The following is a 57671-nucleotide window of genomic DNA, read 5'->3' as shown; positions in this document are numbered from 1 at the left end:
CATGTCCCGAATGCTCGCAGTTTCCCAAACAAACTTTTGGGGCACCACGAAAAATTCCCCTCTCCTTCAGTCGCCGGACGCCGACCGAACCCGGGTCCGTTGCTTCTTCACCTCGCTGCGCTGGTGTTTGGTCTTCAAGATCCGCTCCTTCAGCCCCCGGGGGCGCTTGCGGTTCTGGCGTTTCTTTTTCTCCACCTCGTTCCGCTTTTCCAACTTCACGGCGGCCAGCTTCTCCTCCAGCTTGCCGCAGAGTTCCTCCCGTGCGACCTGTCGATTCAGGCTCTGGGAACGCTCCCGCTGACAGCGAACTTCCAGCCCTGTGGGAATATGCGTGAGCACCACGGTGGAGGAGGTTTTGTTGATTTTCTGCCCACCCGCTCCGGTGCCACGGATGAAAGTCTCCTCTAGATCTTCCTCCCGAATGCCCAGTTTGAGCATGCGCTTCTGTAGGGCGTTGTCTTCGGGGGCGGCCATGCCGCACCTTATCACTGTGCGTGAGGAAGAAAAGCCCTTGTTCCAGCCCCACAAGACAAGACCCCGGCCTGCCTGGGCAAACCGGGGTCCTGAAAGAATCGAGACTGAAGCCGTGACTTACACCACCTTCGTCACGCCTGGGATGGCGATCGGATAGTTGCCCGATTCGTCCGGCTTGCTCGGCGGCACGGTTTCCCATGTCACCTTGGCGGGCATGAGCTGGATCTCGCTCTTGATCGCGTCGTCCCACTTCACTTCCTTGCCGCCGTAGGTGGCCATGCGCCCCAGGAGGGAGGTCATGGTGCTCTCTGCGGTGTAGTAAGCGTCGTTCTTGGGCTTATTGTTCAGGATCGCGTCCTGCAACTCGTTGTGCTCCACCTGGTAGGGGTTCTCATCCTTCTGGCGGAAGTCATACTTCCAGATGACGTTGCCCTTGTAGTCCGTGGCGTAGCACTTGTTGTCGTTCTTGAGGTACAAGATGCCCTTGGTGCCGTGGAATTCTTCACGGATCTGGTTGAAGCAGCCCTTCTGGTGACGGCACTGGCTGTTCACACGCACGCCGTTGGGGTAAGTGAACTCGACGAAGTGGTGATCGTAGATTTCGCCGTACTTGCCGGGGGTGTCACCCTTCTTCTCCTTGCGCACTTCACGGCCGCCCATGCCCTGGGCACTGATCGGCGGGCTGCCAATGAACCAGTTGGCGATGTCGATGTTGTGCACGTGCTGCTCGGAAATGTGATCACCGCAGAGCCAGTTGAAATAGTACCAGTTGAGCATCTGGTACTGCATCTCGGTCATGCCATCCAGGCGGTCCTTCACCCAGACGCCACCGTCGTTCCAGTAAACCTGGCCGCTGACGATCTCGCCGATGATGTTGTTCTCCTTGACCTCTTTCAGAGCATCGCGGTAGCACTTCTGGTAGCGACGCTGAAGGCCGGTCGCCACTTTGAGGCCCTTCTGGTCAGCCACCTTGGCCATCTCCAGCACCTTACGGATGCCCGGAGCGTCCACGGCCACTGGCTTCTCCATGAACACGTTTTTGCCAGCGTTCACTGCCGCTTCGAAGTGATAGGGGCGGAACCCGGGAGGGGTCGCCAAGATCACGAGATCGCACTCCTTGATCACCTTCTCATACCCGTCGAGGCCGACGAACTTGCGGTCGTCGGTCACAGCCACCTTGTCGGCGTGCTTGTTGCTGAGGTTGCTGTAGGAGCCGTCGAGACGCTCCTTGCTGGCGTCCGCCATGGCCCAGAGCTTGAAGCCGCTGTTGGGGCTGCTCAGCGCCTGATCTGCCGCGCCGGATCCACGACCGCCGCTGCCGATGAGGCCGATTTTGATCTCCTTGCCGGAGGCGGCGAAGGCGTGGGTGGCATTGCTGAGAGCGACGCCAGTGCCCGCGGCGAGAGCCCCGCGGAGGAAGCCACGACGCGACGCCTTTTCAGGCACGTAGATGGCATGGTGGTTGGATTCGTGCGTAGTCATGGTTGGAACAGGTTCACTTTAACGTGCACTTCACGCCGTTCTATTCAGCCAGCGTGCTCTTGATCAGTTCGTAGCCTTCCGTGTACACCTCTTCAGGGGAGGAGAAGAAGTCACGCCACACGCGGGTGGCGGCGGCGAGGTCCGGCAGGGAGCCGCCGAAGGCCTCAATCGTGAGCCAGCCATCATAGCCCAGCCCCTTGAGCTTGCGGATCGCCTCACGGCAGGGGGCGTGGCCGCGCCCGGGGGTGCCACGGTCATTCTCGGAGATATGCACGTGGTTCAGCTTGCCGGAGTTGAACACGGTGTCGATGGCACCAATCGGGTCCTTTTCCTCGATGTTGGCATGGAAGGTGTCATACATTGTGCCGAAGTTCGGGTGGTTGACCCGCTTGGCGTAGCTGGCAGCCTGTTCCATGGTGTTCAGCAGGTGGGATTCGAAGCGGTTCAGGGCTTCGATCGCGCACTTCACCCCGGCGGCCTCTGCCACGGGAGAGATCGCACGATGCACCTCAGCGGCGTGATCCAGTTCCGTTTCCGTGGGGAAACGGCCGGTGAACTGGCCCAGAACCTGGTAGTAAGGACCGCAAAGCACCTGCACGCCAGCGTTGTGAGCGCACTCGAAGACGGACTTAAGGTGGTCGATCGCCCCTTGGCGGTTCTTGGCGTCCGGGCTGATGGCGTTGTGCGCCTCGTCAGGGAGCACCGTCACGGCGGTGGCTTCGAGGCCGTTGTCCTTCAGCGCCTGCCCGATGGTCTTGAAATGAGCGGGATTGCTCGTGTCGAAAATGGGAATTTCCAGACCGTCATACCCCACGGCCTTGAGTTTGGGGAACAGGGAAAAATTCTCTTCGGTCACGTGACCGGTCCAGAGCAGCAGGTTGAATCCGATTTTCATGGGACTGCGAGACTAGGGAGTCCCCGCGGGGGACGCAACTCCTCGGTGCGTGAAAATGTATGCAAAATCAGACAAGCCAAAGGCGCTTGCAACGATTCCCATCACAGCGATAGTTAACCCCTGTTAATCATCTTTCGCTTGCGCTGGCTGCCGGTTTCACCAGCATCTCCATTTCCACCCCTCACCACTCCTTTCCATGAAGCCCGCTCTGATCCTGGCTGCCGCCGCAGCCCTCTGCGTCGCCGCAACATCCTGTAAAACCACCAAGGGTGCCGCTGGTGGCGGTTCAGACTACCAGGAGTACACCAGCGCAGGCGCTGATGGTGGCTACAACCCCTACCCCGGGCAGCCGGGCTATCAGGAGTACACGGCTCCGAGCAAGACCAAGCCCCAGCCGACTCCGTCCTACGCGGCATCAAACAGCGCGCCGCAGTACCAACAGTACACGCCGCCTCCGCAGCCCTCCTACACCCCACCGCCCCAGCCGAGCTACACCCCTCCTCCGGCCAAGAAGAAGACGGTGGCCAGCAAGTCCACCCCCAAGAAGTCGCCAGCCAAGACCGCGGCGAAGAAACCCGTCGCCAAGGGCGGTTCCTACGCGGTGAAACAGGGCGATACCCTCTACCGCATCGCTCTCAACAAGAAGACCACCGTGAGCAAGCTGAAGAGTGTCAACGGCCTGACTTCAGACGTGATCCGTCCAGGCATGACGCTGAAGATTCCCTGATTTCTCCCATAGAGGTATCTCTCTCAAGACGCCTCCCGCCAGGCTCCGCTGAGGAGCCTGGCTTTTTTGTGCCCACGCAGCGGCGCACGCCCGTCATCCAGCCTTCTCGCGCGGACGTTCCTATTGAGGAGGAAACGCCCCCCATCCTCCGACTCAGTCCCTCCTCTCCCCGCCAACCATGAATCTGCATCTCTCCGGCAAGACCGCCCTCGTCACCGCTTCCACTGGCGGCATTGGTTTCCAGATCGCGCGCACATTGGCGCAAGAAGGTGTGCGGGTCATCCTCAACGGACGCACCCAGGCGGTGGTGGATGCCGCCATCAGCAAGCTCCAGGCCGAACTTCCAGAAGCCAAGCTGCTTCCCCTCGTGGCAGACAATGGGACGCTGGAAGGTGCCGGGCAAACGATCACCACCTACCCGGAGGTGGACATCCTCGTGAACAACCTGGGCATCTACGAAGTGAACTCCTTCTTCAAGGAAAGCGATGATACCTGGCGGACGTTGTTTGAGGTGAACATCCTCAGCGGGGTGCGCCTGTCCCGCCACTATCTGGAGCGGATGATCGCCAAGAACGACGGTCGCGTCGTCTTCATCGCCAGCGAGGCCGCCCTGTCTCCGCCAACTGACATGGCTGCCTATGCGGCAACGAAGTCCATGCAGCTTTCACTCTCCCGCAGTCTGGCAGAACTCACCAAGAACACTCAGGTCACCGTCAACACCATCCTGCCCGGCTCGACAGAGACAGAAGGCGTGGCCAAAATGGTGCAAGGCATCTTCCCCGACTTGAGTGTCGAGGAAGCCGGCCGGGAGTTCATGAAACGTGATCGTCCCCTTTCCATCATCGGCCGGCTCATCAAACCGCAGGAGATTGCGGATCTGGTGGCATTTGTCTCCAGCCCACGTGCCTCCGCCATCAACGGAGCCGCCCTCCGAGTGGATGGCGGCCTGGTCCATCACATTGCCTGAATTCCGCCTACGTCACACAAGCCTCTCCCTTTCCTTGAACCTTTGCGGGCTGGACGCAAGCAGCGACACCTAGCGCATCTCCAGCCGAAACTGGGCTCCTTGAGCTTTTGCGATCTTTAGCACTTCCACCAGGGCCATCAGGTCATCTGCCACCGCTTCGGGGGTCTCCAAAGCCTCAGCGGCATCGGGATTCTGAAGGATGACCCTCACCAGCGACTCGAACGCAGCGATGCCTTGGGAACAGTCATACCACTCTTCGCACGGTCCCAGCAGCTCATCCAATTCGTCCGGGCCTCCTTCGAAGTCCTCGGGAATCTCACGGGAGTCACCGAATGAAGAAAGCGCCGGGATTTCATACTCATCTGCCAGTTCATCCAGTGCCACAAACTCCAGGGCCAGGTCTTCCCCATGGCTGTCGAAGCTGGCATCTGACACAGGAGGATGGAAGACGGGATAGATTCCTAGACTCATAGCTAAGGTATTGAAAGTGAACCGGAGGTTTGGTGGCCGGAAGGCCGAGCAGAAAGCTCGACAAATCACAGCACAAACCAACCCACCCGTCAATGTTCCGTCCTTTGAGATGAGGTGATTGATGTAGTGCGGCTTTGCCCATGCCGAAGGCATATCAGACGGTAGCCAGGGGCCGGGCGAGTTTTACGAGCCCTGCCCCTGGAACGCTAAAAACGAAATGCATCCTGAAGGCATGCCAGAAAGGCTGGCATGCCCAGGGATACCACTTTGAAGTTTCCCCACCCTGCCTGCGTATGAGAAGGTCATGCACCTCCCTCGAGCACTTTACCTGTCCCTGATCTTCGCCAGTGGCTGGGGCGCTGGCGCCTACGGCCAGGAATCCAAGGACCGCTTGGTCCGGGACACGGAGCCGCTCAGTGCAGCGCAGGAACAAGCCACTTTCCAGGTCCCGCCGGGATTTGAGGTGCAACTCTTCGCCGATGACGCCCAACTGGGCGGGAAGCCCATCAACCTCGGGTTTGACCGGCGCGGCAGGCTCTGGGTCACCAGCACCTTGGAGTACCCCTATGCCGTGCCCAAAGAACGATGGGAAGACGACGGGGTGCGAGCCAAGGGCGGACGCGATTCCATCCGCATTCTGGAAGACCTCAATGGTGACGGCCGCGCTGATCGCTCCACCGTGTTTGCCAATGAGTTGAACATCCCCACCGGAGTGCTGCCCTACGGCAGAGGCTGCATCGCCTGGAGCATCCCGAACATTGTCTACTTTGAAGACACGGACGAAGACGGCATTTGCGACCGCCGCACCATCCTCTTTGGACAGCTGGGGTATGAGAAAGACACCCATGGCATGATCTCCAGCCTCAGGCTGGGCCTCGACGGCTGGATCTATGCCACCCACGGCTTCTCCAACACCTCCCACTTCAAAGCGAAGGACGGTTCCACCCTGGACCTCAACAGCGGCAATGTCTTCCGGTTCAAACCCGATGGTTCTAGGGTGGAACGCTGGACCACCGGCCAGGTGAACCCCTTTGGCCTGTGCTGGGACTCCCGAGGCAACCTCTATTCCGCCGACTGCCACAGTTCCCCCATCTACCAGCTCATTCCCGGGGCCTCCTATCCCAGCTTCGGCCGTCCGCATGACGGCCTGGGGTTTGCCCCGGTCATGTGTGAGCACGCCCACGGCTCCACTGGCATCGCCGGCGTGGTGTACCTGGACCAGGACGTCTGGGGTCCCGAATGGAACGATCACATGCTGGTGGGGAACCCCGTCACGTCGAAAGTCAACCAGGACCTGATCACCTTCACGGGCAGCACGCCCAAGGCGAATGAGAAGCCCGATTTCATCACCAGCACGGATCCGTGGTTCCGCCCCGTGGATCTGCAACTGGGCCCGGATCGCGCTCTGTACATCGCGGATTTTTACAATCGCATCATCGGTCACTACGAGGTGCCGCTGGATCACCCGGGGCGAGACCGCGCCAGCGGACGCATCTGGCGGGTGGTGAAAAAGGAAGCCACCAACCCGTTGCGCCAGACGGCTCTGCACCAGATGACCACAGCGGAAGTCGTCACCAGACTTGGCGACGCCAGCCTCACCCTGCGGGGCCTGGCGGTGGCGGAATTGAAAGAGCGGCTCCATGGGCCCGCAGCCAATGAGGTGCGTCAGATCCTGGAAAGCACAACCCCAGTGAATGCGCTGCAACGGACAGCACTGGTGTGGTTGGGCCCCGCCAAAAAGGCTGTTTCATCGAACGTCGATCCGCTGGAAGCGATTCATCAGGTTCGCGCACTCGCTGGAAAGGACACATTCGACTGGAGCCAGAGCGATCCCCATCTTCTCTCCATCGCCTTGGAAACGGCCCCGTATCGAGAACAATCACCTGAAGGGCACCAACTCCTCGATCTTCGTGCCCGTCTGCCAGAGGGTGATCTGCGCATGCAGTACGCCTGGCGCCTGGCCATGCAAAGCTTGTTGCGACGTCAGTCCCCTACCGACTGGCACTCGCTCGCCAAGGAGCAATTGGCTGACGCCGTTGAGCGGGAACTCCTCCTGGTTGCCTGCAGCATTCCGTCCCCTGACTCCGCCCGATGGCTGCTCAAGCGCCTGCAACAGTTTGCGTCCCCGGCTTACTTCCAGGCCGTGGGTGGCGCCAGCCCTTTGTTGACTCACATCGCCAAGCAAGCGGGACCAGAGCTTGAGACCGAGTTGGTGGAGCTGGTGGAAAAGTGTCACCCCAGCGATCTGGATGCCCAGTTGGAACTCTACACCGCCATCACCGAGGGCAGAAAGCGCGCCGGGCAACGCTCTGGCCCGGCCGTGAAGAAGTGGGTAGGAAGCCTGCAATCCGCCCTGCAGTCATGGCTTGCGCAGGCAAAGCAGACGGGCTGGGTGCGCACGGGCACAGGAAACAACCCTTGGGTGCTCCAGCAGCGCCCCTGTGAAGACGGGAGCGAGGCCACTTTCCTGGGGAGTCTGCCGCCAGGCGGGGAAAAGCTCACGGGCACGCTTCGATCTCCTGATTTCGACCTGCCAGACCAGCTCGAGTTCTGGATCGCTGGCCACAGCGGCCTGACCAACCGCCCGCCCCATGATCGGAATGTCGTGCGACTGAGAGAGGCGATCAGTCATGAAATCCTGGCCACCGCCTGGCCGCCCCGGCAGGACCGGGCGCTCCCCGTGACCTGGACGTTCTCCCGGCAGAAAGAAGCTCAGAAAGCCATGGGGCAGGCCACGCCGCGCGTTTACCTCGAACTGGTGGATGGCGACAGCGGTACCGCCTACGCCTGGCTCGCGGTCGGGCGCTTCACTCCTCAACCCACCGCCTATCCAGATGACAACCCACAGACCTTGAACCGGCGCATCGCTTCCCTGGCGCAACTGGTGAGAGACTTTCCCACTCCAGACGGCCTCGCCCAGTTGCGCAAGGTGGCCTTCCCCAGTGGGTCCATGGCACCCGCTACCCGGGGGCTCATTGCAGAAGCGCTCGTTACCGCCCATCCCTCACTCCAGCCCCTGGCGGGACTGGCGCGGGAGGCTGAGCTGGCACCGCTGGTATTCAGCCTGCTCGATCAGCCGTCTCAGACCGCCGCACTCATTGACAAGGCTTTCAAGGAACAGCCCTACCGCACCCAGGTGAAGCTGGCGACCGCCATGGCGGCCACTCCAGAACAAAGCACCCAACTGCTCAAACTGGCTCCGCCGCGCGTCCTGGCCGACCCTGTGGTCACCGGCAAACTGCAGGCACTGAACCAGGCAGGCATCACCCGCCGGTTGGATGAAATCACTCGCGCCTTGCCACCCGCAAATGCCGGGCTGGAGGAAGTGCTCAAGGACCGACTCGCCAAGTTCACCCGCGAGCGGGGCAATGCCGCGGCAGGCGAACAGTTGTTTCAAACCAACTGCGCCGCCTGCCATCGCATCGGTGTGAAAGGCAACCTGGTTGGCCCCCAGCTCGACGGCATCGGTACGCGCGGAGCCGAGCGATTGTTGGAGGACATCCTGGATCCCAACCGCGCCGTGGACCCGGCCTTCCGGATGCACTTTGTGAAGAAGCGCGACGGCGGAGTGCTGGGCGGCCTCCTGCGACGGGAGCAGGATGACCAGCTCATCTTTGCCGATGCCGCCGGCCAGGAACATGCGGTAAAGAAGACTGAGATTGCCGAAGACCAGGAGTCCCCGTACTCCCTCATGCCCATGGGCCTGAACGAAGTGCTGGCCGGCCAGGCATTGAATGATCTACTGGAGTACCTTCTGGCGAGAAAATCGTGAAGAGGCTGACGAGGTGAGCCGATCAACCGCGCGCGTCGGGGTGGCCGCCAAGGAACCACCTTAAGGCGTCCGCCTCAGACCGAAGTTGATCCCAGTATGGGATCTGTAGCACAGCCCAAGGTTGGACGAGCCCTAAGCGAGTCAACCTTGGGAACCTCCGCAGGAGATGATCAGGTGGGAAGGCCGACAACATCCGCTTTGTCCCTTCCGCCATCAACACCCCCATGTCAGCCCTCAGGCTCCCTGGCAGGACGTCTCCGTCACTTCACCAAAAATGGCCATCAAGGGAACCTCCGCACTCGAAGTTCTTCCTCGAAGAGGATGCGGCTACAAGCCCCACGTTGACGAGCTTCCAGCGAGTCTACGTGGGGAACGGGGTCTTGAAAGATCCTACTCCGAAGGAGTTGCGGCGGTCAGGAGGTCGTCCAACTCATCTGACCATTCCCTTCGCTCCCAACCCGACGGGGACCGTCGGACTACTCCCACTGCGTTGCTTCGGGAGTCCCCTACGCCGGCTTCCGAAAGAACGCGGCCGCTGTCGCCCCGGTCTCGCTCACTAGATCCTCCAATCTCGCCCCGCGCAAAGACGCCACGAACTCCGCCGTGTTGGCGACATAGGCAGGTTCATTGCGCTTTCCGCGGTACGGCATGGGGGCCAGATAGGGACAGTCTGTTTCCAGCATGAACCCACCCGACGGCACGGCGCGGGCGCACTCCTGGATCACCTGCCCGTTCTTGAAGGTGACAATCCCGGTGAACGACACGAGATGCCCACGCTCAATCAATGGCAACGCCTGCTCACTGCCACCGGTAAAACAATGAAACACTCCACGCAGACGGTCAGACCAGGGCAAGACCTGGGCCACGAGATCGTCAAAGCTCTCGCGGTTGTGCAGCACCACGTTGAGCTCCAGTTCCGCTGCCAGTTCCAACTGGCGCTCCAGAACGAACGCCTGCTGTTCTTTCCATGAATCCAGCGTGAAACCCTCCGGGGGCTGGTGATAGTAGTCGAGGCCGATCTCCCCGATGCCCACCACCTTGGGATGCCGGGCGAGCTCTCTGAGCTCTTCCACGAAGGCGTCCCCCTTCACCGTGTCTGCGTCACAGGGGTGAATGCCCACTGTGGCCTCCACCTCGGGATACGTGTCGGCAATCTCCAGCGCCCGCTTGGAATCCTCCAGCGTGGTGCCTATGCAAATGATCCGCTTCACCCCCGCCGCCCGGGCCCGCTCGATGATCTCAGGCAGATCGTTGGCAAACTGCCGGCTGGCAAGATGAGCATGGGTATCGGTGTGCATGGGGAAAGCGTGAAGAGTTAGGGGTTATGCGTTATGCGGAAAGACACTCCCACTCAAGCCCCAATATCGACGATCCCCATAACGTTGGGCTTGTTGCCGAATCCCCTTCGGGGAATAGCCTTGTCAGCAGCTCTACGCCACCCGTACACAAACCGTTATTCCCGTTCAATGCCCGAGAACTTGCCGTTTCGGAAACCACAGGCACCCGCTGGACGGCTAGGAGAGCTAACGCATCGCCCACGCAATTCCTCCGCTCACCGACCGACGGGGATCGTCGGACTACTCCCGTCGCCACGTGCTGTGCAATAGGAGCCAACTATCCCTCACTCACCCATCCCGGTAACGCTTGGGGGTCATGGCGTATTTCTCGCGAAAATCCCGCACGAAGTGGGACACGTTCTTGTACCCCGTCTTCAGCGCAATCACTGCCACGGCATCGGCGCTGGTTTTCAATAACTGCGCAGCGCGCTCCATGCGAACCTGTCTGAGAAATGCATAGGGCGACACGCCGAGCTTCTGTCGGAAGCAGCGGGTAAGATGGCTGGCACTGACAAAGCTGACGTTCTGAGCCAGCCAGCCTACCTCCACCGCACTGGCGTAGTGGGTGCAGAGAAAGGAAGTCGCGCGCTCCACCGGATCCATCACGGGTGACGCTTCACCACGCGCTGCGGCGACGCGGAACCATCCGGCCTCCAGATGCTGGTGCGTGGCCGCCTCCGCCACCCAGGGCTCGTCTGAGGCCCACGCCTGGATGAGAAACTCGTGCTCACGATAGAGCGTCATCAAGCTGGGCCAGTACACCTCCTGCACATGCTGGATCCAGGCCTCCAGTCTGGCATTGACGTGTTCCCAGCAGTGCATGAGCGCCTCCGAGGCGCAGGAGGCCACGAGGCTGCGGTGAAGCTCTACATCTTCCTGACGGAACTCCAACAACCTACCCTGCCGGGCCCAGGCCTGCATCTTTTCCAACCGCTGGGAGAATCCCTCCAGCACCTCCTGACGACGGGCATGATCCCGCAGCCGCACGGCGGCGAATCCCTCCAGCGTGGACCGCAACCGGCACAGCTCATGAAGAGCCGCCAGATCCACAAACGAAGAGTCGGCGTCGGCCATGGCACGAATGCTGGGCACGACCGCCGACTCCATAACAAACAGGGCGGAAAACTCAGATGGGGTTCTAACTCCCTGTGACCACCGGGATTAGGCCGGAGCCGCGTACTCGCGATCCCGGTTCACGCCGGGGAGCGGCACAGGATAGCGACCATTGGCGTCCTCGCGGATCGGGGCGGGTGAATCCAGTGTGAGCTTGTCGACATCTGGCGCGAACTCATGCGGGCAGTTCAGCATTTGATCATAGGTGATGATCTGCCCAGTGTGAGCAGCCATGCGGCCCATGGAGGTCACCAGGCTGGCCTGCACACCGCGTTCCATCTCATTGTAGGACTCGTTGTTGCGGATGGCGTGAAGGAAGTCATCCCATTCCAGCTGGTAGGGGTTGGGCTCCGGCGATTCGCCGCGCCACACAGTCTCTTCGGAATTGCGGCGCTGCCCTTTGAAGATCGCGCTCCGGGCCGGCAGGTGTCCAGCGCTGGAAACGATGGCGCTACCCTTGGTCCCGTGAATGGTCGTGGAGAACTCATTGCGGCAGCCGGTGATGTTGCGCCCTTCAAAGAAGAACTTGGAGCCATCCTTCCAGGTGTACTCCACCGAGTAGTGGTCGAAGTTCTGGTCCACGTACTCTCCTCGATCCGTGCGTCCGCCGCTGGCCTGGGCCTCGACCGGCCAGTCGTTCTTCATCCAGCAGGCTTCATCGATGTTGTGGATGAAGAAGTCGCTGTAAGCGCCACCGCTGGCCCAGAGGAAGGAGTGGAAACGCTGGATCTGCCAGATGAGCTCCGGAGTCTCCTCAGGACGACGCTTGGAGAAGCAGGAGGCCACGGGGGCCTGCATGCGATACGCGCGCGCCAGCACGAGATCGCCGATCGCCCCATCCTGCACGCGGTTGTAGAGCTCCTTGCGGATCTTGCAGTGGCGGCACATGAGGCCCACGGCCACCTTAAGGCCCTTTTTCTTCGCCTCTTCATTCAGCTCCAGCATGCGCTTGGCCGTGGGGCCATCCACCGCCAGTGGCTTCTCCATGAAGATGTTCACGCCCTTCTCAATGGCGTACTTGAAGTGCACCCAGCGGAACGCAGGCGGCGTGGCGAAGATGGCCACATCCCCCGGCTTGAGCATGTCCACCGCCTGCTTGTAAGCATCGAACCCGATGAACTTGGCGTCTTCAGAGACGGACATCTTGTCCGGGTGCTTTTGGGAAAGTGCCTCATGAGCAGCATTCAGGCGATCCTTCTGCACATCTGCCATGGCGACCAGGCGAATGGAGGCATTCCCCACCGACATCGAGTTACTGGCCGCGCCAGCACCACGACCGCCGCACCCGATCAGGGCGGCCCGCACCGTGTCATCCCCCTGGGCGTGCACATACGGGATGGTGATGCCAGAGAGCACGGAAAGTCCGGCCGTGGCCCGGGTGGCGTTCTTCAAAAAGTCGCGCCGCGTGTTGTTGTGGGCAGAGAGCGTGTTCATGAGGGAAGCGTGAAAGTCCTGAACGGGAGATACCGCCCGATTCCATCAGAGGACGGGATGGATTAAATGACGATGACGGATTTTAACCACAGAGAGACCTGAGAAATTATGAATTAGGAATGATGAATTCTAAATCAGCCACCCCGGCCACATGGTGCAGCCCCCGTAGGTTCGCACGCTGTGTCCCGGCGCTACATTCCTAGTTCCTAATTCCTAATTCCTAATTCCTAATTCCTAATTTTTCGCCTCAGTCCGCCGGCAGGTTGACCTGATCATCTTGGTCCTTCTCCAGCGGCAGCAGGATGGCGACGATCGCTGCAGGGATAAAGAGGTAGCCTGCGTTCAGCAAGGCGAGGCGGTAGTCATCCACCTTGCCCGTGGCGGCGAGGCCAAAGTACACGGTACCGGCAGCAGCCACGATCCGGCCGAAATTGTAGCAGAATCCCGCCCCGGTGGTGCGCAACAGCGTGGGGAACAGCGGAGGCAGACACATGGTGAAGAGGCCAAACACCCCCTGACAGAGGCCGATGACAGCGAACCACCAGAGCGTCGCTTCATAACTCCAGGTCGTGTGGAAGCAGCCCCACATGGCAGCCGCATAACCCGCGAGCATGAGCACAATCGCCTTGCGATACCCCAGCAATTTGGCCAGACCGCCCGCGACAAAGTTGCCGATGACCGAGCCCACCATCACCCAGAATAGGGAGGTCACGGCCACGCTGTTCTTTTCCGCCGCCGTTACATTGGCGAACTCTGGCAGCGCCCGCACGTGCGCCTGCTGCCAGAACATAAAGGCCCAGTGGGCGGTCAGGGACACCGCACAGATCAGCAGCACCCGCCAGGTGACTCCTCGCACTTTGGGGCTGAAGAGCTCCATCACCCCCGGGGGCTTCACCTTGTGCTGGGCCGCCTCCCATTCCTCTGTCTCCGGCACCGCCTTGCGGATCCAGAGGGTGATCAGCGCCGGCAGGATGCCCACCAGGAAGATCAGGCGGTTGCTCTCATCCTCCTTCAGGATGAAACCCGCCAGACACGCCAGCATGATGCCGCAGTTCACCGCGCTCTGTAAGACGGCGGCAATCCAGGGACGCCACTTCTTCGGCCAGGTCTCCACCAACAGGGAGGCCCCCACGGCCCACTCGCCGCCAATGCCGAGGGCAGCCAGGAACCGGCAAATGCCGAGCTGCCACCAAGTCTGGGCCAGGGCCGAGAGACCGGTGAAACAGGCGTAGGTGAGGATCGTCAGCACCAGTGCCTTCCGCCGCCCCAGCAAGTCCCCCACGCGACCAAAGAAAGCCCCGCCCAAAGCCCACCCCACCAGGAACAGCGCCTGAATGATGGACGACTTCACCTTCACCTCCGGATCGTTCGTGTCCGTCATCAGCAGCGCCGCCACAAACGGCATGGCCACCAGGGTGTAGAGGTGCATGTCCAGCCCGTCGAACAACCAGCCCAGCCACGCGGCCAGTCCGGAACGTTTTTGCTGCTTGGTCAGATCTCTGAGTCGGGTGACGGTCTGGGACATGGCGCGCGAGTGTGAAGTCCACTACGAGATGTGGCAAGCCCGAATTACCGGACAAAACGGTGGGTAACTTCGCAGCCCTACGCGGCGGTCATTCAAAGTTCCAGTCCCACTGAAGCATCAGGGAAAACCGATGGGAGGGGGGATACTGCCAAAATCCCCGGTCTCCGATGGTCAGGATAAAGGGAGGCCGCGCCCACTCCTGCTGCAGGACCGAAGGCACGCGCACCTCTCTTCTCTGCCACCCCTGCTGAGTGAGCACAGTCTCAAAGTGTCGAAGGCCTTCTTCAAAGGTCCCCGGGGCATTGTACTCAGTGTGCCAGGTGATGTGAGTTTTCACCCCATGCAATGGCCCACGACTGTAGGTGGACAATTCTTCCTGCAACGGGCTGTAGAGAGTACTTCCGGAGGGGAGCGGGACGGTTCTGAAAAATTCCCTTCCTTTGTCCATCGCAACGCCCCGTGCTGCGTCCACCTTGGGAGCAGTATGGCTGCCGTACCACCAGGATCCTCCGAGCATGCCCATGCCCAAAAAGGCAAGGACGACAAAGAAGATGCCGGTCTTTTTTGCACTCCATCTTTGGCGGGGTGGCATGACACACCCGAGCATGGGCGAGGATAAACTCAAGGAGCAGTTGGTGAGCCCACTGGTAGGGGCACAATGGACGCCTGCACCGTTTTTTCTCAAACCGTCTACGAAGACGGAAAAATCGCAGGAGTCTCTAAGATACCCCCCAAGGTCTGCGTTTCCTCATCCGTAATGCGGATTTATTGAGGTGCAGCTTGAAAACAGCAGAGCCCCGCCTCATGAATCAGGCGGGGCTCTGTGTGGGGTCCTGAATCAGAGTCCAGTGTGAGCAAGGCATCCTGCAGGCGATAACCTTCTGGAATCCGTCAAGGGGATCGGTGAAAATGGGCAGCTAAGGTTCAGGACCTGAAAGCATCTTTCTTAGGGATGTAATTCAGGCAGAACTTTACTTGTCACTAACATGCCTAAATACTTCGCTGGGGACAACTGACCCATCGGATAGTATTTTGAGATGCTGTCGCGGGCGTGGAGACACTCTTGAGACAGAAATTCCCCCCTAAAAAAGCATGACGAACGCTCCTGTACCCCCAGCCGCCAGCGATTCCGCTTCCGACCCCCGTCAATCTCTTCTCAATAGCCGGCTCCTTGACCTGTACGGCAACGAACCGGAGCTCGCCCAGTTTCCCCGTCTCACGGCGGAACTGCTCCGCGAGCTGACCATCTCCGACTTTGCGGTGTACGGCGAGGTGGACCACGCCACCTGGCAAAACCGCGGCATGTGCACAGATGACTCCCAGGAGGTGCGGGATGCCCTGAACCGGTATGCCACCACACCCCGGGGCCACCCCTTCTTTGAGGCTCTTCCCCAGTACTATCAGGGCAGGGTGCTCTTCGCTGCGGAATGCATGTCCCCCGCGGAGCTGGCGGCCAACCCCATCATTCAGCAGGTGTACGGCCCCATCGGCGTGAAGCACGTGCTGGGCTTTAACTTTCCCTGCGACACCAAGGTGATCGCCTTCGGTGCCATGCGCCGGAGCAACGCCCCCTTCAAAGAGGAGGACCGGGCCATCGCAACCCTGCTGCGCCAGCATTTCGAGACGCTCTATACCCACGCCTCGCAGCGGGCAGCGCGCAACATGGGCCTCCGCCAGCGTCTCATGCTGGTGTATCCCGAGCTCACCTCTCGTCAGCTCGATGTAGCGGTGTGGCTGGCCATCGGCAAATCCAACCCCGTGATCGCCCAGTTGCTGAACGTGACCCAGGCCGGGGTGAAATTCCACCTGCGCAGCATCTTCAACCACATTGGCGCGGAGGATCGCACCACTGCGGCGCTCATCCTCTCCCAGGCGGCCCCCGGCTTTGTTCCCAGTGAGGGGGCCAACCCCAAGACTCCTGGATTCCTGGCCGCTCCGGCCTCAGATGCCTCTGGATTCTCTCCCGTGGAGGACGTGCCCGCCCCAGCACCGGCACGATCCACCGTCAGGGGGTAGCCGCCTGCCACAGCCCGGTGCGCTCGGCCTTGGCCTGCGCCATCGCCTTGCCCAGGCTGGCGATGTAGCGCTCCACGGGGGGCAGACTCTCCGGCATGGGCCGGGTCTGCTGGCCCGCAGGGGAGGCATAGCCACGACGCACCAGCATCTCACCCAGGTCCTCAAATTTGCCTGGCTCCACCTCCACCTTGATGAAGGCGTAGTAGCGCTCCGTCTCCGGCACCCGCCCCCACTTTGTGTAAACGGTGAAGGGGTGCTTGGAGAGCAGGTCCGTCACCCACCCCAGTGCCTTGCCACCCGCCTCGATCACCTGGTCATCCGGGGCCTTCCGGAAGAACTCCGCCTGATCACGCAACCGACGGGGCCGCATCCACGTTGTCTCCGCCGCATCCACAAAATAGAGGGTAAACACATCCTCCTTGGGACCGCTGCGAATGCGCAGCGTGTCCGGCTCACTGGCGCGGCTCACCACCAGCTCGGGATGCGGCAGCACCCACCACTCCCCTTCTTTATAGGCCCGGGTTTCATAGACCGTTTCCTCGACCGGGATGGCCACCGGAATGGCCTTAGGCACGGAGTCCTCCGCCCCCTCCTTCGCTTCCGAAGGCAGCCGGTAGCGCGCTTTCAGCAGCATGCCCAGCATCAGCATGAAAAACAGGATCACCACGGTCATGATGAAATTGCTGATGGCGGCGCGGGGCGGCATGAACTTCGGTCTCGTGGGTTGGGATGGCGACGTATTGGAAAGGGTGAATCCACGCCGCCGACATCTCTGAGCAGGCGAGGGCCGCACTGCACTGATCAACACATCTTAATTTCCCATCTCCATTTTGAAACCTGAAATCGCATCTACCAACTGGAACGAGCTCTACGAAACCGGTGCCACCCCCTGGGACAAGGGGCTGCCCACACCGGTGCTGGCGGAGGTGCAGCAACGCCACCCCGACCTTCTCAAGGGGGACGTGGTGGTACCTGGATGCGGCACCGGATCTGATGCCCGCTGGCTGGCCGCCCAAGGTTGCCAGGTCACCGGGGTCGATCTCGCCCCGCTGGCGATAGAGCGCGCCCAGAAACTGGATGAGGCGCAACTCGCCCAGTACGTGCAGGCGAGTTTGTTTGAACTCCCCGCCTCCTTGATCGAGCAGTTTGATCTGGCATGGGAACATACCTGCTTGTGCGCCCTCGATCCCTCACTGCGGACGCCCTATGTGAAAGGCATCCGCGATGCCCTCAAGCCCGGAGGCACGGTGGTCGGCGTGTTCTTCATCGATCCCGAGATGGACCCCGGTGAAACCGGCCCGCCGTTTGGAATCACACCGGAGGAATTGACCGGGCTCTGGGAAGAAGCGGGATTCACCGTGCAGGAGTCCTGGGTACCGGAAACGGGCTATCCGGGGAGAGTGGGACGCGAGCGGGTGTTGATTGCAGTGAAGGGAGAAGCGAAGAGCGCTGTGAAAAGTTGAGAGTGGAAAGTTAAAAGTAGCGAGCCCCGTGGGTCAACGCAGCAGGCGTCGTCCGGCTGTACCAACTGGCGGTTGATCACAGTGTTTGGTAGCCTGTGAGAGGGACGTAATACGCCGGAGATTGGAGCTCCGGCCGACCTGCCTCCCGTCACGTCGCGAACCCCTGACGGCAATCCAGTGGTGGATGCCGTAGGCTCCGAACCCGGAGGGTTCATGAGATAAAGCGCCCCACAAATCCAAAATCCTACAACAAATCCTCCAGCGCGCCGGCGCTGGTATCAAAGAGCCGCTGGTGCACTCGGAAGGCACTGCGATCCGTGAGGTTCGCGATCCAGTCGCACACCAGCCTGGCCCGGCTGTCCTTTTCCGGCTCCGCGTGGATGGCTTTGGCCACCGGCTCTGGGAGCAGGTGCAGGGACCTGCGGCCTTTTTCAGGTTCGATGTAATGATCCTTGAGCGCGTTGAAGAGCCGCTCGATGACGCTGGCAGCCTTGAAATCGAGCTGCTGGAGCTGAGGGGTGTCGAACACCAGCTCTTTTGCGATGCGTTTGTTCACCTTGGCACGCGCGGCGATGTCTGGCTCCACCACCAGGCCGAAGTGATAGCGCCGGGTGCTGGCACTGAGGAAATTACCACGCTCCTCCAGGCTGCAGGCCCGGATGTGCTCGCCAATGCTCCGCCCCAGACGGGCCTCCACCTTGCCATCGCGCATGGCCTTTAGCAGAAAGGTCACATGCGCAGCCTCTGCTTCAGACAGGGTGTGTTTCTCTGACCAGGCTTCCAGCTTCACGGGCGTGATGAACCCCGCCTGGATGGCGTCGGCCAGGTCATTGATGGAATACGCCGTATCATCCGCCCAATCCATGATCTGGCATTCCAGGGAGCGGAATCCATTGCGTTCCTTGCCCGGGGTCAGTTCAGCGGGAAAGGCCTGAGACCCGAGGACGAAATCCAGATAGGTCTCCTGATCGTTGTACAGATAATGATTGGCGGCCCCAGGCGTCTCCACCTGCAGGGTCTTGTATTTCAGCACCCCGTCGAGCAGCGCCCGCGTGGGATTGATGCCGTCGCGACTCTCGGCAAAGAGCGTCACCGTGAGCTGGCGGAGCGTCTGGGCATTTCCCTCGAACCCGCCATACGGGGCCATGAGGTCATGCAGCGCCCGTTCTCCAGTGTGACCGAAGGGCGGATGCCCCAGGTCATGCGCCAGACAGGCGGCCTCCACGAGGTCCGCATCGACGCTTTCGCCCTCCCTCAGCAGCTCGCTCGACTTGCTGAGCCATCCACAGATGGAGCGCCCGATCTGGGCCACCTCCAGGCTGTGGGTGAGGCGGGTGCGGTAGAAGTCATATTCTCCGCCCAAAAACGAATAAAACACCTGCGTCTTCCCCTGAAGGCGCCGCAATGCGGAACTGTGCAGGATTCTGTCCCGGTCGATCTGGAAGGGCGTCCGGTGGTCCTGGCCTGAAGTGGGCCGGGGTTTGGGATGCTCCGTGTCGAAGGAGGAATACAGACGGTTCGCGGACATTGCGGCGCTTGGGAGGGAATACAGGGATCAGTCGAAGGACACGACGTCGGCAATCGACCAATGCAGGGAGTTCCGGACCACGCCATTCTCTTCAAAGATCCGGCCGTCCATGGCTCCGAAGGGTTTCACCCATTTCAGGTTTTCCTTCAGCTCCTTGGCCTTCTCCGGTGTCTGGGTGGGAGAGAGCGTGGAAGCCACGGCCACATAGTCCGCCAGAGCCCCAAGATCGAGCTTCCACACACAGCCATCCACCGTCTTGGCGGAAGGCTGGGTCAGGTCACCGGCAAAGGACTCCGCCGCTTCTTTGGAGGTGCTCAGGAGAAGCACCTTGTCATTAATGCTAGCCACCGGCAGGAGATCTCCATTCAAGAATGGCAAAAATGAAAACCCGTAGAAGTAGGTGGTGACGCCGTTTTTCTCCGAGGTGATAGGATCTCCCAGCCCAAAGAGCGAAGGGACACCAGGTTCCGACGGGATCAGACCGTTGATGGATTCCTTGATCGTCGTCCAGCCTTTGGCCAGTTCTCCACGATTCTTCACCGCGCCCACCGTGGTGATGCGGGGGAACTTGGACCCCTTGGACTCTGGCGGCAGGCCGGGCAGCTCCGGCATCTTGCCGTTCACATCCAGAATCAGAGCCAGCTCACTGCCCATGCCGAGGTCATCCATGTTCTTGTCCGCCTCATAGGCCTTCAAGAGCACGGGGAGGAAGGTCGATTCGAACTGGGCAAACTGCTGACCGCCATCCGGCCCGGCGATGCCCGCTTTCACGAGTTCCTGGGTACCGGTGTAGAGCATGCTCACCAGCTTTTCCATCCAGGCGCGGAAGTCTTTGCCGTAGCCTTCGTTCCGGTGATACACGATCCCGAAGACGACACCCGCCTTGTCGATGAGCTTCGCGAAGTCCAGCGGCTTGCCCTGATCGAGGAAGCGGGGCTTGATCCCACCATAGGATTCAAAGTGGATGCCCTTGTCCCACCAAGCGGCCGCTGTCAGGGTGCTGCTTTCCGCACCATAGACGGCCTTTTCCAAGGGCGACAGGTCCACCAGCTGCTTGTCCAGCACCTGGCCCATTTCCTTGAACATCTCGTTCTCTTTCATGGCGTCCACCAGACCACGGAGCATCGGCACAAAGGGCTGGTCGTCGTTGAAGGCCCCCATGGTCGCGGAGCTGGCGTAGGTCAGCCCCACGAGGTTCTTGCCCGTGTAAGGGAGCAGACGGGCCATCTCCGGCTTGGAGAGCACCGAGGCCGCAGGATCGGCCACCAGGTTCAGGTGATCCAGGTTCATCCCGCAGGCCAGTACGAGGTGGCTGTCCACCACGCCCCAGGCCAGCTTGAACTTCTTCGCCTGCACGGCGTCATACGCCTTCTCGATGGTCTTCACCGTCTGTTCTGGGAGCCCCTCTGGGACCATGGCCAGCATCTGGGCCTGGTTCTCCTCTGGAAGCAGCAGCGCGAGATCCACGGTCGCCACGCGGAAGTCATGCCCGCCCGGCGTTTTCAGATCACTCATCTGGAAGATCTTCTTCTCTTCCAGCTGTTTGGTGTTGTTCAGGAACGCCAGCGCCTCTTCAGGCTTGGCCGTCTTCACCCCCACCACCAGAGGCATGATCTCAAACTTGCCAACGAAGTCCGCCAGCCGCTCGATAGATGAGGGATCGCTGAGGAACGACTGGAGGTAGATCATGGGGTTGGAGCCCACTTCCTCCCCCTTCAGGCTGGCAGCACCGCCAGCCAGCAGGGCCTTGAAGTACACCTCGTTGTAGAGGCGGTTGAAATCCCGCAGCAGGGCGGCGGTCTGGGCAAAGCCTGCCCCACCGGCGATGAACACATCATCCCCCCACATTTCCTGGAGGGTGTTGAGGGACTTGTCTCCCGCGGTGGGCGCAGGCGTCTTGTCCTGCACCAGCGCGTTCATGTCCTTCCAGTAGGCGGATTTCTTGAGCTCATCCAGATGCTGCTTGAGCTGGGTGGTGCCCAGGTAGAACTCCGTCCCGACCGGCAGCTTGGCCACAAAGCCGAGCTTCGCCCCGTGATCAGCCAGGGAAGGAGCCTTGGGCGGGGGGGCTGGAGCAGCTGGAGGCTGCGCTGCAGGGGCCGCGCTCGATGGGACCCCGGAGCCTGCCTCAGCCCCCGTGCCGGGAGCGTCTTTTTTGTCACATTGAGTCAGCGCCAGAGTGACACCGGCTGACAGAAACAGCGCGTGATAACGCAGTCGTGGGGATATTTTCATGGAACTGAAAACTTAATCATGCGTCTCCGACTGCGCAACCACGTGATTTGTCCCGCAGATTTGCAAAAACATGAATGAGTTTGTCATTGAAAATGAACAGGCGCGGAGGAAGCCTTGTCACTTGCGACACGTCGGCTTGGTTTTTGCTGCCCCGATTGACTGCACCCTTTCCTTCTTCCTCACTTTTTGACACAATCTCACCCACATGAAAGAATTCGCGTTTATTCACGAGCATGGCCAAGTGCCCGATTCGCTCCGGTCCGTGCCCTTTTTGGGCTCGTTCAGTGAGGAGCAACTGGATGACGTGCTGAATTCAAGCAGCTACATTCAGTGCGAAATCGGCGACGCGATCATTCAAGAAGGCGCGGTGGATTCCCGCATCTACATTCTGCTCAGCGGGGCCATGGAGGTCCGCAAGGATGGGAAGAGCCTCGTAACCATCACCCGCCCCGGGGAAATCTTTGGTGAGCTGGCGCTCGTCAACGAAGACACCCGCTCCGCCACCGTGGTGGCAGCCAAGCCTTCCGTCTGCCTGGCCGTGGACCAGAAATTCCTGCAGGACATCAAGCCCCGTGAGGAATACCCCGCTTTCTACGCGGCCCTCTTTGAGTTCATCGCCCGGATCACTGCGTCCCGTCTGCAGAATACTTCCCGCCGTCTCTCCGAGCTGGAGCTGGAAGTGAAGCTCCTGCGCGGTCAACTGGAGGAGCAGGCAGGCAAGGCCCCCGGCAACCATACTGCCGCCGCCCCGAAAGCCACCCGCACGAAGACCTCACCGACCCGTCGGCCCGTGGCCGCCAAGCGCAAGCCTCTCACCAAGGCCAAACCGACCTCTCGCGGCAAAAGCCGCCGCTAGCCGGACCGGGCGGACTCGCCCGCCTGATCAGCGCACTTCATAATACACGGGCAGCTCGGCGTCGAGGACGTCGGTTGCCCGTAGCTCCCCCTCCAGCTGGGCGTGGGCTTCCAGTGGCTCGATCGTCAGCTGCTTCACCGTTCCCGCCTTGGCCACCGTCTCCACTGGCTGCCGGCCCAGGATGCACCAGTGCAGCACGACCACCCGCTTCTCCTTGAGCGTGCCGTTCAGGACCTTGCGCACCTTCCACACGCTCTCCACGAGCGCCCGCGTATAGGGGGTGATTTTTTCTGGATCGGGCAGCGTGCTGCGCTCCACCAGCTCCGCCTCCACCACCAGCCGGGCGGGAGCCGTGCGCTGGGCCCAGTTTCCCGCCTCATGCGTGTGGAGATCCACCGCTTCCCGCGGGGCCAGGGCGCGCTGAAAAATCTCAATGCCATCGATCGCTCCGCGCCAGGGAGCGCTGCCGTCGGATCGTGAACCGAAACGGAGGGAGGCCGAGCTCCAGCTCATGAACTCCGGCCGCACATTGCAGCTGCGTTCCATCAACCCGTTGCGATAGCACTCCAGCAGGCCATCGGCATAGACCAGCACCCATTGCGTGGGTTCTAGATCTGACACCGCCCCCATGCCCATGTGCTTGATCTTGCCATCGTCCGTCAGCACCGTCACAAAGAGGGCCGGCCCCACCTGGTCCACCGTGAAGGTAGGCCCCTTGCCCGGCCGGCCGATCGCCACCAATGAACCTCGGGCGCTCTCCAGCCCCCGCGCCGCCTGGGCGCTGAAGGCAAGGCTGAATGCCTGCTGACCGGAGCAGGCCTGCAGGGCCGCAGCCGTGCTTTCCTCGTCCGCCACGAGGGCCCCGTTTCTCAACTCCGCACCGGACCAGGCATTGGGCACCGCATCCCCTTCCAGGACTGCCCGGCAGAAGCGGTTGTTTCCGCCATCCTGATCAAAGATGGCATTGGTCGCCTTCTCATTCTCCCAGCGGAAGACCAGCCCAGGGCTCACCGTCTTGGGCTTGGTGGACGCCCGCTTTTTGGCGAACGAGGACTCCGTCTTCACCGGCTGGATGCCGCTCGCGAACCACGCATCCCCAAAGCACTCCGCCTGCTGGTTGTGGGTGATGCGCACCCACTTCTCGATCTTGGTGAAGTTCGCATCAAAGATCCCGGCATACAGCTCTGTGTCGGGCTTTCCTTCCGGCGCGGTCACCGTGAGGATGCGAGGGTGATTGCTCCAGCGGGGATGGAACGCTGTGGGTGAGCTCAGCCCCGGCATCGTCGTCATCGAGATCGTCCGCGTCGTCTTGGCAAAGCTGTCTGAGAGGACAATCGCATTGTGCGTACCCGTGAAGTAGAAGCAGCGGTCACTGTCATCCGGCGCGATGCCCGGCCAGCACCCCTTGCCGAGGGCCGCGTAGCCACCCTCACCAATGTTTGCCAGCCCCACTTGAGGCCAGGGAAACGTGTCCACGGCGGCATTCCCGTCCCGGCTGAGCTGGAAGTAGGCGATGAACGGCTGTCCCGTCGGGGAGGCCTGCCAGACCTTCTCCATCACCTTGGGATCATCCAACCGGTGGCGGACGATCGTTCCGCGGGTGTTCCGGTAGCCTTGCCGCACATAGACCCAGGTGTGGCTCGTCACCGGATCCCACCAGACGTCCGAGGCATACCCCTCCGTCACCTTGCGCAGACCGGTGCCGTCGAAGTTCACCATGAACACGGCTTTCTGATCCAGGTTGGTGAAGATGATCTGTTTCCCGTCTGGGGAGAGCATGGGCTTCGCATAGCTGGTAACCTCTTCCAAAAGGCAGCGCTGCCCTTTGCCATCCTCCGTATCCAGCACGTAAAGCTGCCCCGTTTTCCCCTGAACGAACAAGTCCTCCACGTCCCGGCCAAGCACCCACACCAGGCGCGCCGGACCACCACCCAAGGCCTTCAGCCCCTCCACCACCGATGGAGCCTGGGCGACAGGAATGGCTGCGGGAGGTTTGGGTTTCACGGCCTTTGCTCCCGCCGCAGTGGTTGCAGGAGGAGCCGCCTGCAGGGCGCCCATCGCGCTCCCCAGAGCCAGTGCCATGCCGATACCCCAAGAACGGACCGCACCTGCCAAAAACCTGTGGCATGGGAATGTTGCTGACATGCAAATATTTTATATAGCCAAAACAACGGCAATTCCAAGCCTGAGATCAGGGAAAGTGCCGCGTGAGGACCCATCGGTCACAAATCAAAGGACAACTCCTTGCCACCAGCCCGGTCCTTGCGTTTGATAATCCCCTCTTTCTTCCCAGACATCACATGAGCAGTCCCGTCTCCTCCCCCTCTCCGTCCACCCCGTCCCTTGCTGGACAGGTCGCATTTGTCTCTGGCACCTCCCGTGGTCTGGGCGAGCGCTTCGCCATGACTCTGGCTCAGGCCGGGGCGGATCTCGTGCTCACCAGCCGCACCCTCAAGTCGCTGGATGATATCGTGAAGCGCGTGGAGGATCTCGGGCGCCGGGCACTCCCGCTGGAGCTGGACGTGCGGTCCTACGAAAGCATCGTGGCCTCCGTTCAGGAAGCCAAGGCCCACTACAGCAAGCTGGACATCCTCGTCTGCAACGCCGGCTGCAACGTGCGCAAGCCCTCCGTGGACGTCACCTGGGATGACTGGAACCTTATCCTCGACACTAACCTGCGTGGCTCGTTTTTCCTCGCCCAACAGGCTGCCAAGGAACTCATGATCCCCGCCCAATACGGCCGGATCATCCTCATCGGCTCCGTCACGTGTGTGGCAGGTTATGCCGGTCTCGCCCCGTATGGCGCGAGCCGCGGTGGGGTGAAACAACTCGCCATGAGCCTGGCCGATGACTGGGGCAAGGACGGCATCACCGTCAACGTCCTGGCCCCCGGCTGGTTCAAGACCGCACAGAATGCGGTCATGTACCAGGACGCTGACTGGGTGGACTACCTCACCGACCGTATCCCCGCCAAGCGCCCCGGCAGCATGGACGACCTCGAGTCTCCCCTGCTCTTCCTCGCCTCTGAAGGCAGCCGCTACGTCACCGGGCAAACGCTGCTCGTGGACGGCGGCATCAGCGGCGGAGCCACCCGCGCGCTGCCCCGGAAGAAGTAAGGCCCCTTCATCAGCGGACCCGGCCGACTTATTTGTCGGCCGGTCCCACGGGATCGAGGCTTGCCCGCATGAAGGCAGCCTGCATGATGTCCGCGTTCCCGGCATCCGGCGCTCCCTCAGGCTTCCAAATCCCAATCAACCGGATCATCCCGGGAAGATAAGTAATCGCGGAGGTCGTATTGGCCCTGTGGAAGCTCGTGGCGGGAGCATCCAGCTTCATGACTTTCGGATCATCACCCGCCAGCGGAATGCGCAAGGTTGGCGCGGCATAGTGACGCTCCAGGGCGTAGCTGACATCGATCGTCCGGCCATCCGGCCCGACAACCGGATCCAATTCAAGAGAGGTTCCCACGGGGCGCATTTCGATGACGGGGCTTAGTCTCCCTTCTGCCTTCTGGGCGTCAACGGTAGCTGGAGTTGCTGCCTGCTCAGGTGGCGTGGCCTTGGAGTCGGGGGCCTTCTTTGGAGCCTCCTCCTTCTCCGTCGCGGCCTCGGTCACATAGGAATACTCGCGACTCACTTGCGTGACGACCCGCTGCCCTGACCGGGTGCCAATCCAGAGGGATTGCACGTAGCTGGCGCGCCCTTGGGCGATGGCTTCCTCAACCGCCTGCCACATTTTCCCGTGGTCCGCGCGGGAGGCATACTCTTCCTCAAGCTTGCGCAAGAAGGCACCGTCCGCCTGCACGATCTGGGTATTAAACGCAACATTGATCGGCAGGACTGAGGTGAGGGTGTCGATGAACGTCTCGACCAACGCCATGTTCTCCGGGGTGTTTCGAACGATCAGCTCGCTCGTGGCCGCATTGAAATTTGCCGAGGCGCCTTGAGGGAAAACGATCCCCTGGGCTCGGAGAATATCCAGTGCGGTGATGCGCACCGTCATGCGGGGTTCATTCGACATGGACCCCGCTGCGAAGGGATCAGAAGCAGCGGCAGCAGCAGGTGCCGCAGAATCTCTGGAAGCGGCAGCCGAGAGGAAACTGGGCACCACCTTGAATCTTCGAATGATCATGCCCGCGGGCAAAGAGGGATCCTGCACGATCCCTGGTACTGCGGCCGGAGTGGGCCGCAGTTTCTCTGCGTGCGCGGCAAAGATCGTCTCCACCTGACGGTCCACTGCTGCCAGCAGCGGCACGACATCCGCCCGGACAATGGCCACCAACAACCGATTTTCCCGCCCCGGTTCTTGCGCGCCTTCAGGCTTCCATACCCCCAGGAGCCGGGCGGTGCCGCTCAGCATCGTCTGGGCAGTGGTGACCTTTACCCGGTAGTAGTCAGTCACTCGCACGGCCGCGCGCCCCCCTGAGCCTGTCTGCGCAACGGGCTCCCAGCGGTCTAGCGGCAGACGATAGTCATGATCGATGGCGATATTGATATCCAGCGTCTCTCCATCCGGGCCGAGCACGGGATCCAACTCCATGCGCGCCCCAATCTCCCGGGTGTCATTGGCATGCGCCGTCCAGCCATTCTTCGAGCCCGAAAGCTCGACGCCGTTGACTCTTTCTTCTCCGTGAACCACGGTCGCCCGCTGGCCACTGCGCATCTCCAAGCGCAGCAGATCGACCTGCCGGCCTTTCCCTTCTCCCACCAGGGCTTTGAGTTTGGCCAACTGGGCCGAATGATCCCCTTTGCCGCCAGCTTCGTTCACAAGCTTGCGCACTTCAGTCGCCTCCGCCTCGATCAGATAGGTGGCAAAGGTCAGGGAGGCAGGCACCTGGTTGATCAAGGTGGTCGCCCAGGCACCGATCTGCTCGTGCGCCTTCCCTGAGGTGCGGATCACCAAGGTTTGATTGGCAGAATCATACGCCACTACGGATCCCTCAGGCAACGAGATTCCCTGATCCTTCAAATAGAGCGATACAATGGCGTCGGATTTCTTCAGAAAGTCCGCCACCTCTGCCTCAGTGGCGTTTGCCTTGGGCAGCTTCGGAGCTTTGAGCTGCCCCTTATCCCGGGAGACAAAACCGGCCCCCAGTTCATCTGAGGGAAATCGATAGGTCTTGGTAGTCCAGGTGTCGGGCGCAAGCGCGCTCTGAGCTAAACCCGTAGAGGACTGGGGTGGTTGTTGAGCAGGGAGACTGGCCACCAAAAAAGCGGCCCACAACGCAGGGACTACGTAGGAGGGTTTCATAGCAGGAATGTGCGTGAGCGCGCATTCTGCCGGGGAAATTCCACGATAGGCAAGACGAAACTCCTCCTCCCTGCGTCACATTTGGCTTCCAGCGGTAGAAACACCCTGCCAACTTTGTTGTCCAAAACTCTTCCAACCGGACTCACGCTATTGCCCCCTCCGTGCCTCTGCGCGCTGGAGGCTCCTTCCTCTCCCTACTGAACCCATGATGAGATCCCATCTGCCCACCCTGCTGGCAGCCGCGATGACACTGGCTGTGTCTCCGGCTGTGACCCATGCTGCGAACTCCGCATTCATCGAGGCCGAATCCTTCGACACCTACGGCGGCTGGGTGCTGGACACTCAGTTCATTGAGATCATGGGCTCCCCCTACCTCATGGCCCACGGCCTGGGGACCCCGGTAAAAGACGCCACCACCACGGTGCAGAAGTCCGTGCCTGCGGGCAAATACCGCGTCTGGGTGCGCACGAAGAACTGGGTGGGCCACTGGGATGCCAAGGGCGCTCCGGGCAAGTTCCAGCTCAGTCTCAACGGCAAGACGTTGGACAAGGACTTTGGCACCACGGGCAAGGACTGGCAGTGGGATGATGGCGGCACCGTTGACCTCGCCGCCGGCCCGCTCAAAGTCGGCCTGCAGGACAAGACCGGCTTCAACGGCCGTGTGGATGCGATCTACCTCACGACCGATCTGGAGGCCAAGCCCCCTGTGGAAGCCAAGGCGCTGGCCAGCTTCCGCCACAAGGAACTCGGCCTGCCCGACGCTCCCCCCGAAACCAAGGAGTATGACCTCGTGGTCGTCGGTGGTGGTTATGCTGGCACCGCCGCCGCCCTGAGCGGGGCCCGTCAGGGGCTCAAGGTCGCCCTCATCCAGAACCGTCCGGTTCTGGGAGGCAACGGCAGCAGCGAAGTGCAGGTGTGGGCCCAGGGCGGCACCCGCCGCGGCCTCTACCCGCATCTGGGTGAGATCGTGGAAGAGTTCACCGACCGCGCCAGCAACAGCCCCGGCCTGCCTCAGGAATACGGTGACGACCTCAAAGAAGGCGTCGCCCGCAAGGAGAAGAACCTCGACCTCTATCTCAACAACCACGTGTGGAAGGTGGAGATGGATAAGAGCCGCGTGCCCAAAATCCGTGGCGCGGTGGCTCTCAACACCAAGACTGGCGAAGAGAAGAAATTCCTGGGCAAGTACTTCGTGGACTGCACGGGCCACGGCTACCTCGGCGCCCTCGCCCAGGCCAGCTTCACCATGCTGGAAAAAGGCCACTTGGGCATGAGCAACATGTGGGTGGTGGGGAAGAAGGACAGCGCGCAAAGCTGGCCGGAAACGCCCTGGGCCCTGGAGTTGACTCCTGAAGAAGACTTCCCCACTCCTCGCCCTCTCAAGGAAAAGAACTTCCCCAAGAACACCACCTTCAAGCCGAGCGATCTGCTCCATGGTGAGTGGTTCTGGGAGTCGGGCTTCGACAAGCACCCGATTGATGACCTTGAAATCGTTCGCGACTGGAACTTCCGCGCCGTCTTTGGTGCTTTCAGCGCCATGCGCAAGTCCAACCCCGAGAAGTACGCGAACTACGGCTTCCAGTGGCTGGCCTACATCGGGGGCACGCGTGAATCACGCCTGCTTCTGGGCGATATCGTGCTGACCCAGGAGGACATCGTCTCCAAGAAAGAGTTCCCAGACGGTTGCGTGCCCACCACGTGGGATCTGGACCTCCACTACCCGAAAGAGCAGTACATGAAGAAGTACGGGGACAACCCGTTCATCTCCCGTGCCGCTTTCGGCAAGGGTGTGGACCGCCGCAACGGCTATCCCGTTCCCTATCGCTGCTTCTACTCCAAGGACGTGGAGAATCTCTTCATGGCCGGTCGCAATATTTCCGTGGACCACAACGCCCTGGGCACCATCCGCGTGATGCGTACCTGCGGCATGATGGGTGAAGTGGTGGGCAAGGCCGCCTACCTTTGCGTGCGTCACGAGACCTCCCCACGCGGCGTGTATGAGCAGTATCTGGACAACCTCAAGGATCTCATGCGTCAGCCCGGTGCCATGCGCCGCGATGCCATCGAATCCCCCCTCTATCTTCCCAAGGACGCTGCCAAGCTTCCCGAGATCGAGGTCGACCATATCGCCATCAACACCCTTGAAGGCATCGTGATTGATGACAACGACGCGGAACTGACCGGCAAGTGGGCCGTGGGTGAAGGTCTGAAACCCTTCGTGAACGAAGGCTACCGCTACGGTGCGGACGCAGGTGCCTCCGCCCGCTTCGCTTTCAGCGTGAAGGAAACCGGCAAGTACGAAGTGCGCATCTCGTACCAGCCCCATGCGAATCGCTCCAAGGAAGTGCCCGTGTCCGTGCTGAGCGCCGATGGTGAGAAGACCTTCAAGGTGGACCAGAGCAAGGCCGCAGAACTGCCGAAGGGCTTCCACTCCCTGGGAACCTTCAAGTTCAACGCCGGCGAAGAAGCCGCCGTGGTGATCCGCACCCCTGCGGTGAAGGGCAACGTGCACCTGGACAGCGTGCAGGTGCTCCCCGCAAAGTGATGCGCAACGAGTGATGACCTGACTGGCATTTGTTTGTCAGTGACACAAAAGGCGTGGAGGCAACTCCACGCCTTTTTTTAGTGTAGTGATAAGTTGAGAGTGAAAAGTCGGAGGGGCGTCGTGTGCGAAGCACCCATGCGGTCTGACAGTTCTTAAACGGCCTGTGGTTGAGAAACTCGGGGAGCGCACGCATCCTGCGTGTTGTTTGCGGCATCTTGCCGCGAACGTCAGTCAGCGCATGACGTCAGGTTCAACCGACGTGGAGGTGTTGATGGCGGTGGGGAGGAAGCAGATGCTGTCGGCCTTCCCACCTGATCATCCTCTTATGGAAGTACCCAGGGTCTCCGTCCACTTCGTGGCCTTTGCCCCTGGGCTGGGCTCTGTGGGCCTTTCAGGCCCAAATCCGCTGAGGGGACTTACTGGGGGCTGAGCCAGAGTCGGTTCCTTGGTGCCTATCCCAAACGCGCGCGATTTGGAGTGGTCACCAAGGAACCGACGCCTTCCACGCACTCAGTCGAAGTTCTTCCTCGAAGAGGATGGGGCTACAAGCCCAACGTTGACGAGCTTCCAGCGAGTCTACGTTGGGTACCGTCCAACGATGATACACAGGTGGGAAGGCCGACAGCATCCGCCTTTCCTCCCACCGTCTTCAACGCCTCCATGTCGCTCGAATGCGATGTGGCACGCCATTTGGTAGCGGGAAGATACAGACCATCTCATGGGAAGCTTGGATCGAACCGGGACAGGAATGTCCCTCGCTCCTTTTCCTGACCGCTTCGTTGAGGGCGCTCTCTTATGCGCCAGCTCAGGTCTTATGTCTTGTGTCTGGCAGTCTGGTGTCTTCCCCGCAGCGATCTAGGTCGTGTGCTGCCCTTCCTCGATGACGTCATCATTCACAAAGTTCTCGTCCATCGGCGCATCACTCAGCTCTGACCCGAGCTTCTTGCCCACTCCTTGCCCCTCCCGCAGCTTTTCCAGATTCTGATCATAGGGCATCATCTGCTGCTCATCGGCTTCATCCTGCGTGACCTGATGTGATTCGGGCTGCGAGTCGGTATTCATAGAAGTCTCCTTCCTTCGTGCTTTCTTATTCTTCAGACATCGCAGGCGAGCCCGTCGCTGGATGAAATGCAGGAATTGCAGGATTCGTCATCGGCACGCCCCTTTTGGCAAGACTCGCCATGAGCACGCTTACGCCATGCTCATGCCCACAGCCATCATCACAGGGTGAGGCCATCAGGCCCTCCTGACCAGGGCGAAACCGGTTGTTCGCCTGCGGGAACCCCCAGCGTGTGGGTTCACCCCGCGTGTCCGTGTGGATGAACGCCGTCGCTGGAGACTTGAATGGATAGAGCCCCAAACCGCCCTCAAAGGCCGCCGGGAAGCTGGAACTCACCTCTGCCACCAGCTTGGTCAGCCACACGGTATCCTTCGCATCCACCTTGCCGTCCTTGTTCAGGTCATCCAGACGCGCGTTGCGATCCTGATCCACCAGAATGTCTGCGGCATCACCATAGAGGTGTCGGCTGTAGATCGTCGTGTTCCCCAACGCCTTGTTGTAGGCCGGGGTGCGATACCCGCTGGCCACAAAGATACTGCCTTCCTTGATCCCCCGCTTCTCCAGGCCCTCCACCAGCGCTTCGAGTTTCAGGAGCAACCGGGATTCCAACAGCACAAACTTGGGATAGGTGGAGATCTGTTTGCACATGAACTGCCGCAACTGGAAGTGGGGAGTGACCCAGGTGTCCTCCATGTCCTTCGTCACACGGAACAATCCCAGTGGCATGGCGTAGCGGAGATTGTTGTTGAGCGGCGTCTTCTGATATTGGCCAATCTGGTAGCCCTGCAACTGCTCCTCACCACGGTAGGGCACACAGACCAGTCCGTGGAGACACATCATGCCACCTGTGTCGCGATTGGTGATCTGCAGGCAATACAGACCGGGGGTTTCAGGAACAACCCAGTTCCACACCAGCAGCTCGTTGCGTTTGGGAGTGGCCGTGCCGCCCTCCGCTTTCACTGCGAAATTCCCTTTCCCACGGGGTGACACCACTTTGATCTCCACGGTTTCTCCAGGCATGCAGAGGGTGGACATCAGCGGGTAGGGATTGACCAGTCCGCGAAATGCGATGCTGAAACCCGCCGGATGCAGCCCGGCTTTCTTGCGGATGGCCACGAGATCCTCGGGCTTTCCGGACCACATGTGGTTGCAGTCCTCCACCTCTTCGACCGGAGCCAGGGGCTCATCCGCCATTTGGGTTCGAGGACTACGCAGGGGCTCATGCTCCTCCTTGGGCATCATTGCCACCAGATCCTGGGAAACTGGGCCGGTCGGCAACGTGCCCGGTTTGCCACCCTCCACCATCGCAGGGGCAGGTGGTGGATCCGACCGGCTCACCACCGCAGGCGCGGGCGCAGGCAAGGCGGCCACCGCTGGGTTCATTGCAACAACATTCTCTGTTTCCGCCACCGGGTCCGACATGGGCTCCAGGACCGTGTCAGGGGACACGACCGGAGGCTTGACCTCCGCCGAACCGGGAGCGGTCTGGATCTCGGCGGCCTCGCTGATTTCCGCCGCCGTCAAAGCGGGAAAAAGAATGGGGTCAATCACCGGGGCCGGATGCGCAGCGGGATCATTCTCCGGCGTGGAGATCTTCACCGCCGCCACGGGCTTGGGCTCAGGCACGGTGACCATGGGCTGGTTCAGAGACAGCGTCTGCGGCTTGGGAGGCGGCACCACAAGCACGGGAGTGGTCACCTTCGGGTGAGGGCTGCTGTTCAGCTCCGCCAGCATGCGGGTGAACTCATCATCCACGGGTTTGGTGGCCCTCCTGCCTTCGCCACGCTGGGTTGCGGGAGCGATGATGCCAGCCAATGCCAGAAGCAGAGCCAGGGTCGCCGCCGCCGCCACTCCCATGCCGGCAAGCCTCCATCCCCGGTCCGCTGACCATTCCGTTTTCATAACTCTCTCCTAAAACTCAGGATTCGTGCCAGCCAGACCGCATGAGTTCCCCCCTTGTTCTCAAGCACTTACGGCACAGCGACACCAACTCCCCAAGCTTAGACAGGCGATGTGCAACCTTCGTTGTTGCAAGATGCACGAACTATTTCCACGCACAGGTTTATCATTTCCTGATTCTAATTTAGAATCGTATTTTTTATGGACTGGACCATTGCCCAACAACTCATGGTTTCTCTCGGTCTGGGCATGCTCATTGGTCTCCAGCGGGAGCGCAGTGACAGTGCCATTGGCGGCATCCGCACCTTTCCCCTCATCACCTTGCTGGGCACCATCTGTGGTCTGCTGGCCCGTGATTACGGTGGTTGGATCGTGGTCGCCGGATTCCTCTCCCTGAGTCTGCTGCTGTTCATCCCCAACATTCCCCGGGTGAAGAGCGGCTCCGCCAGCGGGATGACGACGGAGATGGCCGTGCTGCTTCTCTACGCCTTGGGAGCCTATCTGGTGGTGGGTCCGATTCTTCTCGTCGTGGCCGTGGGCGGCGTAGTGGCTCTGCTTTTGCACTGGAAACAGGCCCTGCACCGGTTTGCCAACACGATGGGTGATGAGGACATGCATGCCATCATGCGGTTCGTCCTCATCTCGATGGTGATCCTACCCATCCTTCCCAACCAGTCCTTCGGGCCATATGCCGTGCTCAATCCCTTTGAGATCTGGCTGATGGTCGTGCTCATCGTCGGCCTGGGCCTGGGTGGCTATGTGGCCTACAAGATCCTGGGAGCTCGCGGCGGGGTGCTCCTTTCCGGCATCCTCGGCGGTTTGATCTCCAGCACCGCCACCTCCGTCAGCTCCGCCCGCAGTGTGCGCGATGGCGGGCAATCCCCGGCATTGGCCAGCCTGGTCATCATGATCGCCTCCACCATCGCCATGGTGCGGGTGCTGGTGGAGGTGGGCGCTGTCGCTGCCACCAAGCTTCCCTCCCTGGCGGGCCCCTTGAGCACCATGCTGGGCGCGATGATCGTGATCACCTTTGTGGCGTGGTTCCTGACCCGCAAGGAGCAGGCGGCCAAGCTGCCTGAGCAGCACAACCCGGCTGAACTCCGCCCCGCCTTTGTGTTCGCGCTCATCTACGCCTTCATCAAGCTGGCGGTGGCCGCAGCCAACGATCACCTTGGGCACAGCGGCCTCTACATCGTGGGCGTGGTTTCCGGGCTTGCGGACATGGATGCCATCACGCTCTCCACGGCCCGGTTGGTGGACTCCCAGAAGCTCGATGCGGAGACCGGCTGGCGAGTGATCCTCATTGCCTCCATGTCGAACCTGGCCTTCAAAGGCGGCATCGTGGCCGCCCTCGGCGGCGTCAAGGTGTTCACCCATGTCGCCCTGTGGTTCGGGGCCAGCTTGCTGGCAGGTGGTGCCATCCTGCTTCTCTGGCCGTAGCCTCCGGTTTGCCGTCAGTTAACACCTCGATCCCACCCTCTCCCACTCCCAGCCCAGCTTGTCCGCTCCATCCCACCAGAAAGATTCCTCGATCCCGCGGCCCCTGCCTCCGGCCCGGCCCCTGCCCCGGTTGTTTGCGCTCACGCTTGGCTGCGCCGCCCTGGCGCTTCTGGTGCTCCAGGTGGGCTTTGTGGGGGAGGTCACGCCCGTGCTCCACGGAGCCACAGTCCTGCTGTCTTTTCTGTTCGCGCTGGAGCAGATCCTCACCTGGCTGTCCCGCCGCCATCTCCAGGCCTGGGCCCGGCGGGAGACCCTGCTGCTGGCGGTGGCCCTCACCGTGTTCGGCGTCACCGTGTTTCTGGCTCTTGCGGCCTGGATGGGTGGAAAGGATGCGAGGCTCTCCCTCCTCGCACACACGGCCGTGCAGTCCGTCATCCTCGGGGTGCTCTCGCTCAGGGGCCTGCGCCATCAGGCCCGGCTCACCGCCATCACCTTGCGCCCCGGCTGGCTGCTCATTGGTAGTTTCCTCTTTCTCATCGTCGCCGGCACCGTCCTGCTCAAGCTGCCCCGGGCCGTAGTCCCCGGAGAGCATCTCTCCTGGCTGAACGCTCTCTTCATGAGCACCAGCGCGGTGTGTGTGACCGGCCTCACCGTGGAGAATCCCGCCACCTACTTCACCCCTACCGGTCAGATCATCCTGCTGGCGCTCATGCAGATCGGCGGCCTGGGCATCATGACCCTCACCTTCTTCATGGCGGCCATCGTGTTTCAGGGCATCTCCCTGCACGATCACCTCCTGCTGGGGGAGATGATCGCAGAGAAGCGGCTCGCTCATGTGGGGGAGACGCTGAAGTTCATCGTCCTCTTCACCGCCGTCTGCGAGGCCGCCGGTGCCGTCGCCCTATTCCTGGTCCTGCCGGCGGAGGCCTCGGTGGACGCGCGGATCTACCATGCGGTGTACCACTCCGTCTCGGCCTTCTGCAATGCAGGCATGTCCACCCTGCCCAACAACCTGGCAGAAGGGGTCCTCCGGCATGACATCCTTCTGCAACTCGTCATCTGCGTGTTGGTAGCCCTGGGCGGCATCGGCTCCATGACGGCCTTTGACACGCTCCGCTTCATGCGTTCCAGAGTGGCCTGTGCACTCAATCCGACGCTGCCTCGGCCCCGCCTGCGAGTGCACACCCGCATCGTGCTGCTCACCACTGCCATCCTCATCGTGGGCGGCGCGGTGGCAGTGTATGTGAGCGAGTTCCTTCTTCATGACGGCCAGAGCAATGGCGGCTCCGGCATGACGGCGTTCTTCCATTCCATCACGGCCCGAAGCGGCGGCTTCAACACGGTGGACATGGCCAAGATCGGCCCCGTCACCATCCACGTGATGGTCTTTTTGATGTTCGTTGGCGGATCTCCGGGCAGCACCGCGGGCGGGGTGCGCACCACCGTCTTCGCCGTGGCCGCGCTTCACCTCTGGAACCAGATTCGCGGCATCCCTCAGATTGTGGTCTTCCGCCGCCGCCTGCCGGATGGCATTGGAGCCCGCGCCCTGGGCGTGATTGTTTTTTCCTCGATCTGGCTCTTCGTCAACTTTGCCGTGCTGCGCCAGTTGCAGCCGGATGTGACGGATACCGCCCTGGTGTTTGAGCTCGTGAGCGCCTTTGCCACCGTGGGCCTGAGCCTCAACCTCACCCCCGAGCTTACGGATGCCGCCAAGGGCCTGATCATCCTGAACATGTTTGTCGGCCGTATCGGCCTGCTCACGCTCATCACCACTTTTATGCCCCGGGCCCGCAAGCCCCTCCACACCCACCCCCAGGAGGACATCCTCCTCGCCTGACCTTTCACCCCTTTCCCCTTCCCACCATGCGTTTCTGCATCATCGGCCTCGGCAGTTTTGGCACCCACCTCGCCCGTCAGCTCGTGCGGGACGGCCATGAGGTCATCGGCGTGGACATCAATCCGGAGCACACCGACGACATGAAGGACGAGATCGAGTTCCTCATCACCGCCGACTGCTCGGACATTGAGGTGTTCGAGGAAATACCCGTGGCGGAGTGTGATGCCGTCATCGTCGCGATTGGAGAAGACTTTGAGGCCGCCCTCTCCGTGGCGGCTAATGTCCAGCAACTGGGGGCCAAGCGCATCATCAGCCGCATCATCAATCCCCTCCATGCCCGCCTGCTCAAGCTGCTGAAGATCGAGGAACTCCTCATCCCGGAGTCCATGGCCGCCGCCTGGCTGGCGCGCTCCCTCCGCATGCCCGATGTGCTGAACACTTTTCCCATCGGCCAGGGGTATGAGATCGCGGAGATCAACTTGCCCAAGTCCCTGGTGGGCAAGAATCTGGAAGAAGCGGATCTCCGGGGCCGGTTCGAGCTGAACGTGGTGACCATCCTGAAACGCAAGGTGGCCAGTTCCTGCACCTCCACCACGCCGCAGATCGAGTCCGTGTACGGTATCCCGGAGCCAACTCGGGTGTTCGAAGCCGCCGACATCCTCGTGGTTTTTGGCCGGGAACAGAACGTGAAGAAGCTGCTGGAGTCCTAGTCCTCACGCCGACGAGGACAGGGACGATGTGGATTTCGAATATCCACATGTGGGGCAGATGGCGCATTGTCTCGAAAGTTCATTCCACCACCTGAGTTTCAGGGAGAATGCGTTTCACCTTGCTGACCGGTCTAGCCATGCTGGCTCCTCTTGCCTCCGGGCTGGGAGCCGATACCGTGCCCCCTTCTCGCCCCAACATCATCATCATGATGGCGGATGACATGGGCTGGTCGGACCTGGGTTGCTTTGGCAGTGAAATTGCCACCCCCAATCTCGACAGCCTGGCCAAGGAAGGACTGCGCTTCACCCAGTTCTACAACACCGCCCGCTGCTGCCCTACGCGAGCTTCCCTCCTCACCGGCGTGTATCCCCATCAGGCAGGCATCGGCCACATGATGGAGGACAAAGTCAGCGATGGCTACCGGGGTGAACTGAGCGCCAACACTCAGACGATCCCTGAGGCACTCAAACCCGCCGGTTACCACAGCTACATGGCGGGCAAATGGCACGTCACCAAGAAGGTCAACCCAGAGGGCGACTCCGACAAAGCCAACTGGCCGCTGCAACGCGGGTTCGAGAAATTCTACGGCACCATCCACGGGGCCGGAAGTTTCTATGATCCCAACACCCTGGTGCGGAACGACCAGTTCATCTCTCCCTATGCGGACCCCGAGTACAAGCCCGAGACCTACTACTACACAGACGCCATCGCTGACCACGCCAGTCGGTTTGTGAAAGAACATGGCGCCAGCAAAACGAGCGATCCGTTCTTCCTCTACGTGGCCTTTACCGCCCCGCATTGGCCCCTTCACGCCAAGGAGGCAGATGTGGCCAAGTACCGCGGCAAGTATGACGCGGGCTATGATGTCATCCGCAACGCCCGCTGGCAGAAGATGAAGGAACTGGGTCTGGTGGATCCACGCTGGGATCTCGCGGTGGCTGGAGGTCCCCGCTGGGATCAGGTCAAAGATCGGGCATTCCAGGCCCGGTGCATGGAAGTGTATGCGGCGATGGTTGACAGCCTGGATCAGGGAGTCGGTCGCCTCATTGCTTCGCTGAAGGAATCAGGGCAGTGGGAAAACACGCTCATCTTCTTCCTCCAGGACAACGGGGGTTGCGCTGAGGACATGGGCCGGAAGGGGCCTTTCAAAGCGCGCGCCGACGGTCCCACCCTGCCTACCATGACGCCCGAAACGTTGCAGACCAAGATGATCCCCGAGCAGACGCGGGATGGATTCCCCGTGCGCCAGGGTTATGGCATTCTTCCCGGTGGTCCAGACACCTATCATGCCTATGGCGAGGCTTGGGCAAACGTGAGCAACACCCCCTTCCGCGAATACAAGCACTGGGTGCATGAAGGCGGCATCAGCACGCCCCTGCTGGCCCACTGGCCGGCGGGCATCGCGAAGACACGGCAGAATCAGCTCGAATCCCAGCCCGGTCATCTGGTGGACCTCAAGGCCACCTGCATGGATCTCGCTGGTACAGGAAACTACTCACTCCGCCCCGGCGAACCCGCTCCCCAAGGCGTGAGCCTGCGCCCTGCTTTTGCAGGACAAGATCTGCAGCGCAAGGCCCCGATCTTCTTTGAACACGAAGGCAACCGTGCCGTGCGCGATGGCCAGTGGAAGCTGGTCGCCAAGGGTCCCGGCGGCGAATGGGAGCTCTATGACATGGCCGCAGATCGCACGGAGCAGCACAATCTCATCGAGAAGGAAAAGGATCGGGCGAATGCGATGATCCGGCAGTGGGAGACCTGGGCCGAGCAGACCCAAGTCCTGCCCTGGCCGTGGCAGCCTGCGTACGAAAAGGTGGCCCGTTGATCCGGCAGAATCGGTTCCCTCCAGCGCCATGACCCGTCTCTTTCTCACCGCCGCCTTGGTCTTTGCCTGCACGGCATCGGCCCATTCTGCAAACCCCACTGCTCCGCGGCCCAACGTCCTGCTGCTGTGCGTGGACGACCTCAAGCCCGTGCTGGGCTGCTATGGGGACACGCTCGCCAAGACGCCAAACCTCGACCGGCTCGCCGCCCGGGGCCTGCGGTTTGACCTCGCCTACTGCAACCAGGCGGTGTGCTCGCCCTCGCGCAACAACCTTATGCTGGGCTCCCGCTCCACTTCCCTGGGCATCTACGGGCTGAAAGAGAACTTCCGCGAGGCCGTGCCCCATGCGGCGACGCTTACCCAGTATTTCATGAACCAAGGCTGGCGGGCAGAGGGAGTGGGCAAGATCCTCCACAAGGGTCACGGTAACCACGATGACGCGGCCTCATGGAGCGTACCCTTCCAGCCCGACAGCGTGGTGGAGTACCAGGACCCCGCCAGCCCCACCGCCGGCCAGCTCACTCGTGAGGAGGCCTACTTCAGCAACCAGCAGCTGGGCAAGATCGGCTCCCTCCCCCGTGGCCAAGCCTGGGAGGCCCTGGACGTGCCTGACAAAGCTTACGCCGACGGCCGGATCGCTGACGAGGGCGTGAAGCGACTCCAGGATTCCAGGCTGCGACCTGAGACCCCGTTTTTCCTCGCACTCGGCTTTGTGAAGCCGCACCTGCCTTTCACAGCTCCCAAGAAGTACTGGGACCTTTATGACCGCGCCAAGTTCATCCTGCCCACGCTACGCAATGCCCCCGAAGGCGCACCCGGTTATGCAGGCAAGACTCTGGGAGAGCTGAACAACTACGATCCCATCCCGCAGCGACCGCCGCTCAGCGAGGAGATCCGCCGGCAGATCCTGCACGGATACTATGCCAGCATGAGCTACATGGATGCCCAGGTCGGTAAAGTGCTGGATGAACTGGACCGCCTGAAGCTGGCAGACAACACCATCATCGTTCTCTGGGGAGACCACGGCTGGCACCTGGGTGACCATGGCATGTGGACCAAACACACCAACTACGAGCAGGCCAATCACATCCCGCTGCTGATGGTGGCACCAGGGGTGACCAAACCCGGCACCCACACGCGACAACTGGCGGAGACGGTGGACATCTACCCCACACTGGTGGAACTGGCCGGACTTCCTGCGCCTGCATCTGCAGTCCCTCAACCCATGGACGGCATAAGTCTGGTGCCCGTGTTGAAGGATCCAAAGAAGCGTGTGCGGGATCACGCCTACCATGCCTTTCCCCGCCAGCGAGATGGGAAGCAAGTGATTGGTCGCGCCATCCGGACCGAGCGCTATCGCCTTGTGGAATGGAAAGTGCCCGGGGAACCGCCTGAGACGGCAGACTTGGAGTTGTATGACTATCAGGCCGATCCTGCCGAGTCGCGGAATCTGGCGAAGGAGAAGCCCGAGGTGGTCGCGGAGTTGCAGAAGATCTTGGGCGGCCATCCGGAGGCAAAGACGAAACCTGGGGTTTGAGGGGAGTTGGGGCAACGTCATCCCTCCACGACCGAGCTACTCCCGCAGTCGCCACAGGCGTAGTCCGGTTGTGCCAACCGGCTCAGGTCGAAGGTCCTGAGGGCTGGCGCCGGCTTGCACGGCCCGTTGCGGTCAATCACATAGGACGTATGACTGAGCGGGGCTGGGAATCCCGCCTCCCATACCTGGAAACTAGCTACCAGTGGCTAGGCTGCGGAGTAAAGGAGGCAGGGCCTTTGGCCCCGCGGTCTGTTGGGTGGGCGGAGCGGGAAGGAGATCAACGGAAGTTTGGGGAGTGAGCCGGTTGGCACAACCGGACTACGCCTGTGGCGACCTCACATTTTGAAGCTCAAGTCTTGAGTCTTGTGTCTTGTGTCTTCCAGTCTGGCGTCTGCCGCGCAGCGGCCCCCCTCAACTGAGAGCTTGAAACTCACCCCTCCTCCCCTACGCTGGCGGAGTCGCCATGATTCAGGTCTCCAACGTCCACGTCCGTACCAACACCGCCCTCCCTTCCCCGCAGGAGCTCTGCACAGAGATTCCGCGCAGCGATGCCCACGCGGACTTTGTCGCCAAATCCCGCCAGCAGATCAGCCGCATTCTCTCCGGTGCCGACAAGCGTTTCCTGGTCATCGTGGGCCCTTGCAGCATCCATGACCTGAAGGCGGGTCACGCCTACGCGCAGAAGCTGGCCGCCCTGGCCGAGCGCGTCAAAGATCGGCTCATGGTGGTCATGCGGGTGTACTTCGAGAAGCCCCGTACCACCATCGGATGGAAGGGGCTGATCATGGACCCCCATCTGGACGGCACCCATGACATCCCCCAGGGGATGCGTCTTGCCCGCACCTTCCTGCGTCAGGTCATCGATCTGGGCCTGCCCACCGCCACGGAGATGCTGGACCCCATCACTCCCCAGTACATTGCAGACCTGACCTGCTGGAGCGCCATCGGAGCACGCACCACCGAATCTCAGACCCACCGCCAGATGGCCAGCGGGCTTTCGATGCCAGTCGGCTTCAAAAACACGACGAGTGGCAGCATCCTGCCCGCCATCAACGCGATCAAGGCCGCCCGCCAGCCCCAGACTTTCCTGGGGATCGACGAAAGCGGTCGCGCCAGTGTGGTGGCCACGGAAGGCAATCCCGACTGCCACGTCATCCTTCGCGGCGGAGAGAATGGCCCGAACTACGACGCAGCATCCGTCAGCGAGACCCTGGCCCTGCTCAACAAAAACCATCTGCCTCCGGTGGTGATGATCGATGCCAGCCATGCGAACTGCTCCAAGGACTTCCGTCGCATGTCGGCAGTGTTTCACGACATCGTCCAGCAGCGCCAATCCGGCACCCAGGGTGTGATCGGCGCCATGCTGGAGAGCAACTTGGTGGAAGGTGCCCAGGCACTCCAGGAATCGCTGGATCAGCTCAGCTACGGCCAGTCCATCACGGACCCATGCCTTGGCTGGGAGGAGACGGAGCGAATCCTGCTGGAAGCTGCCGCCGCCGAACTGTAAAAACCCTCCGCCGCTCCAGTTCAAAAAGAAAAGAGCGGCGGAAGGAGGGCATCACCTCAAAGTCCCAGCGATCTCAGCAGCCCCGAAGTGATGCTGCCGGTGGGGCGCATGCCATGGTCTGCCTGATAGCGGGCGATGGCATTCCTCGAACCCGGGCCGATGTCACCGTCAACGGGACCGCGGTAGTAGCCGCGGCGCGCCAGTGCGCGCTGCACCTCCGCCTCCGTGCGGCTGTATGAAGAGCCTCCCCCGCCCCAATAGTGGCCGGGCACAGCCTCCCGGGTGGGATAATACGCCACCCCGCTGCGCTCATAATAATAGGAGGAATTGGGCGGCCCGTAGTAGTAGCCGCGGCCAGCATACCCAGTGCCCAGGGTGATGACAAAGGAGGACCGGGGGCGGGACAGGTACACATACCGGTCATCATGGTGGTACTTGTTGTGCTTGTGGGAGTACTTGGAGTGGTAGTGCTTCTCCGCCTTTTTGCGCTCCTTGTCTTTGTCCTTGGCTTGGACGGATACAGGCAAGGCCGCGGCCAAAGCGACAACCAGCAGAGTGATGGAACCAGGAATCAGCGTTTTCATGGGGAGTCAGGAAGTTTGTTGACCATGAATCGGGTCAGGGTGCAGGGCTGGTCCTGTCATGCTTGCGCAGGTTGACCATTGCGGGCAGCAAGGGCGGGAAATTCTTCCCCGCACACAAAAAGCCCTGTCCCGGGGACACTCGTCCGCCCGGAACAGGGCAACCACCACTCCTTCCAACTGATCACTATAATTAATCTGAGATCGTATCGGCTATCTGAAGTCACCAAGAGTCTCGTTAGAGACCCAGCGATCTCAACAAACCATCGTTGATTGCGCCTGTGGGCTTCATGCCATTGTCTGCCTGGTACCGCGCCACAGCGGCACGTGACCCGGCTCCCATGTCGCCATCAATGGGTCCACGATAATACCCGCGCTGGGCGAGAGCTCGCTGCACGGACGCCTCAGTCCGGCTGTAGTTCTCATTCACCGGGGTTTCACGCCATTCGCTGCGCCAGTACTGACGTGGCACGGACTCCCGGTCCCGGTAGAACCTTACGCCGGACCGCTCGTAGTAGTAGCCCGCATTGGCCGGGCCATAATAGTAGCCGCGACCCGCGTAGCCGTTCCCCAACGTCAGCACGAACGTGCTGGCAGGGCGTGAGTAGTAAACGTCGCGATCCCGGCCCCGGCCTCGATCACCGTCTCGGTCGTGATCGTGGTCACGGTCCCTGTCACGGGAACGTTCACGATCCCGGTCTTTCTCGGAAGTAGCGTCCAGGAATTTCTCCGCAAGTCGTCGTCCCTTGTCGATGGCCTTGTCCTCGGCCTTGGCCGACTGGGGCACTGCAGCAAACGAGAACGCCGCCAGCGCAATGCATGTGGGAAAGAAAGTCTTCATGTCGTTCATAGGGTTGTTTCATTGAAGCTGCCTTCCCCTGTCTTTTCGAACGACTCCTGTTGGAACGCTCCGCAGTGGGGAACAGCTTGCTATGGCTGAATCGGGCACCTGGAGATTGCGGTTCCTTTTTCCCATCGCAGATGAAGACCAGCCACTCTGGTCAACTGCGGAGGTTGCAGACGAAATCAATCCTCTTCAGTTCAGTGTCAGGAGGTTGGAGACGGCCTGAAACACCTCCGGCCGGATAAAACAAACGCAAAGATTCATCTCGTCAGGCCCAAGGAAATTACTTCCTCCAGCAACCATGTCGGCAGCCAACCTGCTTTAGAGACGATCAGAGAATCAAGAGGATTTGCCCTTGGCCTTGCCACCACGATCGTTGAAGCGGGCCATCTCGCGCTGTGCCTCACGATTCTCCACCTTTTCCTTCAGATCATGACGCTGGTCGCGCTGATCCTTGCCGCGGCCGACGGCGATCTCGATCTTCACCTTCTTGTTTTTCCAGTAGGCGCGCAGGGCCACGATGGTGAGCCCCTTCTGCTGACTGGCACCGTAGAGCTTGAAGATCTCGTTCTTGTGCAGGAGCAGACGCCGGCTTCGTTTGGCCTCATGCTGCTCGTGGCTGGCCTTGTCGTACGGTTTGATGTCGCAGCCGTAGAGGAACACCTCACCCCGTTCCACACGTGCAAAGGCATCACTCAGGGTGATGTGCCCCTGACGGAGGGACTTGATTTCCGTGCCTTTGAGCTGAACCCCCGCTTCATACCGTTCCAGGATGTGATAGTCCCGTGGAGCCTTGCGGTTGATGGTGATGTCACTCATGGCGCACTCTAGACAAAAAAAACGCGGCGGGACACAAGGCCCGCCACTGGATTCACTTTACTTCTCCTGGGTACCCTGCCTTAAGCAGGGGGCGGAGAGGACCGCCCCATGGCGGGATCAGGTCGGAATTTCTTCGATTTCTTCGCGCTTGATCTTCCCTTCGATGATCTCCTGAAGCGCAATGTCAGCCTCGCGCATGCCGGGGCGGCGTTCCACCAGCGCAGGGCGTCCCTGGTTCAACTGGCGCACCCGCTTGGACACCATGTTGATGAGCACCGGGGGATCGTTGATGATTTGAGCGGCTTTGTCGACAAGGTCAGATCTCATGAGTAGCGTTCCGGTTCCGGTAAAGAGGACAAGGGGGTAAGAGGGAAGCGAACTTAGCGAGGCAAACTGAGAACGCAAGCAGAACCTCTCGCCCTGGGCTCCACGCACGCTGGCGGCAACTTAGTCTGCCGCCCCACTCCCACCCTGCTGACGGCGCTTCAGGGTGATGCGCTTGAAGCGCTCATCCCCCGAGGCACTTTCGCTCTGCACCAGCGGGTCGTTCACAAAGATATTGTGTACCAGACGCCGGTAGTAGCTGTTCATGGGGTTGAGCACGGCGGGCTGTCCCGTCACGCGGACGCGCTCAGCCAGCTCCTTCACTTTCTCCATCATGCGGTCCTCCCGCATGGTTCTGAAGTACTCCACATCCACCCGCACCCGGGGCGCAGTGGGATCCCGCCGCTGCAGGATCCGGTTCACGAGGTACTGGATGTCATCCAGCACCTCGCCGCGGTGCCCGACCAGGGCATCCGTCTCTTCAGTGAAAATCTGCAGCGTCGGGCCTTCTGCCCCTTCCTCCTCCTCGATCCGTACCACGAACCCCAGATACCCCAGCAGGGTATCCAAGATCTGGCGGGCGTGCTCGAGAGGCGGCAGGGTCATGTCATGCTCAGGGCTTCCGGGACTTGGATCCCCCACCACCCAGACGCGGGATCGAGGACTTGTCTTTCTTGTCCTTGGCGGGCTGACCGGAGCCAGAGGCTGGCTTCAGATCTACGACTGCTTTCTTTTCAAGGACAGGATCCTTCTGCCAGAGGCGGCTCACCTGCGCCTGGAAGATGCTGTAGATGTTCTGCACCGTCCAGTACAGCGCCAGCGCGGAGGCGAACGAGTAGCAGAAGAACAGGAACATGAACGGCATCAGCATGAAGATGCGCTGCTGCGTCTTGTCTGCGGACGCCGGCTGCGGCGTGAGCTTCATCTGAAGGAACATCGTCAACCCCATGAGCAGAGGCAGCGGGTTCAACGGAAGGTGATAACCGAGCAGGTGCAGGGTGGTCACCGTGTCCGGAAGAGAAAGGTCCTGGATCCAGCCGAAGAAATGCTGACCGCGCAGCTCGGCGGCGTAGCGGAGGACGGCGTAGAATCCGAAAAAGATGGGGATCTGGACGAGCAACGGCAGGCAGCCACCGAGCGGGTTCACCCCGTACTCGCGGTACATGCGCATCATCTCGGTATTGACCTTCTGCGGATCGTCCTTGTGCTTCTCCTGCAGTTCCTTGATCTTCGGTGCCAGCAGCCCCATGCGCTTCATGGTGGCGTTTGACCGGGCCTGCACTGGCCAGAGAAGGGAGCGGACGGTGATGGTGAGCAGCACGATGGCCACGCCCCAGTTGCCCGTCAGATCGTGGAACCAGCGCAGCATGAACACCAGCGCGCGGCTCACGAAGGTGAACCAGCCGTAGAACATGACGTACTGCATCTGGCGGTTCGGCTGGCCTTCAGCCACGTCGATCTTCTTCAGATCGTGGAAAATCTTCGCACCGATGTAGATGCGGTAGTCCACCGAGGTGCTGGCATTGGGCTCCAGCTCAATGGCAGGCAGGCCCACGCCGCCGTGAATGGCATAGTCCTGCAGCGCCTTCTTGTGATCCTTGAACTCGTCGTTCGAGTGATCAATGAGGAAACGCGTGGCCCAGGTCTTGGCAGGGATGTCAGACTTGGTGCTGATGAGCGTGGTGTAGAAGCGGCTCATCACGCCGCCCCAGCGGAGATGCTGGAAGTTCTTCTGCAGTTCCACGACCGGGCCGCCGAAGCCGAGGAACCCGGCACCATCACGGAAGCTGCCCGTGGCGAAGTTGCTCGCGTCACCGGCATCATTCCAGACAAAGGCGGGCGCCTCAATCTCATCCGGACGGAGGGAGGAGGCCGCGCCAGTGTAGAGGTAATAACTATCACGCACCAGCTTCGCGCTGGACTGGTTCTTGATGGTAACCTTCAACTCCACCAGGTGGTCGTTGCTGCCAGCCCCTTCAGAGAAGCTGTACTCCTTCCGCACCAGCACCTGATCGGGCGAGACAGCCTCGAAGACGACCCGCTTGTCGGTCTTCTCCACGATGGCGTAGGTGAGATCCTGGTAGGCCTTGGCAGCGGTGCCGAGCGCGCCGATGGCCGCCTTGCCGTGCTGGTTGAGCTTGATGTGATCCTTGGTGTCGAGCATCACCACCGAGGAGATGCCGCCGCCCACGTTGGTGAAGGTGTAGATCGCGCTGGCGTTCTTCAACTCGATCTTCTCTTCCGTCAGGGGCGCGGTCGCACCCGGTGCCGTGGGGGCTACGGGATTCGCCGGGCTGGCAGGATTGGCGGCAGTGGCCTGGGCCGGATCCACGGCGGGGGCCGTCGCGGCAGCCGGAGGCTGCGGCAATGGCGCGGGCGGGTGCTTCGCAGTCCACCAGAAGTTGAACGCCATGCCTATGGCACAGAGGGTGACGACAATCCAAGCTTTACGATCCATGAGAGAAAGTGTGTGATGCTAAAATAGTGAAATTGGGTCGGTACACGCCGCCCACGGTTGGCCACCGCACGTCACACGGGGGGACGGGGCGGTATCTCAGGCTCCGGGGAGGTGGAGGAAGACTGGTGGAGCAGATGACCGTTCTGGCAATGACATTCTGAGGTCTTTCCAGGTGACAAGTCCGGCACCGGATCGTGCCCGCTCCCACCCCACGGGTTGCAGCGACCGATCCGCTTCACCCCCATCCAGCCCCCACGGATGACGCCGTGCCGCTCCACGGCTTGCAGGAAATAATGCGAGCACGTGGGCTCAAACCGGCAGCCACTGCCTGGGCCGCCGACAAAGTGCAACACCGGGGAGATGAAGATCTGATACCCCCGGATGGCGATGCGAATGAGCGTCTTCATTCCGCTTCACGGACCACAGGCCGCGTCTGGGTCTGGGGTGGCTGGCTCTCACGAACCAAGACTCCCGCACGCTTGGCGACTTTTTGAAAGTCGGTGCGCAGTTCGTCAAACGTGGCACCGGCCGCCTTCCAGCGGGCGATGACCACAAGCCAGACTCCCGGAGCGAGAGGGGTGGCGCGCAGGATCTCCCGAAGGCGACGACGCACCAGATTCCTCTGGACCGCTCCACCGACCTTCCGTGATGTGATGAGGCCAGACCTCCAAGGGGCTTCCTCACCGGCACGCAAAACCCCGAGCACGACATAGCGCCCGGGGTAAGTGGTGCCCTCAGCCCGCACACGACCAAATTCGGAAGCACTCCGAAGTCGGCGCGCGGCGGGGAATCGCATGACTGCGGACCGGAGCCCTAAAGCGGGCAGAAAAGTTAGTACGACGGGTAACCGCTCGTGTTGTGCTGCTGCGTGTGGCGCTTGAAGTGCACTTCCACACCCTTGGGAAGCAAACGCTTGCGGCCAGCACGGCGGCGGCGACGCAGGATGTCACGTCCGTTCACGGTTTTCGTCCGGGCGCGGAACCCAAACTGTTGTTTGCGGGTGCGCTTGGAGGGCTGGTAGGTACGTTTGCTGGGCATATTCGCAGGGTGGATGAAAGGTAAATGACACCTGCGGCGCACCGCTGGAATCAATGGGGCGGGCAAACTAACGGGTTCGAAAAGGTTGTCAACTTCTGAGTCATCTGACCTTCATCCCATCCCGGGGGAGAGAAATCGTTTTCGCGTCGGTCCATAAGAGTATAAGATGGACTCACATGCCTCAACTGTCTGCCCCGTCTGAACCCCGCATCGAGCCCGCCACGCTGGAAGATCTCCCTCAACTGGCGAACTTGGTGGTGGCTCTGCTTGGGGAGGAGGAGGACTTTACGCCCAACCGGATCAAGCAGGAGCACGGTCTCCGGCTCATCTTGGAGCAGCCTTTGCGCGGTCGCATTTTTGTCCTGCGCAACGATCACACGCTGATCGGCATGGTGAACCTGCTCTTCACCATCAGCACGGCCGAGGGCGGCTTTGTCATCCTCATGGAAGACGTCATCGTCCACCCCATGCACCGCGGCCAGGGCTATGGCTCCATGCTCCTGAAGCACGCCATCGAGTTCGCCCGGGAGAAAAAGTTCAAGCGCATCACCCTCCTCACGGACAAGATCAGTGCGGAGAGCCAGCGTTTCTTCCAGAAGCACGATTTTGTCTTCTCCCACATGATTCCCATGCGATTGGTCTTTGGGGATGAAAGCGCTGGATGAGCCTGAGACAGCCCTGGTTTTCGAACCTGAGGGCGATCCTCCGCCTGCCGCGACGGAGACGCAGCCTGTTGTCGAATACGGAGCGCGCTCCGATCCCCTCCCCGCTGCTGACGCTCTGGCCTGGAGCCTGCTAGGCCTCCTCGCCTTCTGCGCTCTCTGCTTTCTAGCCGGAGCCCTGACCCTCCGCCACCGCGAACGACATCCCGCACCGTCCGAGGAGGACGATGAAGACAAGCCCGTCATCCTCCCGCGCACTCCCAAACGCCCCCCTGATGACGAAAGCCCCCGGCAGCCTTGGGAAAGAGACGGCGACTGGTGGAAGAAGCCGTAATGAGCCTCGCAGAGCCACCTCAGCCCCTGCCAAGACAAACTTCCAGCTCCTGGGCTATCACAGATGGTCAATTAAGATCAGACTTTCTGTACGGCGATCGCTTGTCGTACACCTATCTCACCACTGTCATTAACCACTCAACCTGAATGCATTGCGCAATTGCCTACTTTTCCCATGGGGAATTTAGAATTACTCCTTGCGCGGTCGCAATTCAGGACTAAACTTGCGGTCCAACGTACTTACAGCTTCGTTGGGTTCCCTTCATCCCAGTGAACTTCATCCCTGAAATGCTTCCCGAGCACTCGCCCTTTTCCCCCGACCAACGTCGGTCCATCGAAAGCCTGATCGCCAGCTTTTCCCCTGCTCAACGCTTCTGGCTGGGTGGATACCTCTCCGCCGGAGAAGCAGTGCCTGCCGCAGCGGCACCGGCCACTGCCGTGAAACTGACGATTCTGTACGGGACGGAATCTGGGAACTCCGAGAAGCTTGCGGACCTCTCTGCCAAGGAAGCCAAGAAGCATGGCTTCCAGGCCACGGTGAAAAACATGTCGGACATCGCTCCGGCAGACTTGGCCAAGATTGAGAACCTCCTGGTGATCGTGAGCACCTGGGGCGACGGGGATCCCCCGGAATCCGCCACCTCCTTCTACAAGGCGCTGATGGGGCAGACCCTTTCCCTGCCGAAGCTGCACTACTCCGTGTGCGCCCTCGGAGACACTTCCTACGAGCGATTCTGCCAGACCGGCAAAGATGTGGACGCCCGGCTCGCCAGCTTTGGCGCCACCCGCGTCTCCCCGCGTCAGGATTGCGATGTGGACTATGAGGAGAACCACCGCACCTGGCTGGAGGCTGCGCTTGCCGCCCTCCGGGCCCTCGCTCCCTCCGCCCAAGCCCCCATCGTGGCCGGTGGTGCCGTGGCCTCGGCTCCTGCTGTCGCCGCCTACGGGAAGAAGAACCCCTTCGGTGGTGAGCTCCTCGAACGCGTGCTGCTCAATGGCAAAGGCACCTCCAAGGAGACCTGGCACTACGAGATCTCCCTGGAAGGCTCTGGCCTTGTCTATGAGCCCGGCGATGCGCTGGCGGTGATCCCCGTGAACGCCCCGGACATGGTTCAGGGCATCCTGAAGGCCTCCAAGCTCAGCGGCAGCGAAGATGTTTCCTTGAACGGCGAGGGCAGCAAGCCCCTGTCTGACGCCCTGCGCGAAGACTTCGACATCACCGCGCTCTCCCGCCCCGTGCTGACCAAGCTGCAGGCGCTGACGAAGTCCAAGAAGCTAGCCGCACTGCTCAGCGAAGATGCCAAGGACAAGTTCAAGGACTACCTCTGGGGCCGCTGGATCGCCGACGCGATTGCAGACTACGCACCGAAGGGTCTCTCCGCCGCGGACCTGGTTACCATCTTCCGCAAGCTGCCGCCACGTCTCTACTCCATCGCCTCCAGCCCCCTCGCCCACCCGGGTGAAGTGCACCTCACCATCGCCTCCGTGCGGTATGATGCGCATGGCGTGAGCCGCAAGGGAGTTGCCTCCACGTACCTCGCCGACCTGGTGAACAAGGGTGACAAGGTAGATGTGTACAACCACCAGAACAAAAACTTCCGCCTGCCCGCCTCCTCAGACGTGCCGGTGATCATGGTGGGCCCCGGCACGGGCGTCGCCCCCTTCCGCGCCTTTGTGGAGCACCGCGGTGCCCTGGGTCAGGGTGGCAAGTCCTGGCTCTTCTTTGGCGACCAGCGCTACACGTATGACTTCCTCTACCAGGTGGAGTGGCAGGAGCACCTGAAGAGCGGGGCCCTCTCCAAGCTGGACGTGGCCTTCTCCCGGGACCAGCCCGAGAAGGTATATGTCCAGAACCGCATGCTGGACCGCAGCAAGGAACTCTATGCCTGGCTTCAGGACGGCGCTCACTTCTATGTCTGCGGCGATGCCGCCCGCATGGCGAACGACGTGCACGAGGCGCTCATCTCCGTGGTCGCGACGGAAGGCGGGAAGTCCCGCGAAGCTGCCGAGGCCTATGTTGAGGATCTGAAAAAGACCAAGCGCTACCAGCGCGACGTCTACTGAGGACACTCTACCAAGTTTTATATCCCAACACCCAACCCCGCCGCTCTTTCCAACCCCGTCCCGCCAACCTGCGGCACCCACGCCAATGTCTGAAAAGAAACTGTCCGCCAACGAAGGAATCAAAACCCGCTCCAACTACCTGCGCGGCAACATCGCGGAGGATCTGGCCGACCTCTCCACTGGTTCCCTCTCTGAGGACAACCAGCAGCTCATCAAGTTCCACGGCAGCTACCAGCAGGATGATCGTGACCTGCGCCCGGACCGTCGCAAGCACCGCCTGGAGAAGGCCTTCTCCTTCATGCTGCGCATCCGCCTGCCCGGGGGAGTTTCCACGCCCCACCAGTGGCTCGAGACGGACCGCATGGCGGACTCCTACGCCAATGGCACCATCAAGCTGACCACCCGCCAGGCCTTCCAGCTTCATGGCATCATCAAGACCAACCTGAAGCGCACGATCAAGGAGATCAATGACGCGGCCATGGACACCATCGCAGCGTGCGGTGACGTGAACCGCAACGTCATGTGCAACCCGAACCCCTTCCTCTCCAGTGTGCATGAGGAAGTGATCAAGGCGGCCCGCGACATCTCCACCCACCTCACCCCCCAGACCGGTGCCTACCATGAAATCTGGCTGGACGGGGAGAAGGTGAAGAGCAGCGAGGAGGAGGAGGAGGAGCCGATCTACGGGAAGACCTACCTGCCCCGCAAGTTCAAGATCACCATCGCCGTGCCTCCGAGCAACGACGTGGACATCTTCGCCAACGACCTCTCCTTCATCGCCATCGTGGAAGACGGCAAGCTGATCGGCTACAACGTCGCCGTCGGCGGCGGCATGGGCATGACCCATGGCAACGAGGCCACCTTCCCCCGCATCGCTGACGTGATTGGCTACTGCGCCGCCGACAAGGTGGTGGACGTGGCTGAGAAAGTGGTGCTGGTGCAGCGCGACTTCGGTGATCGCACGGACCGCAAGCACTCCCGCCTGAAGTACACGATTCAGGACCGCTCCCCCGAGTGGTTCCTTTCCGAGCTGAACAAATACCTCGGTTACGACCTCGAACCCGTGCGTCCCTACGAGTTCAAGGACAACGGCGACCGCTACGGCTGGGTCGAAGATGAGCGCGGCAACTTCCACTACACCCTCTTCGTGCAGGGTGGACGCGTGCTGGACACCCCCGGGTATCCGATGCGCACCGGGCTGCGGGAGATCGCCAAGATCCATGACGGCGACTTCCGCCTGACCGCAAACCAGAACCTGCAGATCGCGAACATCTCCGCCAAGAAGCGCGCCGAGGTAGAAGCTCTGCTGGAGAAGTACGGCATGCACCAGAGCCATGAGCGCAGCGCCCTCCGCCTCGCCTCCATCGCTTGCGTGTCCCTGCCGACCTGCGCCCTGGCTCTTGCCGAAGCGGAACGCTATCTCCCGGATGTACTCACCACTCTGGAGGAGACGATGGAAGAAGTCGGCCTGCGTCACGACGCAATCACCATCCGGATGACGGGCTGCCCCAACGGTTGCGGCCGTCCATTCATCTCAGAGATCGGCTTCGTGGGCCGCGGCCCAGATCGCTACAATCTGTATCTGGGCGGTGGCCATGCGGGCCAACGTCTGAGCAAGCTGTATCGTCAGGACGTGGCCGCAGAGGACATTCAAGCCGTGCTGGCCCCCATCCTGAAGCACTACGCCACGGAGCGCAATGAAGGAGAGCACTTCGGTGACTTCGTCATCCGCTCCGGCTATGTGCAGGCCACCGTGCAGGGCGATGACTTCCACAAGAACATCAAGGACGAAGCCTACCTTTCGAGCTAGGTCATAGCGTCCAAAGCCTGAACTTCGAGCCCCCATTCGCCCTGGCGCGGATGGGGGCTTTTTGTTGGGGAGCCCTAATAGATGTTTGTTCAGGCAACCGAGGGATTACGCGAGAAACAACTCCAAGCGCGGAATGCCAGCGTTTGGCGCAGACTCTCGACCCCTTCCCCGACACCTTGACAAGGCAGCCCACATCAATTTCTCTATCCCCATGCTTTTTCTCATTCTCCTTATCGAAGGCTTGGTGATCGCCGCTGTCGCCTATGGAGTCGGCGCACTGATCGCCGTGGGTGGCTGGCTGGTGTCGAAGATCATCCCGCCCCTGAAGATCCCCGCCTTTGTGCGCTGGGCCCTTGCCGCTCTGGTGGTGGGCGTGATCGGATTCTGGGGACTCGCGGATGTTCTGAATGCCAGCAACGTCCAGGCAGATGACTGGATGAAGGTCGCCTCCATCACCTTCAAAGTTTGCTTCGGACTCGCGCTCGCCGCCCTTGTGCTGACGGGCATCCTGGTCTCCACCACCAAAGCAGTCGTCAAAGGCGTGTCAAAAGGAGCCAAGGCATTGGCCAAGGACGGGGACTGAATCTGGTATCTCTCCTTCGCTTTCGGTTACGGCGTCAGGTTTCGAGAATACACCACGCGAAATCGCACCTCGTCATCAGCCGCATTGGCCGTGCCGCGATTGGTCACGTAGCGCTCCAACATGACCTGCTGACGTTGTTCCGCTGTCACCGTGAGAGCTCCACTAAGCGTCTGCTTCATCGCCTGGCCCACGGTGTAAACGGTGAACACACCACCTCGCGAAGTAATGAGGCTGCCAATCTCGCGCACAAGACTCTCACTGGCCTCCCCTTCATCGGCCACGCCCTTCACCTCGCAGATCTCCCACGGGATGTCATAGGCATTGGGGTCAGAGGCCGCCGGCGCGGCCTTCCACGGGAAGCCATAGCTCTTGCCGAAACTCTTCCCGAGCCGGTTGTTCAGCGGTGAAAGTTCACGCCGGTAGATGTTGCCCGCGATCTCCGTTGCCTTTTCCAAGGTCATGCCATTGGCTCCAGTGAGGAGCGCCACCAGCGCCTGGGAGCGGGTGAGATTCTCAAACGGCAGCGTGCGGGAATTCACATTCACGCGACCTCCCACCGAGGTGCCGTGTGGTTTGTAGAGCCCTCCATTGGAGGTGGTGCCGGTATTGGGCACGCTGAAAAGATCCAGAAGTGCCCAGTCCGGCAGCGAAGGATTGGCTACTGTGTAGTTGTTCACCTGAAGCCGCAATGTGCGCCAGGGGATGCTGCCAGTGGCTGCGTTGTTGCCCGTGTGGACATAGCCCAGCTCGGCCACGGAGCCGAGGCGGCCGTCATCGCCATCGGGTCCGTTGGCTCCTCGTCCCTTCGGAGGAGGCATGTAGAAGCTGGCATCCGTGATCTTGCCTCCGGCATCCACGTCCTGTTGCGGTCGCACACTCAGCGGGTTCGCCCCCACGGTAGAGCGGGAGTTTGGCGCACCGAAGGTGTTGCCATTGTTCTTGTTCGGCTTCCAGTCGCTGGGGTGCACGCTCGCCCGGGGATCATCACATTCATGGGAGACCATGTTGGCCGGGGTGGTGGTGGCCGGGTCGCCCATGTCGCAGCGGATGGTGCCATGCTCTGGAGTGATGACGATGCGAGGCGCATGGGGCCCGGTCATGAAGCCCTCGGCGTCCGACTTCCAGAGATACATGGCCAGCCGCCAGGGGCAGTATTTGCGCACGGACCACGGAGCATCGCGATAGAGCACCTTGTTTACCACCAGCCGCTGGCCCGGCATGAGCTTGGTCTGCCCGCCCTCAACGTCTTCTTTGAAAATTCGGACGGTGATGGAACGGCCCTTGGTGCTGGTCACTCGGCCACCGGGGCCGGGCAGATATTGCGTGAAGGTGCTGTCCGAGGCCGTGATGTCAGGGTTGCTGAAATGCCAGCCATAGGAGGAGTTCGGCGTGGGCTCCGCACTCTTGTCCGGCACCAGATCCACGCCATCATCCACGCCATAATTGGGCGGAAGGAAGACCTCAAACCGGTAGTGCAGCGGGTAGAGGTTCTTGGGCTTGCCCTGCGCGTCCCGAGGCCAGCCGGAGGGCACCGGATTGGGAACCGTCACCGGGTCATTCTTCATGTACATCCCCACCTCTGTGATGTAAGGCGCACGACTGATGCCCAGAAAGGTGTTGGACCCAGCATACCCATAGGAAGGGTGGGTGGTGAGTTCACCAGCCGGGTTCGGGCCAAAACGCATCGGCGCGAACACGTCCATGGCAGACTCCTTGGCGCGCACATAGTCGATGATGTTCACCGCCAACTGGGAAAGCTGGGCATCCGAGTCACTGGCGGCACCTGGATAGTATTTATCCTTGAAACTGACCCCGGGTGAAATGGGCCATTCGCGGGAGCTGACGTAACGCATGAGATCACGCACCACGCCATCGAGCTTGTTCGGCAGCAGCACATTGGAGCCCGCACCGGCATAGTCAGGCTGGCCGGCGGCAAGGTGGTCGTAGTTTCCAGGATCCAACTGCTCCTTGGTGAGGCCCAGCGTCTCGGGATCATCTCGAAGAATGTCGAGAAACTTTCGCGCATAGGTTCCGTCTGCATTTTTTGGAACCAGGGCGGGATTGGTGGTGAGCAGGATTCGCTCCTCTCCAAAGAAGGTGGTGTCCGGATCCTGGTTGTAGTGGGTGAGCTCAAACTTGTGCCGGGCCAGCAGGGCGGAAACACCCGGCATGCTTTCCTCGATCCGCCTGACATCGGTAAAGGAGTTGAACGGTCGTTGGACCGCCTCCTGATGCAGTGCATCCGCCGCCGCTTCATCGAGACGGGCGCCATCCTGCCCCGCAAGGCTGGTGAGATTGATGCGGCTCGGGTGGGATGCCGGATGTTTGTTGGCACGGGCGGGCGGAGTGCGCTTCCAGGCCAGGTTGCAGTTGATCTTGCTGCTCTCGTCATCCACCCAGTAGGCGAAGCGCCCGATGATGGGCCGGGCGCTGTCACGAGAGTCCGGTTCTTCCGCTGTGTCATAGGAAAGGCCTCCTCCCTTCACATCCTCCCGCACATAGATCCACCGCAACTTCAACGGTACCGGCTTGCCGGTCGCGGGGTCCTTGATGTCGGTGATGAGCCGTGATCCAGGCTTCGGGTCCGATAGAATTTGAACATTGAGATTGGCCGGCTCGAAGACAGGTGAAGTGAATGCAGATGCCCGGGATGTGCCGCTGGAGAGCTCCACCTTCCGGCGAATTTCCTTCTGGCTGGCAGGCAGGACATCCGGCACCAGGAGCGCTCCGGGCTGGCTGATCCAGTTCCGCTTGCGAAGGGCAAACTGCTCTTCACTCTCCCCCTCCTGACGAGGGGCGTCCACGGTCTCCTTCTGCAGTAGGGCCACGGTGCGATCCACCCCTTCTCTGGCCAGCTGCGCGGCCCGTGACCGCTCCATATGATGGGCGGACACACTGCGCTCAATGCGTGAAGTGTCCAAAAACACCACCACCATGACCGTGAGCAGGGCGATGATGAGCAGCGTGATGATGAGAGCAGCCCCCTTTGGTCGGGAAGCGGAGGTCGTTGAGCAAGACTTCATCGGGAGTGCAGCAGCTGAATTTCTGTGGTGTAGATGCGAAGTCCCGGGAGCAGCGCCGCCAAGGCGGGAGAGCTCTCCGCGGCGGACTGCATGCGCTGGAGGAAGGCGGCCGCGTCCCTGACAGCGGGTTCGGCCGCAATGGCGCGCACCTCATCGGCCGCCCGCATCAGTTCAAACGCATGACCCGAGTCCACCTGGGCCAGCGACACCCTCACAGTGGCGGGGAGGTAACGCTTCTCGGTGTAGCTGAGCCTGCCTTCAGGCTTAAAGAGGCAGTCGTAGCCCTGGCGGGAGTCATAGCTGCGGGGCAGTGCCTGACCATCCAGCCCGTAGCACTGCACCCAGAACCCGGGCACGAGATCGGCAAACAACCCCCGGTAGCCTCCGGACTTGTTCTCTGGGGCCACGTTCCGCGACACGAGGTCCGGGTCCAGCCACGCGTCCGGTCCACTGGCAAAGACTCTGAAGTCTGGGTTCTTGGAAACGACACCGTCCTTGCGGACAGAAGGCGGGATGAACAGGCGGCAGAGCATCGGCCGGCCCTCCGACCACTTGATGAAATAACCCACCACGGCGATCTCCCCGAAGGTGGTCTCCATGGCCAGGGGCGACTGCCAGAAAAGCGAGTCGGACCAGGCGCACCCCTCCGGCAAACGGGCGGTGGGAGGGCTGGCGAGAAACTGCAAATTGCCCTGCCCCCGTGGGTCCACGCCTTCCACGGGAAGCAGGGCTCCCTGCAACTCCGATGCCAGGAAATCTGCCAGCGCCCGGGAACTGCCGCGGCGTTCCGCATTGCCCTCGCCCCGCGTCCAGGCCTGGCTCACCGCCGTGAGCGAGCCCCCAAGCAGCGCCACGATCAGAGCCAGCACGCTGATGGAAACCAGCAGTTCCACCAGGGTGAAGGCCCGCGCCGTGACATTTTCACGAGAATCAGTATCGGGCGATGTTTGCATACAGACGTTGGTGGCCGGCTGGCTGGGCAGTGGTGGTACCGCTTCCCGTCGTCACGGGCCAGGAGCAGGCCATCTCCACACGGACGAGGTTGCAAGTGCCGGTGGTGGGATTTCTGGTGTCCTCACAAGGGCGCTGCGTCACCAGGCAGCGATAGGCGGCGCTCAACTCATCCGGCCCACTGGCATTGGCGAGCAGCATGCCCTGGGAGTCAAAGTAGAAGACCGGAGCGGCATCCGGCACGGCCCCGTCTCCATCTGCCGAGGCAGATCCGGCGC

At 61.2% G+C, this 57671-nt stretch carries 46 protein-coding genes (1 of these 46 only partly in view); 19 read left to right on the top strand and 27 right to left on the bottom strand.

The window, feature by feature from the left end; all coding sequences use genetic code 11:
- Nucleotides 1–66 precede the first annotated feature (66 nt).
- The 3 genes from BV106_RS14585 to BV106_RS14575 all read right to left on the bottom strand — a co-directional run bounded on the left by BV106_RS14585 (nucleotide 67) and on the right by BV106_RS14575 (nucleotide 2851).
- Nucleotides 67–474 carry a peptide chain release factor-like protein gene (locus tag BV106_RS14585; protein ID WP_038165792.1) on the bottom strand — a complete coding sequence of 136 codons (408 nt, stop codon included), beginning with the start codon at nucleotides 472–474 and terminating at the stop codon, nucleotides 67–69.
- A 117-nt stretch (nucleotides 475–591) separates the two neighbouring features.
- Nucleotides 592–1956, bottom strand: a complete 1365-nt coding sequence (locus tag BV106_RS14580; protein ID WP_051945837.1) for a Gfo/Idh/MocA family oxidoreductase — start codon at nucleotides 1954–1956, stop codon at nucleotides 592–594.
- Nucleotides 1957–1996: 40 nt separating this feature from the next.
- Entirely contained in the window at nucleotides 1997–2851 is an 855-nt protein-coding gene (locus BV106_RS14575) for a sugar phosphate isomerase/epimerase family protein (RefSeq protein ID WP_038165790.1), read from the bottom strand.
- Nucleotides 2852–3047: 196 nt separating this feature from the next.
- Here BV106_RS14575 and BV106_RS14570 point away from each other — a divergent pair, with 196 nt between their 5' ends.
- Nucleotides 3048–3578 (top strand): LysM peptidoglycan-binding domain-containing protein, encoded by a 531-nt coding sequence (locus tag BV106_RS14570; protein WP_038165788.1) that lies wholly within the window; start codon nucleotides 3048–3050, stop codon nucleotides 3576–3578.
- Between the two features lie 178 nt (nucleotides 3579–3756).
- Nucleotides 3757–4545 (top strand): SDR family oxidoreductase, encoded by a 789-nt coding sequence (locus BV106_RS14565; RefSeq protein WP_038165787.1) that lies wholly within the window; start codon nucleotides 3757–3759, stop codon nucleotides 4543–4545.
- A gap of 69 nt (nucleotides 4546–4614) precedes the next feature.
- On the opposite strand, the gene BV106_RS14560 is transcribed toward BV106_RS14565, so the two are convergent.
- Nucleotides 4615–5016, bottom strand: a complete 402-nt coding sequence (locus tag BV106_RS14560; RefSeq protein WP_038165785.1) for a hypothetical protein — start codon at nucleotides 5014–5016, stop codon at nucleotides 4615–4617.
- A 304-nt stretch (nucleotides 5017–5320) separates the two neighbouring features.
- On the opposite strand from BV106_RS14560, the gene BV106_RS14555 reads away from it, so the two are divergent.
- Nucleotides 5321–8788: a PVC-type heme-binding CxxCH protein gene (locus BV106_RS14555; RefSeq protein WP_038165783.1), complete on the top strand. Its 3468-nt coding sequence runs from the start codon at nucleotides 5321–5323 to the stop codon at nucleotides 8786–8788.
- A gap of 506 nt (nucleotides 8789–9294) precedes the next feature.
- Here the strand turns inward: BV106_RS14555 and BV106_RS14545 are convergent.
- From BV106_RS14545 to BV106_RS14530, 4 genes are all read right to left on the bottom strand, one after another.
- A complete protein-coding gene (locus tag BV106_RS14545) occupies nucleotides 9295–10086 on the bottom strand; it encodes a TatD family hydrolase (RefSeq protein ID WP_038165779.1) in 792 nt (263 codons plus the stop codon).
- A 327-nt stretch (nucleotides 10087–10413) separates the two neighbouring features.
- Nucleotides 10414–11199, bottom strand: a complete 786-nt coding sequence (locus BV106_RS35600) for a helix-turn-helix domain-containing protein (protein ID WP_265595684.1) — start codon at nucleotides 11197–11199, stop codon at nucleotides 10414–10416.
- 87 nt (nucleotides 11200–11286) lie between these two features.
- A complete protein-coding gene (locus BV106_RS14535) occupies nucleotides 11287–12672 on the bottom strand; it encodes a Gfo/Idh/MocA family oxidoreductase (protein WP_038165778.1) in 1386 nt (461 codons plus the stop codon).
- Between the two features lie 247 nt (nucleotides 12673–12919).
- On the bottom strand, nucleotides 12920–14197 hold the full coding sequence (locus BV106_RS14530; protein WP_038165777.1) for an MFS transporter: 1278 nt from the start codon (nucleotides 14195–14197) through the stop codon (nucleotides 12920–12922).
- Between the two features lie 1092 nt (nucleotides 14198–15289).
- Here BV106_RS14530 and BV106_RS14520 point away from each other — a divergent pair.
- A complete protein-coding gene (locus tag BV106_RS14520) occupies nucleotides 15290–16213 on the top strand; it encodes a helix-turn-helix transcriptional regulator (protein ID WP_038165773.1) in 924 nt (307 codons plus the stop codon).
- Here the strand turns inward: BV106_RS14520 and BV106_RS14515 are convergent.
- Complete coding sequence (locus BV106_RS14515; RefSeq protein WP_038165771.1) at nucleotides 16203–16919, bottom strand: hypothetical protein; 717 nt, start codon at nucleotides 16917–16919, stop codon at nucleotides 16203–16205. The genes BV106_RS14520 and BV106_RS14515 overlap by 11 nt on opposite strands.
- A 124-nt stretch (nucleotides 16920–17043) precedes the next feature.
- Between BV106_RS14515 and BV106_RS14510 the strand changes: the two genes are divergently transcribed.
- On the top strand, nucleotides 17044–17676 hold the full coding sequence (locus BV106_RS14510; protein ID WP_051945832.1) for a methyltransferase domain-containing protein: 633 nt from the start codon (nucleotides 17044–17046) through the stop codon (nucleotides 17674–17676).
- A 244-nt stretch (nucleotides 17677–17920) separates the two neighbouring features.
- Here BV106_RS14510 and dgt read toward each other — a convergent pair whose 3' ends face one another.
- Both dgt and BV106_RS14500 read right to left on the bottom strand, forming a co-directional pair.
- Complete coding sequence (gene dgt, locus BV106_RS14505) at nucleotides 17921–19204, bottom strand: dGTP triphosphohydrolase (protein WP_038165768.1); 1284 nt, start codon at nucleotides 19202–19204, stop codon at nucleotides 17921–17923.
- A 27-nt stretch (nucleotides 19205–19231) separates the two neighbouring features.
- Nucleotides 19232–21439, bottom strand: coding sequence for a hypothetical protein (locus BV106_RS14500; RefSeq protein ID WP_038165766.1), 2208 nt, complete (start codon nucleotides 21437–21439; stop codon nucleotides 19232–19234).
- A 205-nt stretch (nucleotides 21440–21644) separates the two neighbouring features.
- Here BV106_RS14500 and BV106_RS14495 point away from each other — a divergent pair, with 205 nt between their 5' ends.
- A complete protein-coding gene (locus tag BV106_RS14495) occupies nucleotides 21645–22295 on the top strand; it encodes a cyclic nucleotide-binding domain-containing protein (RefSeq protein ID WP_038165764.1) in 651 nt (216 codons plus the stop codon).
- Nucleotides 22296–22322: 27 nt separating this feature from the next.
- Here BV106_RS14495 and BV106_RS14490 read toward each other — a convergent pair whose 3' ends face one another.
- The gene (locus BV106_RS14490; protein WP_038165760.1) at nucleotides 22323–24377 is read right to left on the bottom strand and encodes a LamG-like jellyroll fold domain-containing protein; all 2055 of its coding nucleotides are present in this window, start codon (nucleotides 24375–24377) and stop codon (nucleotides 22323–22325) included.
- A 218-nt stretch (nucleotides 24378–24595) separates the two neighbouring features.
- Between BV106_RS14490 and BV106_RS14485 the strand changes: the two genes are divergently transcribed.
- Nucleotides 24596–25411 (top strand): SDR family oxidoreductase, encoded by an 816-nt coding sequence (locus BV106_RS14485; protein WP_038165758.1) that lies wholly within the window; start codon nucleotides 24596–24598, stop codon nucleotides 25409–25411.
- Nucleotides 25412–25439: 28 nt separating this feature from the next.
- Here the strand turns inward: BV106_RS14485 and BV106_RS14480 are convergent, their stop codons facing one another.
- Nucleotides 25440–27545: a hypothetical protein gene (locus BV106_RS14480; protein WP_038165756.1), complete on the bottom strand. Its 2106-nt coding sequence runs from the start codon at nucleotides 27543–27545 to the stop codon at nucleotides 25440–25442.
- 205 nt (nucleotides 27546–27750) lie between these two features.
- Here BV106_RS14480 and BV106_RS14475 point away from each other — a divergent pair, with 205 nt between their 5' ends.
- Nucleotides 27751–30090: an FAD-dependent oxidoreductase gene (locus BV106_RS14475; protein WP_038165755.1), complete on the top strand. Its 2340-nt coding sequence runs from the start codon at nucleotides 27751–27753 to the stop codon at nucleotides 30088–30090.
- Nucleotides 30091–30945: 855 nt separating this feature from the next.
- Here BV106_RS14475 and BV106_RS14470 read toward each other — a convergent pair.
- Nucleotides 30946–31152: a hypothetical protein gene (locus tag BV106_RS14470; RefSeq protein WP_038165752.1), complete on the bottom strand. Its 207-nt coding sequence runs from the start codon at nucleotides 31150–31152 to the stop codon at nucleotides 30946–30948.
- Nucleotides 31153–31177: 25 nt separating this feature from the next.
- Nucleotides 31178–33052, bottom strand: a complete 1875-nt coding sequence (locus BV106_RS35595) for a D-Ala-D-Ala carboxypeptidase family metallohydrolase (RefSeq protein ID WP_265595683.1) — start codon at nucleotides 33050–33052, stop codon at nucleotides 31178–31180.
- A 198-nt stretch (nucleotides 33053–33250) separates the two neighbouring features.
- Between BV106_RS35595 and BV106_RS14460 the strand changes: the two genes are divergently transcribed.
- From BV106_RS14460 to BV106_RS14435, 6 genes are all read left to right on the top strand, one after another.
- Nucleotides 33251–34489, top strand: a complete 1239-nt coding sequence (locus BV106_RS14460; RefSeq protein ID WP_038165750.1) for an MgtC/SapB family protein — start codon at nucleotides 33251–33253, stop codon at nucleotides 34487–34489.
- A gap of 58 nt (nucleotides 34490–34547) precedes the next feature.
- Entirely contained in the window at nucleotides 34548–36326 is a 1779-nt protein-coding gene (locus BV106_RS14455; RefSeq protein WP_038165748.1) for a potassium transporter TrkG, read from the top strand.
- Nucleotides 36327–36352: 26 nt separating this feature from the next.
- Nucleotides 36353–37036: a TrkA family potassium uptake protein gene (locus tag BV106_RS14450; protein ID WP_038165746.1), complete on the top strand. Its 684-nt coding sequence runs from the start codon at nucleotides 36353–36355 to the stop codon at nucleotides 37034–37036.
- A 107-nt stretch (nucleotides 37037–37143) separates the two neighbouring features.
- Entirely contained in the window at nucleotides 37144–38859 is a 1716-nt protein-coding gene (locus BV106_RS14445; protein ID WP_081891735.1) for an arylsulfatase, read from the top strand.
- Nucleotides 38860–38887: 28 nt separating this feature from the next.
- On the top strand, nucleotides 38888–40396 hold the full coding sequence (locus tag BV106_RS14440) for a sulfatase (protein WP_038165744.1): 1509 nt from the start codon (nucleotides 38888–38890) through the stop codon (nucleotides 40394–40396).
- 463 nt (nucleotides 40397–40859) lie between these two features.
- A complete protein-coding gene (locus tag BV106_RS14435) occupies nucleotides 40860–41903 on the top strand; it encodes a 3-deoxy-7-phosphoheptulonate synthase (RefSeq protein WP_038165742.1) in 1044 nt (347 codons plus the stop codon).
- A gap of 56 nt (nucleotides 41904–41959) precedes the next feature.
- On the opposite strand, the gene BV106_RS14430 is transcribed toward BV106_RS14435, so the two are convergent.
- The 9 genes from BV106_RS14430 to rpmH form a co-directional block, all read right to left on the bottom strand.
- Nucleotides 41960–42487, bottom strand: coding sequence for a peptidoglycan-binding domain-containing protein (locus tag BV106_RS14430; RefSeq protein WP_038165740.1), 528 nt, complete (start codon nucleotides 42485–42487; stop codon nucleotides 41960–41962).
- A 235-nt stretch (nucleotides 42488–42722) separates the two neighbouring features.
- On the bottom strand, nucleotides 42723–43325 hold the full coding sequence (locus BV106_RS35590; protein ID WP_265595682.1) for a peptidoglycan-binding protein: 603 nt from the start codon (nucleotides 43323–43325) through the stop codon (nucleotides 42723–42725).
- 342 nt (nucleotides 43326–43667) lie between these two features.
- On the bottom strand, nucleotides 43668–44147 hold the full coding sequence (gene smpB / locus BV106_RS14420) for an SsrA-binding protein SmpB (RefSeq protein ID WP_038165738.1): 480 nt from the start codon (nucleotides 44145–44147) through the stop codon (nucleotides 43668–43670).
- Nucleotides 44148–44264: 117 nt separating this feature from the next.
- Nucleotides 44265–44474, bottom strand: coding sequence for a DNA-directed RNA polymerase subunit omega (locus BV106_RS14415; RefSeq protein WP_038165736.1), 210 nt, complete (start codon nucleotides 44472–44474; stop codon nucleotides 44265–44267).
- Nucleotides 44475–44594: 120 nt separating this feature from the next.
- A complete protein-coding gene (locus BV106_RS14410) occupies nucleotides 44595–45077 on the bottom strand; it encodes a R3H domain-containing nucleic acid-binding protein (protein WP_038165734.1) in 483 nt (160 codons plus the stop codon).
- A 7-nt stretch (nucleotides 45078–45084) separates the two neighbouring features.
- Entirely contained in the window at nucleotides 45085–46929 is a 1845-nt protein-coding gene (gene yidC / locus BV106_RS35585) for a membrane protein insertase YidC (protein WP_051945826.1), read from the bottom strand.
- A gap of 71 nt (nucleotides 46930–47000) precedes the next feature.
- Nucleotides 47001–47336 (bottom strand): membrane protein insertion efficiency factor YidD, encoded by a 336-nt coding sequence (yidD, locus tag BV106_RS14400; protein WP_038165731.1) that lies wholly within the window; start codon nucleotides 47334–47336, stop codon nucleotides 47001–47003.
- Nucleotides 47333–47725 (bottom strand): ribonuclease P protein component, encoded by a 393-nt coding sequence (gene rnpA, locus BV106_RS14395; RefSeq protein ID WP_063767936.1) that lies wholly within the window; start codon nucleotides 47723–47725, stop codon nucleotides 47333–47335. Before rnpA ends, yidD begins: the two co-directional genes overlap by 4 nt.
- Nucleotides 47726–47760: 35 nt before the next feature.
- Nucleotides 47761–47967, bottom strand: coding sequence for a 50S ribosomal protein L34 (gene rpmH / locus BV106_RS39275; protein WP_009959822.1), 207 nt, complete (start codon nucleotides 47965–47967; stop codon nucleotides 47761–47763).
- 176 nt (nucleotides 47968–48143) lie between these two features.
- Here rpmH and BV106_RS14385 point away from each other — a divergent pair, with 176 nt between their 5' ends.
- The 5 genes from BV106_RS14385 (at nucleotide 48144) to BV106_RS14365 (ending at nucleotide 53419) form a co-directional block, all read left to right on the top strand.
- Entirely contained in the window at nucleotides 48144–48632 is a 489-nt protein-coding gene (locus tag BV106_RS14385; protein WP_038165728.1) for a GNAT family N-acetyltransferase, read from the top strand.
- Complete coding sequence (locus BV106_RS14380) at nucleotides 48616–48963, top strand: hypothetical protein (protein ID WP_038165723.1); 348 nt, start codon at nucleotides 48616–48618, stop codon at nucleotides 48961–48963. Before BV106_RS14385 ends, BV106_RS14380 begins: the two co-directional genes overlap by 17 nt.
- A gap of 287 nt (nucleotides 48964–49250) precedes the next feature.
- Nucleotides 49251–51026 carry a flavodoxin domain-containing protein gene (locus BV106_RS14375; protein ID WP_038165912.1) on the top strand — a complete coding sequence of 592 codons (1776 nt, stop codon included), beginning with the start codon at nucleotides 49251–49253 and terminating at the stop codon, nucleotides 51024–51026.
- A gap of 85 nt (nucleotides 51027–51111) precedes the next feature.
- Nucleotides 51112–52836 (top strand): NADPH-dependent assimilatory sulfite reductase hemoprotein subunit, encoded by a 1725-nt coding sequence (locus BV106_RS14370; protein ID WP_038165722.1) that lies wholly within the window; start codon nucleotides 51112–51114, stop codon nucleotides 52834–52836.
- Nucleotides 52837–53047: 211 nt separating this feature from the next.
- Complete coding sequence (locus BV106_RS14365) at nucleotides 53048–53419, top strand: hypothetical protein (RefSeq protein ID WP_038165721.1); 372 nt, start codon at nucleotides 53048–53050, stop codon at nucleotides 53417–53419.
- A 26-nt stretch (nucleotides 53420–53445) separates the two neighbouring features.
- On the opposite strand, the gene BV106_RS14360 is transcribed toward BV106_RS14365, so the two are convergent.
- The 3 genes in view from BV106_RS14360 to BV106_RS14350 are tightly spaced (each overlapping or abutting the next) and all read right to left on the bottom strand, a layout consistent with a single transcriptional unit that may run on beyond the window.
- Nucleotides 53446–56442, bottom strand: coding sequence for a hypothetical protein (locus tag BV106_RS14360; RefSeq protein ID WP_038165720.1), 2997 nt, complete (start codon nucleotides 56440–56442; stop codon nucleotides 53446–53448).
- Complete coding sequence (locus BV106_RS14355) at nucleotides 56439–57395, bottom strand: prepilin-type N-terminal cleavage/methylation domain-containing protein (RefSeq protein ID WP_038165718.1); 957 nt, start codon at nucleotides 57393–57395, stop codon at nucleotides 56439–56441. Before BV106_RS14355 ends, BV106_RS14360 begins: the two co-directional genes overlap by 4 nt.
- Nucleotides 57373–57671, bottom strand: partial view of a hypothetical protein gene (locus tag BV106_RS14350; RefSeq protein WP_038165716.1) — the 3' portion only. It continues 214 nt past the right edge of the window; the window shows 299 of its 513 coding nt (coding positions 215–513); its start codon lies beyond the right edge, outside the window; its stop codon occupies nucleotides 57373–57375. Before BV106_RS14350 ends, BV106_RS14355 begins: the two co-directional genes overlap by 23 nt.

This window comes from Verrucomicrobium sp. BvORR106, from assembly GCF_000739655.1.
Classification (GTDB): Bacteria; Verrucomicrobiota; Verrucomicrobiia; order Verrucomicrobiales; family Verrucomicrobiaceae; genus Verrucomicrobium.
Note: the sequence above shows the minus strand (reverse complement) of the source record. Positions and strands in the feature narration are given on the sequence as shown.

Bases quoted from the DNA above. Each gene is read 5' to 3' on its own strand.
- BV106_RS35595 (WP_265595683.1), bottom strand. From the start codon at position 33,052: ATGAAAACGGAATGGTCAGCGGACCGGGGATGGAGGCTTGCCGGCATG.
- BV106_RS14495 (WP_038165764.1), top strand. From the start codon at position 21,645: ATGAAAGAATTCGCGTTTATTCACGAGCATGGCCAAGTGCCCGATTCG.
- BV106_RS14360 (WP_038165720.1), bottom strand. From the start codon at position 56,442: ATGAAGTCTTGCTCAACGACCTCCGCTTCCCGACCAAAGGGGGCTGCT.
- BV106_RS14500 (WP_038165766.1), bottom strand. From the start codon at position 21,439: ATGAAAATATCCCCACGACTGCGTTATCACGCGCTGTTTCTGTCAGCC.
- dgt (WP_038165768.1), bottom strand. From the start codon at position 19,204: ATGTCCGCGAACCGTCTGTATTCCTCCTTCGACACGGAGCATCCCAAA.
- BV106_RS14415 (WP_038165736.1), bottom strand. From the start codon at position 44,474: ATGAGATCTGACCTTGTCGACAAAGCCGCTCAAATCATCAACGATCCC.
- BV106_RS14385 (WP_038165728.1), top strand. From the start codon at position 48,144: ATGCCTCAACTGTCTGCCCCGTCTGAACCCCGCATCGAGCCCGCCACG.
- BV106_RS14435 (WP_038165742.1), top strand. From the start codon at position 40,860: ATGATTCAGGTCTCCAACGTCCACGTCCGTACCAACACCGCCCTCCCT.
- BV106_RS14450 (WP_038165746.1), top strand. From the start codon at position 36,353: ATGCGTTTCTGCATCATCGGCCTCGGCAGTTTTGGCACCCACCTCGCC.
- BV106_RS14560 (WP_038165785.1), bottom strand. From the start codon at position 5,016: ATGAGTCTAGGAATCTATCCCGTCTTCCATCCTCCTGTGTCAGATGCC.
- BV106_RS14530 (WP_038165777.1), bottom strand. From the start codon at position 14,197: ATGTCCCAGACCGTCACCCGACTCAGAGATCTGACCAAGCAGCAAAAA.
- rpmH (WP_009959822.1), bottom strand. From the start codon at position 47,967: ATGCCCAGCAAACGTACCTACCAGCCCTCCAAGCGCACCCGCAAACAA.
- BV106_RS14460 (WP_038165750.1), top strand. From the start codon at position 33,251: ATGGACTGGACCATTGCCCAACAACTCATGGTTTCTCTCGGTCTGGGC.
- smpB (WP_038165738.1), bottom strand. From the start codon at position 44,147: ATGAGTGACATCACCATCAACCGCAAGGCTCCACGGGACTATCACATC.
- BV106_RS14430 (WP_038165740.1), bottom strand. From the start codon at position 42,487: ATGAAAACGCTGATTCCTGGTTCCATCACTCTGCTGGTTGTCGCTTTG.
- BV106_RS14515 (WP_038165771.1), bottom strand. From the start codon at position 16,919: ATGCCGCCCCGCGCCGCCATCAGCAATTTCATCATGACCGTGGTGATC.
- BV106_RS14570 (WP_038165788.1), top strand. From the start codon at position 3,048: ATGAAGCCCGCTCTGATCCTGGCTGCCGCCGCAGCCCTCTGCGTCGCC.
- BV106_RS14545 (WP_038165779.1), bottom strand. From the start codon at position 10,086: ATGCACACCGATACCCATGCTCATCTTGCCAGCCGGCAGTTTGCCAAC.
- BV106_RS14565 (WP_038165787.1), top strand. From the start codon at position 3,757: ATGAATCTGCATCTCTCCGGCAAGACCGCCCTCGTCACCGCTTCCACT.
- BV106_RS14355 (WP_038165718.1), bottom strand. From the start codon at position 57,395: ATGCAAACATCGCCCGATACTGATTCTCGTGAAAATGTCACGGCGCGG.
- BV106_RS35590 (WP_265595682.1), bottom strand. From the start codon at position 43,325: ATGAAGACTTTCTTTCCCACATGCATTGCGCTGGCGGCGTTCTCGTTT.
- BV106_RS14365 (WP_038165721.1), top strand. From the start codon at position 53,048: ATGCTTTTTCTCATTCTCCTTATCGAAGGCTTGGTGATCGCCGCTGTC.
- BV106_RS14370 (WP_038165722.1), top strand. From the start codon at position 51,112: ATGTCTGAAAAGAAACTGTCCGCCAACGAAGGAATCAAAACCCGCTCC.
- BV106_RS14575 (WP_038165790.1), bottom strand. From the start codon at position 2,851: ATGAAAATCGGATTCAACCTGCTGCTCTGGACCGGTCACGTGACCGAA.
- BV106_RS14445 (WP_081891735.1), top strand. From the start codon at position 37,144: ATGCGTTTCACCTTGCTGACCGGTCTAGCCATGCTGGCTCCTCTTGCC.
- BV106_RS14580 (WP_051945837.1), bottom strand. From the start codon at position 1,956: ATGACTACGCACGAATCCAACCACCATGCCATCTACGTGCCTGAAAAG.
- BV106_RS14440 (WP_038165744.1), top strand. From the start codon at position 38,888: ATGACCCGTCTCTTTCTCACCGCCGCCTTGGTCTTTGCCTGCACGGCA.
- BV106_RS14520 (WP_038165773.1), top strand. From the start codon at position 15,290: ATGACGAACGCTCCTGTACCCCCAGCCGCCAGCGATTCCGCTTCCGAC.
- BV106_RS14485 (WP_038165758.1), top strand. From the start codon at position 24,596: ATGAGCAGTCCCGTCTCCTCCCCCTCTCCGTCCACCCCGTCCCTTGCT.
- BV106_RS14480 (WP_038165756.1), bottom strand. From the start codon at position 27,545: ATGAAACCCTCCTACGTAGTCCCTGCGTTGTGGGCCGCTTTTTTGGTG.
- BV106_RS14380 (WP_038165723.1), top strand. From the start codon at position 48,616: ATGAAAGCGCTGGATGAGCCTGAGACAGCCCTGGTTTTCGAACCTGAG.
- BV106_RS14470 (WP_038165752.1), bottom strand. From the start codon at position 31,152: ATGAATACCGACTCGCAGCCCGAATCACATCAGGTCACGCAGGATGAA.
- BV106_RS14490 (WP_038165760.1), bottom strand. From the start codon at position 24,377: ATGGCACTGGCTCTGGGGAGCGCGATGGGCGCCCTGCAGGCGGCTCCT.
- yidD (WP_038165731.1), bottom strand. From the start codon at position 47,336: ATGAAGACGCTCATTCGCATCGCCATCCGGGGGTATCAGATCTTCATC.
- BV106_RS14410 (WP_038165734.1), bottom strand. From the start codon at position 45,077: ATGACCCTGCCGCCTCTCGAGCACGCCCGCCAGATCTTGGATACCCTG.
- yidC (WP_051945826.1), bottom strand. From the start codon at position 46,929: ATGGATCGTAAAGCTTGGATTGTCGTCACCCTCTGTGCCATAGGCATG.
- BV106_RS14375 (WP_038165912.1), top strand. From the start codon at position 49,251: ATGCTTCCCGAGCACTCGCCCTTTTCCCCCGACCAACGTCGGTCCATC.
- BV106_RS14555 (WP_038165783.1), top strand. From the start codon at position 5,321: ATGCACCTCCCTCGAGCACTTTACCTGTCCCTGATCTTCGCCAGTGGC.
- BV106_RS14475 (WP_038165755.1), top strand. From the start codon at position 27,751: ATGATGAGATCCCATCTGCCCACCCTGCTGGCAGCCGCGATGACACTG.
- BV106_RS14535 (WP_038165778.1), bottom strand. From the start codon at position 12,672: ATGAACACGCTCTCTGCCCACAACAACACGCGGCGCGACTTTTTGAAG.
- rnpA (WP_063767936.1), bottom strand. From the start codon at position 47,725: ATGCGATTCCCCGCCGCGCGCCGACTTCGGAGTGCTTCCGAATTTGGT.
- BV106_RS14585 (WP_038165792.1), bottom strand. From the start codon at position 474: ATGGCCGCCCCCGAAGACAACGCCCTACAGAAGCGCATGCTCAAACTG.
- BV106_RS35600 (WP_265595684.1), bottom strand. From the start codon at position 11,199: ATGGCCGACGCCGACTCTTCGTTTGTGGATCTGGCGGCTCTTCATGAG.